The organism is Streptomyces sp. NPDC127595 (assembly GCF_042671685.1).
GTDB lineage: Bacteria > Actinomycetota > Actinomycetes > Streptomycetales > Streptomycetaceae > Streptomyces.
Genome location: NZ_JBHXWK010000005.1, coordinates 1 through 56430 on the forward strand (window position 1 = coordinate 1; position 56430 = coordinate 56430).

Genomic DNA, 56430 nt, shown 5'->3' on the forward strand with positions numbered 1-56430 from the left:
CCTCCGCCACGGCGACGTCTCCAGCCGCAACGACCTCATCGACAAACTGGACGTCTACGTCATCGGCCGCAACGAATCCGCGAAGCCGTACAAGTGGACCTACGACGGAACCCCGCTCAAGACCACGTGAACAGTCCTCACACCCCTCCACGGACTTGCGCGGAGCGGCACTAGGCCCATGCCGGGATCCAGGTGTCGGCCTGGGCGTGCTCGGGCCGCCGCCCGGAGCTGAGGTGGTCGCGGAGTGCGGCCAGCACCGGATGCGGGTTGTCGCGGTGCCACACCAGTGAGTGCGGGTAGACCGGTGTCGGATCCCGCAGCGGGATGCGGCGCAGGCCGTGGTCGGCGGGCCAGACGAGGTGGGTCTGCTGCCCCACGAGGGTCACCAGCGACCGGGACTCGGCGATGGTGTCCAGCAGGGGCTTGGTGCCGAAGTCGGGGCCGGTGACCTCGATGGTCAGCCCGAACGCGGCGGCCAGGTCCTCGTAGTAGGCGCCCCACTCGGTTCCGGGAGCGAGGCCGGGCATCCAGATCCGGTGCCCGACGAGCTCGGCGGGCGTGACCGCACGGGCGGCGGCGAGCTCGTGGGCCGGTCCGACAAGAAGCTCGACCGGCTCGTCGAAGGCCCGGACGGCCCCGATGTCGTCGGGGAGCCGTCGGCCGGGCATCGTGATGGCCCGGAAGGACGCGTCGATCGTGCCGGACCGGATGGCGTCGACGGCCGCGTCGGCGTCGAAGCGGGTCACGACATCGAGTTCGACCTCGGGGTGCGCGCGCTGGAAGTCGCCCAGTACGGCGGCCGGGGCGAGCCGTCGGCCGATCACGTCGACGCGCAGCGGGCGGCGGCCGGGACGGACGGAGGCGACCGCGCGCTCCTCGGCCCGTAGCAGCTCGCGGGCGTGCGGCAGGAACGCCTGCCCGTCGATGGTGAGCTGCGCTCCGCGCGCGGTACGGGTGAACAGCCGTACGCCGAGGATCTTCTCCAGCGTGGCGACGCGCTTGGAGACGGCCTGCTGGGTGACCGCCAGTTCGGCGGCGGCGTCCTGGAACCGCCCCGCGTCCGCGGCGGCCACGAAGGTGCGCACAGCGGCGAGGTCCACACCCGTCATGCTAGTGACACAACCAATGGTTGTGGCTTCAGGCTGCTTGGTTGTTTGCTCTCGTCGCCCGCCACTCGCTTGGATGCCGGGGTCAGCGTGGGTTGTTCCGGGGCGGCGAGAGGTGCGGTGGGATGACGGGGAGACGGGCGCTGGGGCGGCGGTTCCGGTGGCTGTGGGCGTCGTTCGCCGTGAGCTCGTACGGTACGGCCCTCGGGTTCGGCGCGTTTCCCATGATCGCCGTGCTCGTGCTGCACTCCGGGCCGACCCAGGTGGCGGCGCTGGCTGCCGCGGGGCGGGCGGTGGGGGCCGTGGTGGCGGTGCCGCTCGGGCCGTGGGTGGAGTTCCGCCGCAAGCGGCCGGTCATGGTCGCGATGGACCTGACCCGGTTCTCGGCGCTGCTGAGCGTCCCCCTCGCGTTCGCGCTCGGCCTGCTCAGCTTCGCCCAGCTCCTCGTCGTCTCCGTAGTCGTGGCAGCGGCCAACATCGCGTTCAACGCGGCAAGCGGTGCGTACCTGAAGGCACTCGTGCCACCGGAGGACCTGATCGTCGCGAACAGCCGCTTCGAGTCCACGACATGGACCGCGACGACGGTCGGACCACCGCTCGGCGGAGCCGCGATCGGCATCTTCGGCCCGGTGACGACCGTGATCGCGGATGCGGTCAGCTATCTGCTCTCGGCCCTGGGCATCCGCGCGATCGGCGGAACGGACCCAAAGCCCACAAGGCCCACCGCACCACACCTACGAGCGGGCGACCTGCTCGAAGGCTGGCGCTACATCCTCACCCACCCCACCCTGCGCCCCCTGTTCTTCAACGTGCTCGCGGTCAACGGCCTGATCATGGCCTCCGAGCCACTGATCCTCGTACTCCTGCTGGGCGACCTCGGGTTCGCACCCTGGCAGTACGGCCTCGTGTTCGCGTCCCCCTGCATCGGTGGCCTCATCGGCGCACGCCTCTCACGCCGGCTCGTGCCGCGGTTCGGGCAGCACAGGGTGATGCGCATCTCCGGGGCCCTGCGTGCGTGCTGGCCCCTCGGTCTGGCGTTCGTCCAGCCCGGCGTCCCCGGGATCGTGCTCGTCATCGCCGTCCAGTTCGGCCTGGTGACCTGCATCGGCCTGTTCAACCCGGTACTGGCCACCTACCGCCTCGACCACACCGCCCCCGACCGGGTCGCCCGCACCCTCACCGCATGGTCGGTCAGCAGCAGCGCCACCATCGCGACCCTGACCGCCGCGTGGGGCCTGCTCGCCGCCGTCACCAGCCCGCGCACCGCCATCGCACTCGCGGGAGTCCTCCTCTTGGCCACCCCGCTACTGCTACCGCGCCACGAGTCCTCGCCCCAGGACAACCTCACCGCCGAGACCGAAACCCCAGAAGCCGTCGACCGCTTCTGAGCCCCGGACGGTCCCGTCCCGATGACTACATCCACCACCTGAACGTAGTCCACTTGCGCCGTGGCCAGGTGACCCCGCCCCGATCCTCAAGTGACTGTCGGGCCGCCCGCTCGCTTCTCCCCAGGGCTGGAGCTGGCCGAGTCAGGCCATGAACCATCAACGCGACGGGATCCGACAGTCAGCAACGAACCGCATCCAAGCCGCCTAGTCGCGCTTGGGCCAGATCGGGCCCTGGTCGGTCCAGATGACGCCCTTGTTGCGGCACAGGCAGAAGGGGTGGCCGATCGGGTCGGTGTAGACCTGCCAGCCGTAGCCATCGGGGCCGATGAAGTCCTGCCGTAGCGTCGCGCCGAGGTCGAGGACGCGGCGCTGCTCGGACTCGATCTCGTCCACTTCGAAGTCGAGGTGGAACTGCTTGGGGTGCTCGCTGTCGGGCCACTGCGGAGCGCGGTAGTCGTCCACCTGGATGAATGCCAACTCGATCTCGCCGAACTGGATGCCGGCCCAGTCCTCGGAGCTGCCTTCCTTGATCGGACGGCCCGTCACCTCGGAGTAGAAAGCCGCCAGCTTCATCGTGTCCGGGCAGTCGACAATGAAATCGGTGAGTCGCAGCATTCCGCGATCTTGTCACAAGCTCACATCCGCAGGTGCGGACCAGCAGCGGACTTCGGCGGAGCCGCTTAGCGGGCGAACGCGTCCATCAGGGTATCGATGCGCAGGCGCAGGTCGGCGGAGGTCGCGCCAGTGATGACGACGGAGACCTCGTTGCCGCCGAGCGTTCGCGAGACGGATGTCGAGGGAGTGGGACACACCGGGCAGGGCCAGGAGTACCAGGCGTCGGGGTCCTCGTCGTCAGTGGGTGCGAGGCCGATGGAGATGACGTCCCAGTCCGTGTCGTCGAGGTGGGTGCCGTTGTAGCGGGCCAGGGACTTCAGGAAGGAGCGGAGGTGGGGGCGCCAGATCCAGCCGTCCATCCGGTCCGACTCGGTTTCCGGATCGGCCACTTCGTCCGCCGAGTCCGCCGAGGTGTTCATGCGCAGGCCCGCGCTCACCGCGTGCCAGTCCAGCTGGTGAGGTGCAGGCCCGCCCAGAGGTCGAGGCCGCTGCAGGCATGGTGGGGGCCGTACGCGGCCGTGGGGAGTTGCGGAACGCGTCTGCAGCCGGTCTCGTCGAGGCGGTAGGGGGCGTCGAACGCCGCTTCCCAGCGGGCGAGTTCCGGAGAGAAGCGCTCCTGGGCCTGCACCACCCCGACCCCCAGATGCCGAGCTATGTCCTCCCAGGAACTCCCCCGTTCCCGCTCGTAGACCACGGCCAGGGCGAGCGTCCACTCCGCGAGTTCGGTCAGCTCGAGGGCCTGGCTCACACGACCGCCGGGACCGCTGTTCGCATCGTTGCGAGTGGCGACCAGCCCGCCGGCGCGGTCGGCAACGGTGACCGCGGCCCGGCTGAGGGCGAGGCGGCCGAGGGCGTCTCGGGAGTAGGCGCGGCGGTCGTCGTCGTAGGGGGTCGTTTCGGGTGGGGTCACGGGGCTCAGGGTTCCATGCGCCCATGTGTTCGTCGCTGCGATTTTTCGGCGGCATCGGTACAGGAAACAGAAACGTCCGGGCCGGCCCCTGCGGGCCCGCCCGGACGTCACTGATCACATGGTGCGGATGAATCAGACCAGGTCGAACCGGTCCAGGTTCGAGACCTTGACCCACGCGGCGACGAAGTCGTTCACGAACTTCTCCTTCGCGTCGTCGCTGGCGTAGACCTCGGCGACGGCGCGCAGCTCGGAGTTGGAGCCGAAGACCAGGTCGGCGCGGGTGCCGGTCCACTTGACCTGGCCCGAGGCGTCACGGCCCTCGAAGGTGTTCTGATCCTCGGAGGTCGCCGACCACGTCGTGCCCAGTTCGAGCAGGTTGACGAAGAAGTCGTTGGTGAGGACCTCCGGGGTGGTGGTGAAGACGCCGTGCTTGGAGTCCCCGTAGTTCGCACCCAGGACGCGCAGGCCGCCGACGAGGACCGTCAGCTCGGGCGCGCTCAGGTTCAGCAGGTTCGCCTTGTCGATCAGCAGGTACTCGGCCGGCAGGCGGTTGCCCTTGCCGAGGTAGTTGCGGAAACCGTCGACGGTCGGCTCGAGCGCGGCGAACGACTCGACGTCCGTCTGCTCCTGCGTGGCGTCCACGCGGCCCGGCGTGAAGGGGACCTCGACGTCGAAGCCGGCGTCCTTGGCGGCCTTCTCGACACCCGCGGCACCCGCGAGGACGATCAGGTCGGCCAGCGAGATCTGCTTGCCGCCGGCGTTGAAGGACGTCTGGATGCCCTCCAGGGTGCGCAGCACCTGCGCGAGCTGGTCCGGCTCGTTGACCTCCCAGCCGATCTGCGGCTGGAGACGGATACGCGCACCGTTGGCGCCGCCGCGCTTGTCGCTGCCACGGAAGGACGAGGTCGCCGCCCACGTGGTGGAGACGAGCTGGGAGACCGACAGACCCGAGGCGAGGATCTGGGCCTTGAGGGCGGAGATGTCCGCGGCGTCGACGAGCTCGTGGGTCACCGCGGGGAGCGGGTCCTGCCACAGCAGCGTCTCGGACGGAACCTCGGAGCCGAGGTAGCGCACGATCGGGCCGAGGTCGCGGTGGGTCAGCTTGAACCAGGCGCGGGCGAAGGCGTCGGCGAACTGGTCGGGGTTCTCGTAGAAGCGCCGCGAGATCTCCTCGTACGCCGGGTCGATGCGGAGCGCGAGGTCCGTCGTCAGCATCGTCGGAGCCTTGGTCTTCGACGGGTCGTGCGCGTCGGGGATGGTGCCCGCGCCCGCGCCGTCCTTCGCGACCCACTGGTTGGCGCCGGCGGGGCTGGACGTCAGCTCCCACTCGTAGCCGAACAGGTTCTGGAAGAAGTAGTTGCTCCACTGGGTCGGCGTCTGCGTCCAGGTGACCTCCAGGCCACTGGTGATCGCGTCGCCGCCCTTGCCGGTGCCGTAGCTGCTCTTCCAGCCGAAGCCCTGCGCCTCGATCGGGGCGGCCTCGGGGTCGTCGCCGACGGCGTCCGCCGGGCCCGCGCCGTGGGTCTTGCCGAAGGTGTGACCGCCCGCGATCAGGGCGACCGTCTCCTCGTCGTTCATCGCCATCCGGCGGAAGGTCTCACGGATGTCGCGGGCCGCGGCCAGCGGGTCCGGGTTTCCGTTCGGGCCCTCGGGGTTGACGTAGATGAGGCCCATCTGGACGGCGCCGAGCGGGTTCTCCAGCTCGCGGTCGCCGGTGTAGCGCTGGTCGTCGAGCCAGGTGGTCTCGGGACCCCAGTAGACGTCCTCGTCGGGCTCCCAGACGTCCGCGCGGCCGCCGGCGAAGCCGAAGGTCTCGAAGCCCATCGACTCCAGGGCGACATTGCCCGTGAGGATCATGAGGTCGGCCCACGAGATGCTCTGGCCGTACTTCTTCTTGACCGGCCACAGCAGACGGCGGGCCTTGTCCAGGTTGCCGTTGTCCGGCCAGCTGTTGAGGGGGGCGAAGCGCTGCTGGCCGGCGCCGGCGCCGCCGCGGCCGTCGCTGATGCGGTAGGTGCCCGCGCTGTGCCAGGCCATACGGATCATGAACGGGCCGTAGTGCCCGAAGTCGGCCGGCCACCACTCCTGCGAGTCCGTCAGCACCTCGGCGATGTCCGCCTTCACGGCGGCGAGGTCGAGGGTCTTGAACGCGGCGGCGTAGTCGAAGTCCTCACCGAGGGGGTTGGACACGGCAGGGTTCTTCGCAAGGATCTTCAGGTTGAGCCGCTCCGGCCACCACTGGCGGTTTCCGCCGCCCTGGGTCGGGTGCGGGGCTCGGTCGTGCGCGACCGGGCAGCCACCGCCGCCCTCCGTTTTCGCGTCTGTGACGATTGCGTCGTGGTTCTCAGTCATGGGAATCCTTCCGGACCTGGCGGATCACGGTGCTCAGGAACTGCGGGCGGTGGAACGGTCGGGCGGGGGGTACGAAGACTGGGGTGGGCGGCGGCGGAGTCGGGATGACCGGCCTCGCCGACCTGCGGAGGGCCTCACATACGACCGAGAGGGAGATATGGCTCGCGCGACCGCGCATCCCGGAGGGGATGGATCGCCTCGAAGCCGAGGTGGTCCCGTCACGTCTCTGTCTCATGCCGTACTGGAGTCTTCCTGTCCCTTGGCTATCGCCGGAACCGATCCTACGATGGACCGAGTCCAAGTCAAGAAGCGGGCCAAGCCCATATCCAACCGGGACCCGGACGTCCACCGGTAAACTCCGGGCATCCCACTGAACCTGAATAGGTGAACCGATATGAGTGACCTGCTGGAGCGACTGCGAGGACGTGGCTGGCGGATGACCTCCCAGCGACGTGTCGTTGCGGAGGTCCTCGACGGCGAGCACGTCCACCTCACGGCCGACGAGGTGCACGCCCGCGCGGCACAGCGACTGCCGGAGATCTCCCGCGCGACCGTCTACAACGCCCTGGGCGAGCTGGTCTCCCTCGGTGAGGTGCTCGAGGTCTCCACCGACGGCCGCGCCAAGCGCTACGACCCGAACGCCCACCACCCCCACCAGCACCTGGTGTGTTCCAACTGCGGCACCATTCGCGACGTCCACCCGGCCGGCAATCCACTGGCCGACCTCCCGGCGGAGGAGCGCTTCGGCTTCACGGTCTCCGAGGTCGAGGTCACCTACCGCGGACTGTGTCCCTCCTGCGCCTAGACCGGCATCGGCCCTTGGTCCTTGGCCTTCGCCCGTTTGTTACGCTCGGGGCGCGTCCCGTGGGGGAAGTCCGGTGAGAGTCCGGCGCTGACCCGCAACGGTAAGCGTGGCAGGCCGTTTCGGTCCGTCGCGTGAGCCCGATTACCCGCGGGGTGGCATGTGACCCGATGACGCTCGCCGCGGACTGCGAGAGGGGACCGCACGGTTCGGCTGTGCTGCCCATCCCTTGCTTGTGTTCACGAGGCGGCCCGAGGCTTAGGACCCGCCGCCCGTGCGCCGAATACCCGTCGTGCCGCTGGTGGTTGGGCTGGCGCTGTTGCTCTGTCTGTCGCTCCTCTGCGGGGTCGGGCTGGGCGCTTCGGGGATCGGGTGGGGGCGGGTACTGCGGTTTCTGTGGGCCGGGGTGACCGGCGGCGGTATCGAACCCGGTGACGTCGCCCCGTACACCATCGTCTGGGAGATCCGGCTGCCGCGTGTGGTGCTCGCCGCCGTCGTCGGTGCCGGGCTCGCGGCCGTCGGCGTCGCCGTACAGGCCATGGTGCGCAACGCGCTCGCCGATCCGTTCGTGCTCGGGATCTCCTCCGGCGCCGCCGTGGGCGCCAACGCCGTCATCCTGCTGGGCCTGTTCGCCGGTCTCGGGGTGTGGGCGCTGTCCGTCGCCGCCTTCGGGTCGGCGCTGGCCGCCATGGCGCTCGTCTACGCGGTGGCCAGATCACCGCTCGGGCTCACGCCGCTGCGCCTGGTGCTGACGGGGACGGCACTCGCGTACGGCTTCGAGGCCCTCACCACCATCATGGTCTTCGGCGCGGCCCGCGGTGAGGCCGCCCGGTCGGCGATGATGTGGCTCCTGGGCAGCCTGGGCGGCGCGACCTGGGAGAAGGTGCCGCTGGCCGCCGCGGTGGCGCTCGCGGGGTGGGCCTGGCTGCTGCGGCGGGCCGAGTCGCTGAACGCCCTCGCCATGGGCGACGAGACCGCCGCCGCGCTCGGCGTGCCGCCCGGGCGGTTGCGCCGGGAGCTGTTCCTCGTCACGGCCGGCGTGACCGGATGTGTGGTCGCCGTCAGCGGGGCCATCGGGTTCGTCGGACTGATGGTGCCGCATGTCGTACGGATGCTGGTCGGCGCCGATCATCGGCGGGTACTGGTGGTGGCGCCGCTCGCCGGAGCCGTCCTGCTGGTGTGGGCCGATGTGCTGTCCCGGCTGCTGCTCGCCCCGTGGGAGCTGCCGGTCGGCGTGATCACCGCCGTGGTCGGCGTGCCCGCCTTCCTGCTGCTGATGCGGCGCGGCGGCTATGCGTTCGGAGGGCACTGACCGATGCGGCTCGATGTGGAGGGCGTGTCCGTCGACGCCGGTGCCGTCCGGCTCGTGGACGACATTCGACTGAGCGTGGGCAGTGGGGACTTCGTCGGTCTCGTCGGGCCCAACGGGAGCGGCAAGTCGACGCTGTTGCGGTGCGTGTACCGGGCGTTGCGGCCGGCGGGCGGGGTGGTGCGGCTCGACGGGGACGACGTGCACACGATGGACCCGCGGGCCGCCGCCCGGCTGCTCGCCGCGCTGCCGCAGGAGTCGTCCGCCGAGTTCGACTTCACCGTCGCCGAGGTGGTCGGGATGGGGCGGCTGCCGCATCAGGGTCGTACCGCCAAGGAGGACCGGGCGATCTGCGCCGACGCCATGGCCCGTACCGGAGTCGCGCATCTCGCTGAACGCGGCTTCCTCGCGCTCTCCGGTGGCGAGAAGCAGCGCGTCCTGATCGCGCGGGCGCTCACCCAGCAGCCGCGCGTGCTGGTCCTGGACGAGCCGACCAACCACCTCGACATCGCCCACCAGTTGGACGTGCTGTCGCTGGTCCGGGGCAGTGGCCTGACCGTGCTGGCCGCCCTGCACGACCTCAACCTCGCCGCCGCCCACTGCGATCTGCTGTACGTGATCGACGGGGGCCGGGTCGTCGCGTCGGGCCCGCCGCACGACGTGCTCCAACCGGCGCTGTTGGCCGAGGTGTTCGGGGTCCGCGCCCATCCCGTGCGCCATCCGGAGACCGGTGCCGTGCAGTTGCTCTTCGACCTTCTCCCCTCGGCCCGATAAAGGAACTCCTCGTATGCGCAAGCCCGTTGCAGCAGCCGTGTGTCTCGCGACCCTCGCCACCGGATGCGGCGCCCAGGTCGAGACAGCGGAGTCGAAACCCGCGTCATCGGCCGTCACCCTCACCAACTGCGGCCAGAAAGTGACGTACGAGAAGATCCCCGAACGGGTCGTCACGAACGACGTCGGTATCACCGAGATCATGTTCGCGCTGGGCCTGGAGGACCGCATGGCCGGGTTCGCCATGCCCGACGACAAGGGCGATCTGACCGGCGTGCCCTGGAAGGACGGCTACGACGAGGTGAAGTGGCTGTCCAAGCAGCAGCTCACCCAGGAGAACGTCCTCGACGCCCGCGCCGACCTGGTCTTCGCCGGCTGGAACTACGGTTTCCGCGAGGACAGCGGCTTCACCCCGGACGCCCTGAAGAAGCTCGGCATCCCCTCGTACATCCTCACCGAGTCCTGCCGCAACGGCCGTACCGACTCCTCGCGCGGCATCATGCCGCCGCTGGACGCCCTGTACGCCGACCTCACCAACCTCGGGAAGCTCTTCGGCATCGAGCAGCGGGCGGCCACGCTGGTCGCGGACTTCAAGGAGCAGGTCGCCGCCGTGCAGGCCGAGGCCCCGACGGGCGCGGACCGGCCGAAGGTCTTCCTCTACGACAGCGGCCAGGACCAGCCGTTCACCTCCGGCCGGTACGCCGCCCCCGAGGAGATCATCAGCAAGGCGGGCGGCGTGAACATCACGCACGACCTCAACGACTCCTGGACGACGGTGGGTTGGGAGACCGTCGTCGAGCGCGACCCGGACGTCATCGTGATCTGCGACTACGGAGACGTCAGCGCCGAGGAGAAGCGCGAGTTCCTGCTGTCGTACGCGCCGTTGCGGAACGTCTCCGCCGTCAAGAACAAGCGGATCTTCGTCCTGGACTACGTCGACCTCGTCGAGAGCCCGCGCAACCCTTCGGCCATCGACCACCTGGGCGCCTATGTGCGGACGGTGGCGGAGACCGACGCCGCCTCATAGTCCCCACTCAGGTGGTGAAGCGCCGCACATACCCCCGCTGCCACGGCGTCTCCACCGCGTGCCGGTCGTAGTGGCGGCGTACGAAGTCCACGGCCTCGTCCGCCGGAACGCCGTCCAGGACCGCGAGACACGCCAGCGCCGTCCCGGTCCGCCCCCGGCCGCCACCGCAGGCCAGCTCGACACGGTCGGCGGAGGTGCGGCTCCAGGCGTCGGTAAGCAGTTCGACCGCGCGGGCCCGGTCGGCGGGCAGGCGGAAGTCCGGCCAGCGCAACCAGTGCGCCTCCCAGGGGACTTCGGGCGGCTGCTTGCCGAGGAGGTAAACGGCGTACGTCGGTGCAGGGCCGTCGGCGGGAAGCGGGCGGCGCAGCGCGCGGCCTCGGACCAGGCGGCCGGAGGGGAGGCGCAGGACGCCCGCGCCGTTCGGGTTCCAGGGCTCGGTCACGAGGCTCAACTTACCCCGCGTGACTCCTGCGCGGCCCGCGCTTCGATGCCGCGGAAGTGGACGGCCATGGCCCGCTCCGCGCCCTCGATGTCGTGGGCGCGCAGGGCGGTGACGATGTCGCGGTGGCGGCGGACGGTGACCTCGGGTGCCGGGTCGTCGGTCCAGCCGCGGATGCCGGAGACGCGGCGGAAGACGGTCCAGAAGGCGCCGAGGAGCTGGGGGACGAGAGCGTTGCCGAGGGAGGCGTACAGCAACTCGTGGAATTCGCGGTCGAGTTCGGCGAAGGGGCCACCGCTGTCCGGGCCCTTCGCCTCCACCCCGCCCGCGGTCTCCATCCTCGTCACGACCGATTCGAGCCGGTCCAGCTCCGCGTCGGAGAGCGTGCCCGCGACCCGGCGGATCAGCCCCTCCTCCAGCACCTCGCGGACCTGGAGTATCTCGGCCAGCGCGCTCGCGTCGTCGCTGGGCCGGGCGAGGGTCCGGAAGGTCAGGCCGTCCACCAGCGGTGTCAGCGAGGCCTCGCCGACGTACGTGCCGTAGCCGTGCCTTATGTCGACTATGTCGAGGGCCTGAAGGGCCTTGAGGGCCTCGCGGACGGAGTTGCGGCTGACACCGAGGTCCTCCATCAGCTCCGTCTCGGTGGGCAGCGGCGCACCGGCCCGGAGTTCGCGGTCGAGGATGAGCTGCATCACCTCGCGCTGTATCTGGCCGCCCAGCCGACGCTCGGGCCTGCGCCGGCCTCCGGTCTCCTCGGGCATGCGCCGCATCGTACGCTCGCTGGACATCCGACGTCCCACCTCCGGAATGAAGAAACGTCAATCAGCAATTGACCAGTCGTCAATTAGGCCTATTTCTCTGTGCCATTGGTCGCACCTTTGGAACATACGCCATTCGTGTGTGTTCTCTTGACCCCCCTTTCGCCCCCTCTTATGGTCACGCTGCCCCCTATGACGTAGGACGTCGTATCTCCCCCCGCCCGGACCACTCACTGGACCACTCCTCACTGGAGGAACCGTGCGCGACGTGACCCCCACTCCGGCGCTGCACCGCCGGTCGTTCCTGAAGTACACCGGCGCGCTGGGCGCGGCCGCCGCCGTCTCGTCGTCGCTGTCGGCGTGCTCGTGGGGGCCGGAGTCCACGAACGACACCGGTGGCGGAGGCAGCGGCGGGAACGGGACGCTGACCGCAGTCATCGGCTACGGGAACGACGGCAGCTGGGATCCGACGCAGACGGCGTCCGCCTTCTCCATGGCCGCCAACAACCACATCTACGAGGGCCTGCTCGACACGGACCCGATCTCCCGCGAGCCGTACGCCGCCCTCGCCACCCAGGTTCCCGCCGACCTCACCGGCACCTCCTGGAAGTTCGAGCTGCGCCCGGGCGCCCGGTTCCACGACGGGAAGCCCGTCACCGCCGACGACGTGGTGTTCGTGTTCGACCGGATCCTCGATCCGAAGACGCAGACGCTCGGCAAAGGCTTCTTCGCGAGCTGGCTGCAGGAAGTCAGGAAGATCGACGCGATGAACGTCGAGCTGCTGCTCAAGTTCCCCTTCCCCGAAGGGGTTTCGCGGCTCACCCTCGCGAAGGTCATGCCCAAGCACGTCTTCTCCCAGCCGGGCGCCTGGGACGACGCGATCCGGGGCAAGGCGATCGGCTCGGGACCGTACCGGCAGACCGCCCACCACCCGAAGTCGAACACCACCTTCGAGGCCTTCGCCGACTACAACGGCCCGCGCAGGGCGGCCTTCAAGAAGATGAACTGGCTGACGATGGTGGACGCCGCGCCGCGCGTCGCGAAGATCTCGGGGGCGAGCGCCGGGGCGCCGATCGCCGACAACATCCCGTACGCCAACATCCAGCAGCTCAGGAAGGGCGGCATGACCGTCGAGGGCGGCGCGGGGATGAACAACCTCTTCCTGATGTTCAACACCCAGCGCAAACCCTTCGACGATGTGCGGGTGCGGCAGGCGCTGCACTACGCCATCGACACCGACAAGATGGTCGAGGTCGCGCTCAAGGGGCACGGCAGGCCGTCGAGTTCGTTCCTCAACGAGGGCAACCCGGGCTACCGGCCCGCGAAGACCGTCTACGCGTACGACCCGGAGAAGGCCAAGCAGCTGCTGGCGGAGGCCGGGGTCAAGGGTCTGAAGGTCAACATCATGGCGGTCAACGTCAGTTGGATCGTGGACTGCCTGCCGACGATCAAGGCGTCCTGGGACGCGATCGGCGTGAAGACGACGCTCGACCCGCAGGAGACGACGGCCGTCTTCACGAAGATGGACCAGAAGCAGGACTACCAGGTGGTCGCCGCGGCCTCGAACCCCAACCAGTTCGGCCTCGACGCGGACCTGATCATGCACTACAACTACGGCCCGCAGAACCTGTGGATGGGCTACGCCCGCTGGGCCGGCAACTCCGTCGCCAAGAAGCTCTTCAAGGACATGGACCAGGCGACCCGGGAGCCGGACGCCACCCGGAAGAAGACGATGATCCAGGACTACATCGACGTCGTCGCCGAACAGGCCGTGCTCTATCCGGTCGTGCACAACGAGCTGATGACCGCCTGGGACCCGAAGAAGCTCACGGGGATAAGGGCACAGCCCTACCCCGGGATCAACCTCCTGCAAGCCAAGTGGGTTTAGACCGGAGGTAGTCAGCACGTGGTCACCGTCGTCAGAATCCTGCTCCGCCGCATCGCCCTGCTCGTGCCGCTGATGCTCGGGATCGTCCTGTTCGTGTTCATCGTGATGCGCTTCTCGGACGTCGACCCGGCATCCGCCTTCTTCCAGGGCGCCAACCCGACACCACAGCAACTGACCGACTTCCGGGAGCAGAACGGACTCCTCGACCCGCTCCCGGTGCGCTACTTCCACTTCCTGGGCGACCTGCTCCACGGCGACCTGGGCACCAGCGCGCTGACCAGAGCGCCGGTCCTCGAACAGGTCACCACCGCGCTGCCGCTCACCCTCCAGCTCACCTTCCTGGGCCTCGGCATCGCCGTGGTGCTCGCGCTGCTCGGCGGGGTCACCGCCGCGATCTACCGCGACCGGCTGCCCGACCAGATCATCCGCGTCGTCTCGCTGACGGGTGTCGCGGCGCCCGGCTTCTGGCTGGCGCTGCTGATGATCCAGTATCTGGCCGTCGACCTGGGCTGGTTCCCGACCGGCGGCTACATCAACCCGGGCGACTCGCTGACCGGCTGGCTCAAGACGATGACGCTGCCCGCCCTCGCGCTGTCGCTGCCGGTCGCCGCGCAGCTCACCCGGATCGTGCGCACCTCCGTGGTCGAGGAGCTGGACAAGGACTACGTGCGGACGGCGATCGGCAGCGGCCTGCCGCCCCACGTCGTGGTCGGCCGCAACGTCCTGCGCAACGCCCTGATGAACCCGCTCACCGTGCTCGGGCTGCGCGTGGGCTATCTGCTCGGCGGGGCGGTCGTCATCGAGACGATCTTCTCGCTGCCCGGCATGGGAAAGCTGATGATCGACGCCGTGAAGAACGGTGACCCGGCGGTCGTACAGGGCGTCGTCCTGACCACGGCCACCGGGTTCGTCGTCGTGAACCTCGCCATCGACATCCTGTATCTGCTGGTCAACCCGCGGCTGAGGGAGGCGACCTGATGTTCTCTCGCAAACGGCTCACCGAGGTGCTGTCCCGTCCGGGCATCCGGCTGCGCGGCTGGCGCCGGCTGCCCCTGCTGTCCAAGATCGCCGTCTGCTTCCTGGCCCTGGTGGTGCTGGTGGCGGTGTTCGCGCCGCTGCTCGCCCCGGACGACCCGCTCGACCAGCAGACGCCGGTCGGCGGCACCGGCGCCCCCTCGGCGAGCCACTGGATGGGGCAGGACAGCCTCGGCCGGGACATCATGAGCCGGCTGATGTACGGCGCACGCTGGTCGCTGGCCATCGGCCTGGGCGCCACCGCGCTCGCCCTCGTCGTGGGAGCGCTCCTCGGCGCGGTCGCCGCGACCTCGCGCAAGGCGGTCGACGAGACGCTGATGCGCTGCCTGGACGTCGTCATGGCGTTCCCGGGCATCGCGCTGGCTGCCGTCCTGGTCGCCGTGTTCGGCGGCGGGATCACGGTCCTGATCTGCGCGATCGCCTTCCTGTTCACGCCGTCGGTGGCGAGGGTCGTACGGGCGAACGTCCTCGACCAGTACGGCGAGGACTACGTCACCGCCGAGCACGTCATCGGCGCCCGCACCCCGCACATCGTCATCAAGCACGTGGCCGTCAACTGCGCCGCGCCCATCCTGGTGTTCTGCACCGTGCAGGTCGCCGAGGCCATCGTCTTCGAGGCCTCGCTGTCCTTCATCGGCGCGGGAGTCCGGCCCCCGGACCCGTCCTGGGGCAGCGTCATCGCGGACGGCAAGAACATGGTGCTGACCGGCGGCTGGTGGGCCACGGTCTTCCCGGGCCTGCTGATGCTGCTCACCGTGCTGTCGCTGAACATCCTCTCCGAGGGCGTCTCGGACGCCTGGGCCGCGCCCGCCGCGCGGGACGTGCCGGCACGAGAGGCGAAGGACCGTCTTGAGGCCCCCGAGCCCGGCAGCGGCAAGGTCCTGGACCTGCCGGGGCTCACCCAGGCCGCCGCCCGGCTACGCAGCCGGGCCCGCCCCCTTCCCGAGGGCGCCCTGCCCGTCCTGGCCGTCGAGAACCTGGCCATCGGCTTCGATGCCCGCCACGGGGGTGTGGACATCGTCGACGGCATCAGCTTCGAGGTGCAGCCGGGTGAGGTGCTGGGGCTGGTGGGCGAGTCCGGCTGCGGCAAGTCACTGACCGCGCTGACGATCATGGGCCTGGAGCCGAAGGGCGCCCGGGTCCGCGGCCATGTCCGTTTCAACCAGCGGCAGTTGGTGGGCGAGCCGATGCGCGCCCGGCGCAAGCTGCTCGGCCACGAGATGGCGATGATCTACCAGGACGCGCTGTCGTCCCTGAACCCGGCGATGACGATCAGGTCGCAGCTCAAACAGGTCGTACGGCGAGGCGGCCGCCGCACCCCCGCGGAACTCCTCGAACTGGTCGGCCTCGACCCCGAACGCACCCTGCGCAGCTACCCCCACGAGCTCTCCGGCGGCCAGCGCCAACGCGTCCTGATCGCCATGGCCCTGTCCCGCGACCCCAAGCTGATCGTCGCCGACGAACCGACGACCGCCCTCGACGTGACCGTCCAGGCACAGGTCATGGAGCTGCTGCTACGGCTGCGCGCCGAACTGGACTTCGCGCTGATCCTCGTCTCGCACGACCTCGCGCTGATCTCGGCGGTCACCGACCGGGTGGTCGTCATGTACGGCGGCCAGATCGTCGAGGTCGGGGTGACCGCCGACCTGGTGGAGGAACCGGCCCACCACTACACGCGCGGCCTCCTCGGCAGTGTCCTGTCGCTGGAGACGGCGGCCGAACGGATGACGCAGATCAAGGGCGTCGTCCCCTCCCCCGCCGACTTCCCGGCGGGCTGCCGCTTCGCCGACCGCTGCCCGATGGCGAGCGAGCGCTGCCGCGACACCGCGCCCGACCTGCTGGGCAGCCGCTACCACCTGGCGGCCTGCCACCACCCGGCGATCGACCTGACGCCGGAGCCGACCGGAAGCGAGGTCGTGAATTGAACGCGCCGGCCGGCGAGAACGGGGTTCCTGCGGTGACTTCTCTGGTGGCACTCTCCGACGCCCACGTCGTCCACAAGGCCCGCACCGGCGGCCTGTTCTCCCGCGACCGGGTGTACGCCCTGACCGGCGCCGACCTCACCATCGCGCCCGGCGAGACGGTCGGCGTCGTCGGTGAGTCCGGCTGCGGCAAGTCGACGCTCGCCAAGGTGCTGGTGGGGGTGCAGCAGCCGACGTACGGCACGGTGACGTTCGGTGGCCGGGACCTGTGGTCGCTGAACCCCGCCGAGCGGCGCAAGGCCGTCGGCGGCAGCACCGGCATGATCTTCCAGGACCCCTCGACCGCCCTGAACCGTCGCCTGACGGTCCGGCGGATCCTGCGGGACCCGCTGGACGTCCACAAGCGCGGCACGCCCGCCCAGCGCGAGGAGCGGGTCAAGGAACTGATGGAACTGGTCGGCCTGCCCCGCGTGCTGGCCGACGGCCTGCCGGGCCAGCTCTCCGGCGGCCAGCGCCAGCGCGTGGCCATCGCCCGCGCACTCGCCCTGGACCCCGACCTCGTCGTGGCCGACGAACCGACGAGCGCGCTCGACGTGTCGGTCCGCGCCCAGATCCTGAACCTCCTCCTGGACCTCAAGGAACGCCTGGGCCTGGCCCTCGTCTTCGTCTCGCACGACATCCAGACGGTACGCAGGATGAGCGACCGGGTGATCACGATGTACCTCGGCCGGATCGTCGAGGAGTCCCCGGCCCACGAGGTCACCGACAGCTCCCGGCACCCGTACACCCGGGCCCTCTTCTCCGCCACCCCGGGCCTCCTGGACCCCATCGACCCGATCCCCCTGGTGGGCCCCGTCCCCTCGGCGACCCGTCCACCGTCCGGCTGCCCCTTCCGTACCCGGTGCTGGAAGGCGGACGAGGTGTGCGCGGGTGCCATGCCGGACTTCACGGCCGCGTCACGCCCCGATCACCGCTACCGGTGCCACCATCCTGTTGAGGAGGGCCAGTCCACGCGCGACCTGGTCGCGCAGGCGCTGTCCGCCTCGCCGGCCGCCGTCATGGCCGACGTCCCGTTCGAGCACCATCCCAGGGAGCCTTCATGACGATCCCCGCCCCGCTGACCGGTGTCGTCCCACCCGTCTGCACGCCCCTGACACCGGCCCGCGAGGTGGACGTCCCCTCGCTCATCAGGCTCGTGGACCATCTGGTGGAGGGCGGGGTGCACGGACTGTTCGTGCTCGGCTCGTCGGCCGAGGCCGCCTATCTGACGGACACTCACCGGCGGCTCGTCGTCTCCACGGTCGTCTCGCACGTCGGCGGGCAGCTTCCCGTCCTCGCCGGGGCGATCGACATGACCACGCCGCGCGTCCTCGACCACATCGGGTACGCCACCGCGGCGGGCGCCGACGCCGTCGTCGTCACCGCCCCCTTCTACACCCGCACCCACCCCGCCGAGATCGCCCGCCACTTCCGTGTCCTCGCCGCGCGGTCCTCCGTGCCCGTCTTCGCCTACGACATGCCCGCGTCCGTCCACACCAAGCTGAGCCCCGAGCTCGTCCTCGAACTCGCCGCCGACGGCGCACTCGCCGGCCTCAAGGACTCCAGCGGCGACCTCGCGAGCTTCCGCTCCGTCGTCATGGGCGCCCGCTCACACCCCGGCATCACCGGCTTCAGCGTCCTCACCGGCTCCGAACTCGTCGTCGACTCCGCGCTCGCGCTCGGGGCGGACGGGGTCGTGCCCGGGCTGGCGAACGTCGACCCCGAGGGGTACGTGCGCCTGTACCGGCTCTGCCAGGACGGGGACTGGGGGCGGGCCCGGGCCGAGCAGGAGCGGCTGTGTTCCTTGTTCGGGATGGTGGGGGTCGGTGACCCCGCCCGGATGGGGGGTAGCTCCGCCGGGCTCGGTGCCTTCAAGGCGGGACTGTATCTACGGGGGATCATCGACTGCCCGATCACGGCGGAGCCGCAGGTCGCCTTGTCGGAGGGGGAGATCGAACGGGTGGGGAAGTATCTGGCGACGGCGGGGTTGCTGTAGGGGTTTTCGCCCCCTCCGCCCCTGCCCATTCCCGTCCCTTGGGGGCTCCGCCCCCAAACCCCCGCTCCTCAAACGCCGGAGGGGCTGAATTTCCCCGGCCGGGGCTAGAGATCTTTTAGCCCGTCCGGCGTTTGAGGACGAGCGCGTTCAGCGCGAAGCGGGGGTCTGGGGGCGGCAGCCCCCAGGAACAAGGGACGGGAAGGGGGTGAGGGGGCGAAACAAATCCCCCTCACCCCCGCAGGTCAGCGACGGGTACCCGCCGGAACTCGATCCCCTCGTACGTCCCCGTCGAACCCGTCTCGTAGAGGATCCCGACCCGGCTGGTCCCGAGCTGCACAAGGTCGGAGTACGCGGCCGGCCGCTGCGACAGCGTGATCGCCTTGACGAAGGTCGAACCCCCGTTCGTGCTGCGCCAGACCGTCATCGCCCGCCGAGCCGTGGGCACGGACGGCCCCGAGAAGAGCAGCGCATCCCCGGCCCCCCGGAGCTGAAGAACACTGCCCTGGACGACAGGAACGTCGTTCAGCGTGGGCTGGACGGCATACGGCCGGTCCAGGGTCTCGCCACCGTCGCCGGAGTAGGAGTCCAGCCGATTGCCGGCACTCGTGCCGTTCTGGTCCCGCGAGCTGAAGTACAGCCGCCCGTCAGGGAGTTCGGCCGCGATGCTCTCGTTCGCGTTGCCGACCCCGTCGTAGGAGTCGTCGACGGACCCGACCCGCCAGCTCACCCCGCCGTCGTCGCTGTAGATGGCGTGGGCGCCGTAGTACTTGGGCTCCTGCCCGGTGTCACCGGAGCCGGCCGGCGGCGCGGCGGAGTGGTTGGCGGCGACCACAAGACGCCCGGCATGCGGCCCGTACCGAAGGGCGACCGCGTGCCCTGGCCCGGTGGCGTACCACCGCCAGTCCGGCAGCTTCACCTCCGCCGTGATGTCACGGGGAGCGGAGAAGCTGAGACCGTCGTCCAGGCTCGTCTGGACGAAGACGCGCCTGCTCTGCGCCGCCGTGACCTCGCCGCGCATGATCTGCCGCTCGGTCACCGCCCCGCTGTTGTAGGACGTGACAAGGACGATCCGGCCGGTGCGCGGGTCGACGACCGGCGCCGGGTTGCCCCGGGTGTCACCGTCCCCGGAAGCGACGACCCGCAGCTCACCCCACGTACAGCCGTTGTCGTAGGAGGGTCTGACGACGACATCGATGTCGCCGGTGTCGCCCGCGCCGCTGTGCCTCCCCTCGGCGAAGGCGAGCAGCGTGCGGGCCGGGGTCGTGATCGTGGCCGGGATGCGGTAGGTGTCGTAGCCGCCCTGGCCCGCGGTGTACGGCACGGAGGAGGTGCAGTCGGGCGAGGACAGCGGGACGGCGGACGCGCTGCCGAGGCCGGCGACGGCCGTGAGGAGTGCGGTGGCTGCCGCGAACGCGGCCGTGCGGCTCATGACGGTCATGACGCTCCCTGGACTGCGGCGGACGGCGGTCGTAGAAGGACAGACATGGGACGTGGGATGTCCAGCAGAAACTAATCTGCCCGCTGGGACAGAGCGATACGCACGCCACCACGGCGTGTTGACGTGCCGTCAGCTCACAGCGCGCCCGGAGAGACCAGCCCCGACTCGTACGCCACGATCACCAGCTGGGCCCGGTCACGGGCGCGCAGCTTGCCCATGATGCGGCTGACATGGGTCTTCGCGGTGAGCGGGCTCAGCCCCAGTGTCCCGGCTATCTCCGTGTTGTTGAGGCCGCGCGCGACCAGCGTCAGTACCTCGCGCTCACGTGCGGAGAGCCCCTCGGGTCCGCCCGTCGCGGGGGCCGAGGGGCTGCGCAGGAAACGGGCGATGAGCCGGGCGGTCGGGCCCGGCGAGAGCAGGGACTCACCGGCGGCCACCGTGCGGATCGCGTCGAGCAGTTCGGCGGGCCTGGTGTCCTTCACCAGGAAGCCGGAGGCGCCCGCGCGCAGCGCCTCCGCGATGTGCTCGTCGGTGTCGTACGTGGTCAGGACCAGGACTCTCACCCCGGCCAGGTCCGCGTCGGCGGCGATCAGCCGGGTGGCCTCGATACCGTCGAGGTCAGGCATGCGGATGTCCATGACGATCAGGTCCGCCCGCGCGCTGCGGGCCAGCTCCACCGCCTCCCGGCCCGTGGCCGCCTGCCCGACGACCGCCATGTCCCGCGCCGACTCGACGAGCATCGCGAACGCCGCCCGCACCAGGGTCTGGTCATCGGCGAGGACGACCCGGATGGTCATCGGGGCTCACCGGACCCGAGCTCGGCGACATGAACGGGGTCCGCTTCGAGTACGGGGTCCGCTTCGAGTACAGGTTCTGCTTCACGTACGGGTTCTGACTCACGTACGGGTTCTGACTCACGTACGGGTTCTGGCTCACGTACCGCTTCTGGCCCACGTACGGCCCCAGCTCCTCGTACGCCATCCCCCTCACCCACAACGTCAGCCCCAGCTCCAGCCATCTGCACGGGCACCGCGCCCCCCACCGGCAACACCGCCACCACCTCGAACCCGCCCTCCCCTCGGACCCCCGCCTCCACCGTCCCGCCCACGCTGCGAGCCCGTTCGCGCATCCCCACCAGCCCGAACCCGGGTGTGTTGCCCGCGCCGCCCACACCCACCCCGTCGTCCGTGACCGCGACCCGCAGCGCGCCGCCCTCGGCAAGCAGGTCCACGCGCACCGTCACGCCGGGGCCCCCGTGCCGTACCGCGTTGGTGAGTGCCTCCTGGACGATCCGGTAGGCGGCGGCGCCGACCGCGGAGGGGACGCCGGCGGTGTCGACCGTGACCTCGACCTCGGCGCCGGAGAGCCGGGCGGCCGCCGCGAGGTCGGGCACGCCGTCGAGCCCGGGCAGCGGGCCCCGTCTGTCTCCTCCGTAGGGGGACTCGCGGAGCACCTCCAGTGTGGTGCGCAGTTCGCCGCGGGCGCTGCGGCAGGTGCCGGAGATGTCGTCGAGGGCCTTGGCGACCGCCTCCCGGTCCAGCCGGTCGGGGTCGGCGGCCAGGACGTGTGCGGCGACGGACGTCTGCACGCCGATCAGGGTGATGCTGTGGGCGAGCAGATCGTGCAGGTCACGGGCGATGCGCAGGCGTTCCTCGGCGACGCGGCGGCGGGCCTCCTCCTCGCGGGTGCGCTCGGCGCGCTCGGCGCGTTCCAGGATCGTGTCGACGTACTGGCGGTGCACGCGGACGTATCCGCCGAAGAGCAGGGTGGCGACGATCCAGCCGGAGATCCGCAGGACCTCCCCGACCTGGTGCGGCGGGACGGCGGCGTTCACGAGCACCGTGCCGCCGACGACGCCGAGACCGGTCAGCAGTGTGCGGCGGGCCGTGCCCGTCACAGCGATCGTGTAGAGCACGACCATCGTGATCTGGGTCGCCGCGGTGTGGTTGTAGTCGAGCGCGTGGTACGGCGCGATGAAGACGAGCACGGCGAACAGCACGAGCATGGGGCGGCGGCGGCGCCAGACGAGTGGCACGTGGCCGCACATGAGCAGCGTCCAGCCGAGCGCGTCCGGGTCGCGGGCGTCGTCGACGGTGAGCGCCAGGGCGGCCCCGAAGGCCGCGAGGCCCGCGGTGAGGAAGGCGTCCTGACGCAGGGTGTTCCGGGGGGTCCGCCCGACAGCGGCGTTCAGCCGCTGCGCGAGCCCAGGCCGGGTGCCGGTCCTGCTTGCCGTGTTTGCCTGCACGGGGTTCATCCTCCGTCAGGAGAGCGCCCCTCCGACAGGGAGGAGCGCTCTCGTGCTGGTCAGCCGACGACGACCGGTTCCTTCTGGCGCGGCTCGGGCGGCTGCCCCTGCGCCGGTTCCCGCGACAACTGGCCCGGCCACCACACCTTTCGGCCCAGCGCGACACTCGCGCTCGTCACCAGATACGTGCGGACCAGGAAGGTGTCGAGCAGCACCCCCACCGCGATCACGAACCCCAGCTCGACCAACTGCACGAGTCCCATGTTCGTCAGCACCGCGAAGGTCGCCGCGAGGACGAGCCCTGCGGAGGCGATGACACCTCCGGTCGTCCGCAGCGCGGTAAGCGCGGCGGCGGCGGGTTCGGCGCCGGACAACGACTCCTCGCGCATCCGGTGCATGAGGAAGATGCCGTAGTCCACGCCGAGGGCGACGAGGAACACGAACGACAGCAGGCCGAGCCCTGGATCCGTCCCCTCGAAGCCGAGGACCGGTCCGAAGAACAGGCCGCCGATTCCGAGCGCCGCGCCCCACACCGCGATCACGGCGGCGACGAGCAGCAGCGGGGCGACCAGGCTGCGCAGCAGCACGATCAGGATGAGGAGGACGGACACGACGACGATCGGTACGACGATGAGCTGGTCCCGGGCGTTGGTGTCCTTGAGGTCGAGCTGTTCGGCGCTGGGTCCGCCGATGTAGGACCCCACGAGGTCGTCCCGCAGGGACTTGATGGTGGCTGTCTCCGCCGCCGACTGGGGCGCCCCCTTCGCGGTGACGGAGATCTCCGTCCAGCCGTTTCCGGTACGTCCCTCTTCGGCGGCGACGACGCCCTGGTGGTCGCGGGCCGCGGCGAGGGTGGCGTCGGCCCGGTCGGCGGGGGTGATCACGGTGATGGGCTGGGTGCCCTGTTCGGGGTAGGCGGCGGCGAGTGTCTCCATCGCGGCGACGGCGTCGGGCTTGTCGACGAAGGAGTCCTGCTGCTTGAGCGCGCCGGGCAGGTTCAGGGTGCCGAGGGCCAGCGCGCCGAGGAGTACGGCCCCGCCCGCGAGGACGGCGTACGGCCTGCGTCCTGCCGAACTCCCCATCGCGGTGAAGAGACTGCGCCGTTCCTTGGGCCTGCTTCCGAAGGCGGGTACGAGCGGCCAGAAGACCCGGCGCCCGAGCAGGACGAGGACCGCCGGCAGCAGGGTCAGCATGGCGACGAGCGCGCACAGCACGCCGAGTGCGCCCAACGGGCCCATCCCCCGGCTGCTGTTGAGGTCGGCGGCGAGCAGGCACAGCAGTCCCACCGCGACGGTGCCGGAGGAGGCGAGCACGGCGGGCCCGCAGCCGCGCAGGGCGACCACCATGGCGTCGTACGGCCGCTCCACGCGCCGTAGTTCCTCCCGGTAGCGGGAGATGAGCAGCAGCGCGTAGTCGGTCCCGGCGCCGAACACCAGGATGGTCATCACGCCCGAGCTCTGTCCGGAGATGGTGGTGCCGAACGCCTGGTGGAGTCCGTAGGCGACGCCCATCGACAGATAGTCCGCGATGCCCGCGACGGCGAGCGGGACGAGCCACAGCAGCGGGCTGCGGTAGATGACGATCAGCAGGAGGGCGACGACGGCGACGGTGGTGTAAAGGAGCGGTCCGCCAAGGGAGTTGTAGACCTCACTGGCGTCGGTGGCCAGGGCTCCCGGCCCGCCCACGTCGACGCTCAGGCCGTCCTCTCCCCGGGCGACGTCACGCACGTCGTTGACGAACGTGTCCCGCAGTTCCTCGTCGATCCCGGGCTCGGTACTGGCCACCGGGTACATCAGGGTGGTCCCGTCCTCGGACGGCACGCCCCGCGGCGTTCCGGTCAGCCGGTTGGCGGCCGCGATCTCGTCGACCTGCTGCGCCGCCGTCGTACGGTCGGCGGGGGTCAGCCCGCCGTCGCGGTGGTAGACGAGCACCAGTTCGGTGGTCTCACCGCCGGGCAACTGCTCCTGGATCTTGGCGACTTGGGTGGAGTCCGCGCTCGCCGGGAGATAGTCCGTGGCCCGGTCGTGCTGTACGTCGGCCAGCTTGGCCGCGAACGGCGCGACGAAGGCGAGCAGGGCCACCCAGAGCCCGAGCAGCGCCCAGGGCACGGCCCTTCTCCGGGTACGCGTGGTGGTGTTTCCGGGCCCCATGGCGGGGTCCCCCCTCCTGGACGGTTCGTCTGGACACACACCAGACTTCCGGCGCGGAGAGGTCAATTCGTCGCGCGGGAGGGCGAGTTCGGGGGTACTGCGGAGGGTGGCGAAGGCGGGGCGTTACTCCCTGGGGAGTACGGGGAGCGTCAGGAGGGCGTCCGCGCCGCCGCCAGCAGTCGCGTCACGTCGTCCGTGCAGATCGTCAGTGCCGCGCCCACCGTCGACAGGACATCACGCTCGGCGGGCGTGTAGGGGCCGTCGGCCAGCGCGATGCGCGCTCCCTGGAGGAGGATCGCCTCGCGGCCCGTGGGGGCGAGGTGCGGGGACAGCGGGTCCAGGGCCTCGTGGAGCTCTATGGCCAGGCTCGCGCCGCACGGCTCCCCGAAGACGCGCCCGGTGTCCGCGGCGAGCGCCTCGACGAGGGCGCCGAGCTGGTCCTCCGTGCAGTCGTCGAAGCCGGCCGAGCGGACGGCCGAGGCGGCGGTCTCCAGCGACGTACGGGCGCAGGTGGCTTCCGCGGCGAGCACGGCGAGCGCGACCGTGTGGACGGCGTCGCGGAGCATCGCGGAGAAGCGGGTGGTGGTGGGGTGGTCCAGGACGTCGGCGCCGTAGTGGCGGCGGCAGGCGGCGCATTCGACGACGGGCCCGGTCTCGCCGCGCGGGAGAACGGGAACGCCGAGGCAGGTGATCCGGCGCCGGCCGGTGAGCCGCTGGTAGTTGCGGTCACCTCCGCAGCCCGGGCAGAAGAACTCGCCGTCGCCGACGGTCGTCCACGCGGTACGGGTGCCCAGGATCCGGGAAACCGGAACTGCACGACCGTTTCGTCCCCATCCTGGCAGCACGTCGCACACCTCCGTAACGCCGCGGCAACATCGCCGCGCTGGCGTGATGTTAGCCACATTGTTGATGTCGAGTCAGTACCCAGGACGAGACCCACCCGTGACCTCCACACGGAATGGCCGGTAAACGACCCGGCCCCGCCCGCCTCGAAAGGCGGACGGGGCCGGGAAATGCCAGGTGAAAGAGGTCAGCGGCCCGCGCGGTTGACGGCGGAGACCACGGCCTTCAGCGAGGCACGTGTCGTATTCGAGTCGATCCCGATTCCCCACAGAACCTTGTCGCCGATAGCGCATTCGATGTACGAGGCGGCCTGCGCCGAGGCGCCCTCGCTCATCGTGTGCTCCTGGTAGTCGAGCAGGCGCGCGTCGACGCCGATGGACTGCAGCGCGTGGAAGAACGCGGAGATCGGACCGTTGCCGCTGCCGACCAGGACGGTCTCGACGCCGTCCACCTCGGCCTCGACGGTGAGCGTGTCGATGCCGTCGCGGTCGGTTGTGCTCTGGCCGTTGCGGACCTGGATGCGGCCCCACGGGTTTCCTGCGTCCGGCAGGTACTCGTCCTGGAAGATCGCCCAGATGTCCTTCGGCGTGACCTCGCCGCCCTCGGCGTCCGTCTTCGCCTGGATAATCTTCGAGAACTCGATCTGCATGCGGCGCGGCAGGTCCAGCTTGTGGTCGTTCTTCAGGACGTACGCGATACCGCCCTTGCCCGACTGCGAGTTGACCCGGATGACCGCCTCGTAGGAGCGGCCGACGTCCTTCGGGTCGATCGGCAGGTAGGGGACCGCCCACTCGATGTCGTCGACGGTGACGCCCTTGGCGGCCGCGTCGGCCTCCATGGCGTCGAAGCCCTTCTTGATGGCGTCCTGGTGGGAGCCGGAGAAGGAGGTGTAGACGAGGTCGCCGACGTACGGGTGACGGGGGTGGACCTCCATCTGGTTGCAGTACTCGGCGGTGCGGCGGACCTCGTCGATGTTCGAGAAGTCGATCTGCGGGTCGACGCCCTGCGAGAACAGGTTCATGCCCAGGGTGACCAGGTCGACGTTGCCGGTGCGCTCGCCCTGCCCGAACAGGCAGCCCTCGATGCGGTCGGCGCCGGCCATCAGCGCCAGCTCGGCCGCCGCCACCGCCGTACCGCGGTCGTTGTGCGGGTGGACGGAGACGCACACGTACTCGCGGCGGGAGAGGTTCCGCGACATCCACTCGAAGCGGTCCGCGTGCGTGGACGGCGTCGAACGCTCCACCGTGGCGGGCAGGTTGAGGATGATCTCGCGGTCCGGGCCCGGCTGCCAGACGTCCATGACGGCCTCGCAGACCTCCAGGGCGAAGTCCAGCTCGGTGTCGGTGAAGATCTCGGGGCTGTACTGGTAACCGAAGGTCGTCCGCTCGTCCAGCAGCTTCTCGGCGTACTCCACAACCAGCCGGGTGCCGTCGACGGCGATCTGCTTGATCTGGTCCTTGGAGCCGCGGAAGACGACCCGGCGGAAGACGGGGGCGGTGGCGTTGTAGAGGTGGACGTTGGCGCGCTTGGCGCCGACCAGGGACTCCACGGTCCGCTCGATCAGGTCCTCGCGGGCCTGGGTCAGTACGGAGATCGTGACGTCGTCCGGGATCGCGCCCTCTTCCTCGATGATCGAGCGCACGAAGTCGAAGTCGGTCTGACCGGAGGCCGGGAAGCCGACCTCGATCTCCTTGTAGCCCATCTTCACCAGCAGGTCGAACATCTCGCGCTTGCGGGCGGGTGACATGGGGTCGATCAGGGCCTGGTTGCCGTCACGCAGGTCGGTGGAGAGCCAGCGGGGGGCGACGGTGATCCGGTTGTCCGGCCACGTACGGTCGGGGATGTCGACCTGGTCGTACGGGCGGTACTTGTGGACCGGCATGGAGGTGGGCTGCTGGCGGTTCTGACTGTTCGCCATGATGCGGGGGCTCCTCGAAGGTGTCCGGAAGGACGGCCGACGGCGCAACGCCAGACTCCGCGGGGAGGGGGTCGGCCTCGACTTACAGGCCCTCGCCGCGGCAGCTAAGGAGGAGCAGCCCGAAACGCATGATGCTCCGCATGCTAGCCGAGCCGCACCGGATGCGGGGGCCCGTATCAGTATGCGGGACCGCTTACACATACAGGGCAAAAGGTGCGCCATACCACTTCAGGGCCGGTCCGGGAGGCCCTTATCGTCGCATTTCACCAATCATGGTTGCCGGTAGTGACAGAGGCATGACTCAGTGCAAATGTGCCCGGCATGACCGCCAACCCATCAGGCTTCGAGCCTGTCTTCTGCACCATCGTGCCGCCCCATGTCCTCGACAGGCTGGCCAGGGCCGAGGACCCCGCGCTCGCCGGGCCCGCCCGCCGCACCCTGGAGCGCGACGCTCTCGAACGCACCCACCGCCGGCTGACCACGGTCATCGGGGCCCCCGCAGTGGCCCCGGCCAGGGAAGCCGCCGACGACAAGCCGCACCGCACGATCTACGACGCCCGCCACCGCACGGACCTGCCCGGCAGGAAGGTCCGCGGCGAGGGCGACAAGCCCGGCAAGGACGCCACCGTCAACCGTGCGTACGCCGGTCTCGGCGCGACCTTCGAGCTGTATGTGAACGCCTACCGGCGCAACTCGATCAACGGCGAGGGCCTGCCGCTCGACGCGACCGTGCACTACGACGAGAACTACAACAACGCCTTCTGGAACGGCGAGCAGATGGTGTTCGGCGACGGTGACGGCGAGATCTTCCTCGACTTCACCATCCCGGTCGACGTCATCGGCCACGAGCTGACCCACGGCGTCACCCAGTACACCGCGAACCTCACCTACTTCGGCCAGCCCGGCGCCCTCAACGAGTCCCTGTCCGACGTCTTCGGCTCGCTCATCAAGCAGTACACCCTCGGCCAGACCGCCGCCGAGGCCGACTGGCTGATCGGCGCGGGCCTGCTCGCCCCGCGCGTCACCGGCACCGCGCTGCGCTCCATGAAGGAGCCGGGCACGGCGTACGACGACGACGTCCTCGGCAAGGACCCGCAGCCCGCGACGATGGACGACTTCGTGAATACCGGCCGCGACAACGGCGGCGTCCACATCAACTCCGGCATCCCCAACCACGCCTTCTACCTGGCCGCCACCGCCCTCGGCGGTCACGCCTGGGAGCGGGCGGGCCAGATCTGGTACGACGTCCTCACCGGCGGCGAACTGGGCCAGCAGGCCCTGTTCTCCGACTTCGCCAGGCTCACCATCGCCGCGGCCCGCGCCCGCTTCAACGACGGCGAGGAACTCCAGGCCGTCCTGAAGGCCTGGGAACAGGTCGGCGTACCCACCACCTAGCCGCCCGCCCCTACTCGCACTAGACAGGACCCATGCGTATTCAGGTACGGCGCACGGGCGGATTCGCGGGCATCGAGCGCCACGGCGAGGTGAACACCTCGGGACGCCCCGATGCCCACGAGTGGCACACCCTGGCCGAGCAGGCACTCGCCACCGGCCGGGGCGCGCCTCCCACCGGCGTGCCCGACGGCTTCAGCTACCAGATCACGGTGGACGGAAAAACGGTGTACGCCGCCGACCCGAGACTGACGGATGAGCAACGGAGCCTGATTTCAAGGGTGTTGAAGGAGGGTGCGTAAAAGGCGAGGTGTCAGCCCGAGGGAGCATCAGGGGCGCTCGCGTCATGACGAGGGCCCAGGCGAGGGCTTTCAGGGGCGCGGGGAACTGCGCGACCAGCCCAAGACGGCCCGCAGTCGCCCGACAACCGCACCACCCTCCCCATAAGGCGCCCCGCAGAAGTCGTAACTCCCAGTTCACACCGCCCCGTTGACTTCCGTTACTGCGAGTAAGGATGATCGCGCGCATGGCGACGACCCTCCCGCAGTTCCCGCCCACCTTCCTCTGGGGCGTATCCACCTCGGCCCACCAGATCGAGGGGGCCACCGACGAACGCGCCCCCTCGATATGGGACACCTTCACCGCGGAACCAGGCCACGTGAAGGACGGCTCCACCGCCGAGGTGGCCTGCGACCACTACCACCGCTACCGCGAGGACGTCACGCTGCTGCGCAACCTCGGCGTGGACGCGTACCGCTTCTCCATCTCCTGGCCCCGGGTGAACTCCCCCGGCGGTCTGGACTTCTACGACCGTCTGGTCGACGAACTCTGCGCGGCGGGCGTACGTCCGGTGCCGACCCTCTTCCACTGGGACCTGCCCGTCGACCTCGACTGGCTGGACCGCTCGACAGCGGAGCGCTTCGCCGAGTACGCGGCCGTCGTCGCCGCCCGTCTCAGCGACCGTGTCACCAAGTGGATCACCCTCAACGAACCCGCAGAACACACCCTGCTGGGCCACGCGCTGGGCGCACACGCACCCGGCAAGAAGCTGCTCTTCGACGCTCTCCCGGTGGCCCACCACCAACTCCTTGGCCACGGCCTGGCCGTACGGGCCCTGCGCGCGGCCGGAGTCACCGACATCGGTATCGCCAACTCGCACGGGCCGACCTGGACGGCGTCGGACAGCGAGGAGGACGTGCAGGCCGCCGACTTCTACGACCTGCTCCTCAACCGCCTGTTCGCGGACCCGCTCCTGCTCGGCCATTACCCGGAGGGCATCGCCGACCTGCTCCCCGGTGACGTCGAGTCCGATCTGAAGATCATCGCGGAGCCGCTGGACTGGTACGGCATCAACTACTACCAGCCGACCAAGGTGGGCGCCCCCGAGGGCGCGGAGATCGAGTTCAGCGGACTGACCCTGCCCGCCGAACTCCCCTTCTCCGTACGTGAACTGGAGGGCTACCCCGTCACGGACTTCGGCTGGCCGGTGGTTCCCGAGGCGCTCACCGAGCTGCTGACCGGCTTCCACGAGCGGTACGGCGACCGGCTGCCGCCCGTGGTCATCACGGAGAACGGCTGTAGTTACGAGGGCATCGACGACCAGGAGCGGATCGCGTTCCTGGACGGTCATGTGCGGGCGCTGCACAAGGCGTTGGAGGCCGGCGTCGACGTACGCGGCTACTTCGTGTGGTCGCTCCTGGACAACTTCGAGTGGGCGGAGGGGTACACGCGCCGCTTCGGCCTCGTCCACGTCGACTACGCAACGCTGGAGCGGACACCCAAGGCGTCGTACGCCTGGCTGCGCGACGCACTGCGGGCCCAGAAATAGCGGCACCCGCGGCTGTTTCCGGTGGCCGCACGAGCGATGTGGGCGGCGCGGGATCCGGGGAGCGGAGCAGGCCTAGAGCTCCCCTGTGTCCGCCGCCGTCCACACCGACGGGTACACCGGCCGGAAACCCAGCTCGCGGCGGATGCGGGCGGTGGAGACGATCCCATGCCACGGGTCCTCGTCCGTCCGGTCGTGCAGGTCCTCGGGGACAGCGAGGCCGTTGAGCTGGTGCAGCTCGACCGTGGTCACCGGCGCGTCGTCCGCGATGTTGTACACCCGGCCGTCGACGCCCGGGGCGTACAGCAGACGCAGCAGCCCCTGGGCCACATCCACGTGGTGGACCATCTGCAGGCGCTGGGTCGCGGCCCACTCCCCCGCCCACCGCATCGCCTGGGTGAGGTGCGGGTCACCCTCGCCGTACACGAAGGAGAGCCGCCCCACCCGTACGCCGAGGTCCGCCATGGCCAGCAGCCCGCGCTCCGCCTCGGCCTTGGACTCCGCGTACGCGCCCCACAGGTGGCCGCCCGGCACGGAGGGGTCGGACTCGGTGTGCGGGCGGCCCCGCCCCGCGCCGTACACGACGTTCGTGCTGACCTGCACGAACCGGCGTACGCCGGAAGCGACCGCCGCGCGCCCCAGTTCCAGCGCCGCGTCCCGGTTGACCGCCCGCGCCTCCTCGTCCGGTACTCCGCGGAAGGAGGCCGCGATGTTCACCACCGCGTCGGCTCCGGCAAGCGCCTTCCCCAGCGTCTCGGAGTCCCGCAGGTCGCCGACCGCGATCTGCGCGCCCAGGTCGGCGAACCGGGACGCCTTCGACTCGTCGCGGACCAGGACCCGTACCTGCTCGCCGGGCTGCGCCTGCGCCAGCAGCCGCGGGACGAAACGGCGCCCGACCTCACCCGTCGTACCCGTCACCAGTGTCAGCATCATGTGCTCCTCTCTCGTACCGCTCTCGTACCGCCAGCCTGGGGCGGGGCGGCGCGCGGCGGGAGAGACCTCCGGATCAGGGGATCATCAGTCCCTGGATAAGACGGGCGCCCTGGGTCACGCTGGAGGGGTGAACCGAGCCGAACTCGCCGACTTCCTGCGCCGCGGCCGCGCCCGTCTGGAGCCCTCCCACGTGGGGCTCACGGCGGGCCCCCGGCGCCGTACGCCGGGGCTGCGGCGGGAGGAGGTGGCTGCGCTCGCGGGGATGTCGGTGGACTACTACACACGGCTCGAACAGTCGCGGGGGCCGCGACCGTCACGGCAGATGCTGGGGGCGCTCGCGCGGGCGCTGCGGCTCAGCGACGACGAGCGGGACCATCTCTTCCACCTGGTGGGCGAGGAGCCGCCGCGCTCCGAGAGCGCGTCCGCGCATGTCAGGCCCGGGCTGCTGCTGATCCTCGACCGGCTGCACGACGCGCCCGCGATGGTCGCGACGGACTACGGCGACGTGCTCGCCCAGAACGCGATGGCCGCGGCTCTCGTCGGCGAGGCGGACGGCGACCGCAACATGGTCCGTCGCTTCTTCACCGACCCGAGGGCCCGCGCCCTGTTCCCGGCCGAGGACCATCCGGAGCTGGCCCGTGCCCATGTCGCCAACCTGCGTGCCGTCACCGCGGCGCGGCCCGAGGACCCGCGTCCGGCTCGACTGGTGGCCGAACTCCGTGCGTCCAGTGGGGAGTTCGCGGAGTTGTGGGACGCGCACGAGGTCGCCGTGCGCCGCGCCTCCACCAAACGCTTCCGCCATCCGGCGGTCGGCCTGCTCGAACTCGACTGCGAGATCCTGCTCAGCCCCGGCCACGACCAGTTCCTGATCGTCCACACAGCCCGCCCGGGCACGGAGTCCCACGAGCGACTCCAACTGCTGCGCGTGGTGGGCTTGCAGGACATGTCGCCGAGCGTCGGGCAGGCGTGAGTTTTTTCGCCCCCTCCGCCCCTGCCCATCCCCGTCCCTTGGGGGCTCCGCCCCCAAACCCCCGCTCCTCAAACGCCGGAGGGGCTGAATCCCCTCAGCCCGTCCGGCGTTTGAGGACGAGCGCGTTCAGCGCGAAGCGGGGGTCCGGGGGCGGCAGCCCCCGGATACGGGACGGGTAGGGGCTGAGGGGGCGAGAAACTCCCCTCAGAACCCCAGCTTCCGCAGCTGCCGCGGATCCCGCTGCCAGTCCTTGGCGACCTTCACATGGAGGTCGAGGAAGACCGGCGTACCCAGCAGCGCCTCGATCTGCTTGCGGGACTTGATGCCGACTTCCTTCAGCCGCTTGCCCTTGGGGCCGATGATGATGCCCTTCTGGCTGGGCCGCTCGATGTAGACGAAGGCGTGGATGTCGAGGAGCGGCTTGTCGGCCGGCCGGTCCTCGCGGGGCAGCATCTCCTCCACGACGACGGCGATGGAGTGCGGCAACTCGTCCCGCACACCTTCGAGCGCGGCCTCCCGGATCAGCTCCGCGACCATGACCTGCTCGGGCTCGTCGGTGAGGTCACCCTCGGGGTACAGCGCGGGCCCCTCCGGGAGGAGCGGCACGATCAGGTCGGCCAGCAGCCCCACCTGCTCGTCCCCGACCGCCGACACCGGCACGATCTCCGCCCACTCGAACCCGAGCTCCGTACCGAGCTGGTCGATGGCGATGAGCTGCTCGGCGAGCGTCTTGCCGTCCACCAGGTCGGTCTTCGTGACGATCGCGATCTTCGGCGTCTTCTTGATGGACGCCAGTTCCTTCGCGATGAACCGGTCACCGGGGCCGAGCTTCTCGTTCGCCGGCAGGCAGAAGCCGATGACGTCGACCTCGGCCCAGGTCGTCCGCACGATGTCGTTCAGCCGCTCACCGAGCAGCGTGCGCGGCTTGTGGAGCCCGGGGGTGTCCACCAGGATCAGCTGCGCGTCGGCCCGGTGCACGATGCCCCGCACCGTGTGCCGCGTCGTCTGCGGCTGGTTCGCGGTGATCGCCACCTTCTGGCCGACCAGAGCATTCGTGAGCGTGGACTTGCCCGCGTTGGGGCGGCCCACGAAGCAGGCGAAGCCGGCGCGGTGGATGGCCTCGGACGGCTCGGATGACTCGGTACGAACACTCATGGCGCCCATTGTCCCTGATCATCGGAGCCCCGCCGTACGACAGGCGAAAGCGGCGGCGGTCAGGGCCACCGCCGCGCAGCCCCGGAAAGCCCCACGTGCACCACGAGCAGACCCGCCCGGACCTTACGGCGCGTGCCCGGGACGGCCTACGATCACGAGGTCCCGGGCCACGGCGCCCGGTGTCGCCATCCCTCCTCCCTCTCCTCACCCCTCCCCGCCCCACCGCCCAGAAGGTCAAGGCCAGGCATGAAGCTCATCACCGCGATCGTCAAGCCGTACCGCCTCGACGAGGTCAAGACCGCTCTCCAGGAACTCGGCGTGCACGGTCTGACCGTGACGGAGGCCAGCGGATACGGACGCCAGCGCGGCCACACCGAGGTGTACCGCGGCGCCGAGTACCAGGTCGACCTCGTCCCCAAGGTCCGTATCGAGGTCGTCGTCGACGACGCCGACTCCGAGGCGGTCCTCGACGCGGTCGTGCAGGCCGCGCGGACCGGGAAGATCGGCGACGGCAAGGTGTGGGTGGTGCCGGTCGAGACGGTCGTGCGGGTCCGGACGGACGAGCGCGGCCCCGACGCGCTCTGAGAGCGCCGACCGCGACCGCTGACCGCGACCGCTCCGGAACCCCGACCGGCCCCGAAGGCCGGTGCCGCCGCGCGCGGGCGACACCGGCCTTCGGGTACTGCGTGTACCGCGTGTGCTGCGCGTACCGCGTGTGCTGCGAGCGTCCGGTGGCTACTCGAACACGAACGGGCTCGGGGACTGCGCCGCGCTCGCGGTGCAGGTGATGGGGATCCCGAGGACCGACAACTGCAGGGAGCCTCCGAAGGCCTCCAGGCTGTCCCCGGGGGCGACAGTGCCGGTCAGGGGGCCGACCGTGACCCCGCCGCCCGCCGGGATGGCGGGGTTCTCCGTGCCACTGAAGACGGTGGTGCCGCCACTGGCCTTCACCAGGGTCAGCGTGGCAGCGACCGAGTCCTCACCCAGACCTATCGGGGTCGTGATCTCGGTGGAGGAGACGGTGATGGTCGCGGCCGTGCCGGTCTGCGTGGCCGTCAGAGTGGCGGCACCGCTGCCGATAAGGCTGCAGGTCGCGTTGATGGTGGCCGTCTGTGGGGTGACGGCCGCGGCGGTCGGCGCGAAGGCCAGACCGGTCGCGGCGAGTGTGCCCGCGGCTATCGCCGCGGCACTTCCGAGTCGCATGCGTCGCATCGGATTCCCTTCCCTTGTACGGGAATTGCCATGTGGGGATGGAGGACGGTGCTGTCCTGCGCCGGGCACACGGATGCGTCACCGGTACGCCGGTGAGGGTGCGGAGTGGTGTGTGCGCGGACGGTTCCGCGAGCGGCGCCAGAACTGACGGTCCGTCGGAACTGACGGTTCCATTGAGGCGCCGGCGGCTGGGGATTGCAAGGGAGTCCCCCTGGATTCCTCCAGGGGTCAGCAAAAGTGGCCCGAAGTTACCCCGGGTAAGGCCGATTTTCAGCCTGTCCAACGCCGAATAACAGAGCAGACGAGCCTTTCCAGGCCGAAAAGTGGGGGTCTGGGGCAACAGCCCCCAGAAACGGGACGGGCGGGGGCGGAGGGGGTGAAAGAGCTCAGCCCGCGGCAACCCTTACCCGCACAAGCCCGTCAGGCCCGGCCACCAGCACCGGCGTCCCGGCCCCGCCGAGATCCCGTACAGCCGCCAGATCCTCCGCGGCCGCCGACTCCGCCTCGGTCACCACCGCCGCCGCCTCCAAGGACTTCGCCCCGGACGCCACAGCCATGGCCACAGCCGTCCGCAGCGCGCTCAGCCGCAACGAGGGCAGCTCCACGCTCCCGGCGACATACGTACGCCCCGTCTCGTCCCGCACCGCCGCCCCCTCGGGCACACCGTTGCGGGCCCGGGCCGAGCGGGCCAGGGTGACGATCTTGCGGTCCTCGGGATCGAGGTCGGAGTTCTCGGTCATGGGCGGAGCCTATCGAGCCCCCGGCCACCGCTTTCGTACACCTAGCCCGCCACCGGATACATCGATCCCCGGCGCCCCTCCGGCGAGGCCAGCCACTCCAGCTTCGCCGCGGTGTTCTGCTCCGGCAGCGGTGCGTGCAGGACGACGGTGAGGTCGGGCCGCGCGGGCACCTTCATCGCGGTGGACTCGACGGCGAGCAGCCCGACCACCGGATGGTCGAGCTCCTTGCGGATCTGCCCCGCGTCCTGGATGTCCCGCCGCTCCCACAAGTCGGTGAACTCGGTGCCGGCCGCCCGCAGCCGGGCCAGCAGTTCCTGGAACCCCTCGTCGTCGGGGGCGGCGGCACAGGAGGCACGGAACTGGGCGACCACTGTGTGGGCGTTCGTCTCCCAGGTGCGCGAACGCCCCCGGTAGAGCGGGTCGGTGAAGAAGTCGATGATGCAGTTCTGGGTGTTCTCGGGGCGCATGCCGAGGACCAGGGTGGCGGCGTCGTTGTACATCACGCAGTTGTAGTAGCGGTCCATGATGTGCGCCGGATACGGCATCCACGTGTCGATCAGCCGCCGCAGCCCGACGCCCATGTCCTGCCCCTCGGAGGCAACTTCGGGCACGGGCGGGTTCAGCCCGGCGAGCACATACAGATGGCGTCGCTCGGCGTCGCTCAGCCGCAGCACACGGGACACCGCGTCGAGGACCTGCGGCGAGACGGAGATGTCCCGCCCCTGCTCCAGCCACTGGTACCAGGACGCGCCGACACCCGCGAGCACGGCGACCTCCTCGCGGCGCAGACCGGGCGTACGGCGCCTGGCGCCGCCGTCCGGCAGCCCCGCCTCGGCCGGGGTGACCCGCGCACGGCGGCTCATCAGGAACTCGCGCAACTCGCGCAGCCGGTGCGTCTTGAGCGCCGCGTCTTCAGCCACGTACGAATCCCCCTACCGGCGACTGGTGGTACGACCACCAGCATAAGTTCCCGCTCCCCACGGTTATTCCGGCGGCAGCAAGCTGTTGCGCATGCCGACCGACACGACCTCAAGTCCCCTGCGAACGCAGCAACACCCCCTCGACACCCGCCCGTCGACCCGCTTGTCGACCCGCGACAAGCTCGTCCTCTTCGTCCTCTGCGCGGCCCAGTTCATGGTCGCGCTCGACTTCTCCGTGCTGAACGTGGCGCTGCCCGTGCTCGGCGCCGACCTGGGCATGAGTCAGTCCGCCCTGCAGTGGGCGGTCACCGCCTTCGCGCTGCCGTCGGGCGGATTCCTGCTCCTCTTCGGCCGTATCGGCGACCTGTACGGACGCCGCAGGCTGTTCCTCACCGGCCTCGCCCTGTTCGGGGCGGCCTCGCTGCTCGCGACCGTCGCCTGGGACCCGGCGTCGTTCCTGACGGCGCGGGCGCTGCAGGGTCTCGGCGCGGCGGCGATCGTGCCGACGGGCATGTCGCTGCTGACGACGACCTTCCCGGAGGGTCCGGCACGCGACCGCGCCCTGGGCATCTCCGGCACGCTCCTCTCCCTCGGCTTCACGGTCGGCATGGTGGCCGGCGGCGTCCTGACCGACGTACTGAGCTGGCGCTCCACGATGGGGCTGCTCGCGCTCTTCGCGCTGATCGTGCTGCCGCTGGCGCCCGGCCTGCTCCCGGAGTCCCGCACCCCGGACCGCCCGCGCCTGGACATCCCGGGTGCCGTCACCGTCACCGGCGGTCTGCTGGCCCTGATCTACTCGCTCTCCACGGCGGCCGAGCGCGGCTTCGGCGGCGCCGACGTCATCACCACCCTCATCGCGGGCCTCGCCCTGCTCGCCGCCTTCGTCTACGTCGAGTCGCGCGCCGCGGCTCCGCTGGTCAGCCTGCCCATGCTGCGCCGCCGCACGGTGGCGTGGGGCAACCTGGGCGGTCTGGTCACCTTCTCGATGATGACGACGGTGGTCTTCGTGCTGACCCTGTACCTCCAGGAGACCCTGAGGCTCTCGGCGTTCGAGACGGGCCTGGTCTTCGGCGTGCAGGGTGTCCTGTCGGTGGTCGCCGGGATGTACGCCCCGAAGGTCATCGGCCGCTTCGGCGCCCGCCGCACGCTGGTCGGCTCGCTGGCGGGCCAGGCTGTCCTCACCGGTGCGCTGCTCGGCCTCGGCGCGGGCGGCTGGTCGGTCTGGCTGGCCACCGCGGCGGTCTCGCTGGCCAGCATGTGCCACCTCGGCGCGATCATCTCGTACGGCCTGACGGTCACCTCGGGCGTCCCCGATGAGGAACAGGGCCTGGCCACCGGCCTGGTGACCTCCACCCAGCAGGTCGGCATCACCCTCGGCATCCCAATCCTCGGCGTCCTGGCCACCACCTCCACCGACCTCCTGTCCGGCGTCCACACGGTGCTGTACCTGGACACGGGCATCCTGCTGCTGGCGGCGGTACTGGTGGCGACGGGGCTGCGCCGGCCGCGTGCCTCAGGGGCGGTCGAGGCGGAGGCGGTCGGCCTTCGGTAGACCGGCGACGACGAGGTCGTACGAGTCCTCGATGAGCTCCTGGACCAGGCGGTCCGGGAGCTCACCGTCGACGGTCACCGTGTTCCAGTGCCGCTTGTTCATGTGCCAGCCGGGGATGATCAGCCCCGGATGCTCCTCGCGCAGCCGGACCGCGTCGTCCGGATCGCACTTGAGATTGACCGTCAGCGGCCGAGCGCCCAGGTTCGTCAGCGCGAACAGCTTCCCCAGCACCTTGAAGACCGAGGTGTCCGGGTTGAAGGGGAAGTCCTCGACGCTCGCGTTGAAGGACAGACAGAACGCGCGCAGCCGCTGCGGAGTCATTCCGGCTTCTCCTCCTCGGCGGGGTCCGCCGGGTCCACCGGCTCGACCAGCACCGTGACGATCTTGTTCCGGCGTCCGGCCGCGGCCTCCGCCGTCAGCCGCAGTTCCCGCCCGTCGGGCAGCTCGACCACCGCCGAGGCCCCGGCGATCGGAACGCGCCCGAGGGCTTTCGCGAGCAGCCCGCCGACCGTCTCCACGTCCTCGTCGTCGTACGCCTCGAAGCCGTACAGCTCGCCGAGGTCGCCGATGTCGAGGCGGGCGGTGACGCGGTAGCGGTCGTCGCCGAGCTCCTGGACCGGGGGCAGTTCACGGTCGTACTCGTCGGTGATCTCGCCGACGATCTCCTCGAGGATGTCCTCGATGGTGACGATGCCGGCCGTGCCGCCGTACTCGTCGATGACGACGGCGACGTGGTTGCGCTCCTGCTGCATCTCGCGCAGCAGATCGCCCGCGTTCTTGGTGTCGGGCACGAAGGTGGCAGGCCGCATGGCCGTGGACACCAGCTCGCTCTCGGCCTCGCGGCTGATGTGCGTCTTGCGGACGAGGTCCTTCAGATACACGATCCCGACGATGTCGTCCTCGCTCTCGCCGGTGACGGGAATGCGCGAGAAGCCGGAGCGCAGCGCCAGGGTGAGCGCCTGCCGGATGGTCTTGTACCGCTCGATGACGACGAGGTCGGTGCGCGGCACCATCACTTCGCGTACGAGGGTGTCGCCGAGCTCGAAGACGGAGTGCACCATGCGGCGCTCCTCGTCCTCGATGAGGGACTCCTTCTCGGCGAGGTCGACCAGTGCGCGCAGCTCGGCCTCGGAGGCGAACGGTCCGCGCCTGAAGCCCTTGCCGGGTGTGAGCGCGTTGCCGATGAGGATGAGCAGCGGGGGGATCGGGCCCATGATCCGGGCGAGCGGCAGCAGGACGTACGCCGCCGCCGTCGCCGTGTTCAGCGGGTGCTGGCGGCCGATGGTGCGGGGCGAGACGCCGACCGCGACGTACGAGACGAGGACCATGACGCCGATGGCGACCGCGAGCGCTTCCCAGGTCGCGTCGAACTGCTGGAGGCACGCGTAGGTGACGAGCGCGGCGGCGGCCATCTCGCAGGCGACGCGGACGAGCAGCGCGACGTTCAGATAGCGGGTCGGGTCGGCGGCGACCCGGGCGAGCTTCGCGCTGCCGCGCCGCCCGGAGCGGACGGCCTCCTCGGCGCGGAAGCTGGAGACGCGCGCGAGGCCCGCCTCCGCGCAGGCGGCGAGCCAGGCGACGACCACCAACAGGATGGCGCCGGCGACGAGTTGAGGGCTCATGACACGGTCGGGGCCGGCGAGGGACCCGTCATGCCCTTGTCCGCGCGCCAGCCGTCCACGATGGCCGCCTGGAGACCGAACATCTCGGCCTTCTCGTCCGCTTCCTCGTGGTCGTACCCGAGCAGGTGCAGCACTCCGTGGACGGTCAGGAGCTGGAGCTCCTCGTCCATGGAGTGCTGCGTCTCGGCTTCCTTGCCCTGCCGCTCGGCGACCTCCGGGCAGAGCACGATGTCGCCGAGCAGACCCTGCGGCGGTTCGTCGTCGTCCTTGGACGGCGGCCGCAGCTCGTCCATGGGGAAGGACATGACGTCCGTCGCCCCCGGCAGGTCCATCCACTGGATGTGGAGCTGCTCCATGGCGTCGGCGTCCACGACGATCACCGAGAGCTCGGAGAGCGGGTGGATGCGCATCCGCGCGAGCGCGTAGCGGGCGATGTCGAGGATCGCCTGCTCGTCGACCTCGGTTCCGGACTCGTTGTTGACGTCGATCGACATGGCGGTGCTGGTCTACTTCCCTGTATGCCCGCGGCCCTTGTAGGTGCCGTTCTCGGTGCCGTTCTCGCTGTCGTACTTCTCGTACGCGTCGACGATACGGCCGACCAGCTTGTGCCGTACGACATCGCTCGACGTGAGCCGCGTGAAGTGCACGTCCGGGAGGCCCTCCAGGATGTCCTGGACCTGCCGGAGCCCCGACTTCGTGCCGCTCGGCAGGTCGACCTGCGTCACGTCACCCGTGATCACGATCTTCGACTCGAAGCCGAGCCGGGTCAGGAACATCTTCATCTGCTCGGGGCTCGTGTTCTGGGCCTCGTCCAGGATGATAAAAGCATCATTAAGGGTTCTACCGCGCATGTACGCGAGTGGCGCGACCTCGATCGTCCCCGCGGCCATCAGCCGGGGGATCGAGTCCGGGTCGAGCATGTCGTGCAGCGCGTCGTACAGGGGGCGCAGGTAGGGGTCGATCTTGTCGTAGAGCGTGCCGGGGAGGAACCCCAGGCGCTCGCCGGCCTCCACCGCCGGGCGGGTGAGGATGATCCGGCTGACCTGCTTGGCCTGGAGCGCCTGGACGGCCTTGGCCATGGCGAGATACGTCTTGCCGGTACCGGCGGGGCCGATGCCGAACACGATCGTGTTCTTGTCGATGGCGTCGACATAGCGCTTCTGGTTGAGCGTCTTGGGGCGGATGGTGCGGCCCCGCGAGGACAGGATGTTCTGCGTGAGGACATCGGCCGGGGTCTCCGGGCCGTCACCCTCTCCGTTCTCACTCGCTCTGAGCATCGCGATCGAGCGTTCCACGGCGTCCTCCGTCATCGGCTGCCCGGTGCGGAGCACCAGCATCATCTCGTCGAACAGGCGCTGGACGAGGGCGACTTCACCGGCGTCGCCGACCGCGTTGATCTCATTGCCCCGGACATGGATGTCGGCCGCCGGGAAGGCCTTCTCGATCACTCGCAGGAGGGCGTCGCCGGATCCCAGCACGGTGACCATGGGGTGGCTCGCGGGGACCGTGAAACGCGCTCGTGCCTGCCCCTGTGCGGGGGTCTGTGCTGTGGGTGTCTGAGTCATGGGCCGGCTCTGAGGCCTGCTTTTCCTCCTCGATCGGCACGCTTGCCACAGGGGCAGCCTTGCGATTCCAAGAGTACGACTCCGCACTGACAAGTCCGTAGGAGTTTTCGCCGTGACGTGCGGCGTCGTGGTCAGCGCCAGTGCGGGGCGCCCGCTCCTCCGCCGGGAGCAGCCGCCTCGATCTTGGCCCGGATCTCGCGCATGACCGTGATGATCCGGTCCTCGTGGGCGGGGTTCAGCCGGACGACGGGGACCGAGCAGCTGATGGCGTCCTGGGCGGGGACGTCGTACCGCAGCGCGAAGCCGAAGCCGACGATGCCGAGGACGCCCTCCTCCCGGTCGATCGAGTAGCCACGGGCGCGGGTCCGGGCCAGGTCCGCCGCGAGGGCGTCGCGGCGGGTGTGGGTGCGCGGGGTGGCGGGGACGTACGGACCCTCGGGCAGCTCCGCGTCGGGGCGTTCGGCCAGCAGGGCCTTGCCCAGGGCGCCCACATGGGCGGGGAGCCGGCGGCCGACCCGGCTGATGGTGCGCAGGTACTCGTGCGATTCGCGGGTCGCGAGGTAGGCCACGTCCGTGCCGTCGAGGCGTCCCATGTGGACCGTCTCGCCGAGCGCCTGCGAGGCCTCGTCGAGGTAGGGGCGTACGGCCCGGACGCGCGGGTCCGAGTCCAGGTAGCTGGTGCCCGTCAGCAGGGCGTGGATGCCGATCCCGTACAGCGAACCCGTGACGTCCGTGCGCACCCAGCCCCGGCCGATCAGCGTCTGGAGCAGCGCGTACATCGAGCTGCGGGGCACCCCGAGCGCGTCGGCGAGCTCCTGGAGGCGCGCCGGACGGTCGCCGCGCTCGGCCAGCAGTTCCAGCAACCCGACCGTGCGCGCGGCGGACTTCACCTCGCGTACTCCGCGCTCGTCAGTGGGTTCCGGCATGTGCAGATCGTAAGCGTGTCCGCCGGAACCATTGACGACTGTCGTTCGCGTACCTAATCTCCATCTTCATACGTAGACGACATCTACATACGGAGATGGTGGCCCGGATGACCCCGGACTTGCAGAGAGAAGCCGTCGTGGAACGGCTGCGCGACGGGATGGCACACGGCGTGCTGTCCTTCCCGCTCACCAGCTTCCACGACGACGGCTCCCTCGACCTCGACGGCTTCCGTACGCATGTGGCGGCGCAGATCGCCGCCGGTCCCGGCGCGGTCTTCCCGGCCTGCGGGACCGGCGAGTTCTTCTCACTGGACGAGGACGAGTACCGCGAGGTCGTCACCGCGACGGTCGCGGTGGCGGCGGGACGTGTGCCCGTCGTCGCGGGGATCGGGTACGGCTGGGCGCAGGCCGCCCGCTTCGCACGCATCGCGGAGGAGGCCGGCGCCGACGCGCTGCTCGTACTGCCGCACTACCTCGTCGCGGCCCCGCAGGAGGGCCTCGTCGCGCAGGTGGAGCAGATCGCCGTACGCACCCGGCTGCCGCTCATCGTCTACCAGCGCGGCCAAGTCGCCTTCAGCGTCGAGTCGTTGAAGCGCCTCACCGGCGTCCCCGGTGTCATCGGGCTCAAGGACGGCCACAGCGACCTCGACCGGCTGCAGCGCCTCACGCTCTCCGCACCCGAGGGGTTCCTGTTCTTCAACGGGGCCGCCACCGCGGAGATCCAGGCCCGCGCGTACGCCGCCGTCGGCGTCCCGGCGTACTCCTCGGCCGTGCACGCGTTCGCGCCCGAGATCGCCGACGCGTTCTTCGCGGCCCACCGGGACGGTGACGACGCCGCCATGGACCGGCTGCTGCACGAGTTCTACATCCCGTTCGTAGAACTCCGCGACCGTCGGACCGGATACGCCGTCTCCCTCGTGAAGGCGGCCGCCCGGCTGCGCGGCCGCCCGGTGGGCCCGGTCCGCGCCCCGCTCACCGACCCGTCCCCCGCGGACCTGGCCGACCTGGAGAAGCTGCTGACGACCGGACTGGCCCTGGTCCCCGCCTCCGTAGGAGCAGCCCTGTGACCCGTGACATGACGATCACCGACGTCCGACTGACCCCGGTCCTGGTGGCCGACCCGCCGCTGCTCAACACGCAGGGCGTGCACCAGCCGTACACCCCCCGGCTGATCGTGGAGGTCGTCACTGCGGACGGCGTGACGGGCATCGGCGAGACCTACGGCGACAGCAAGTACCTCGAACTCGCGCGCCCGTTCGCCGAGAAGCTGGTGGGGCGCCAGGTCTCCGACCTCAACGGGCTGTTCACCCTGGCCGACGAGGTGGCCGTCGACCAGGGCCGGGTCGACCACCAGATCGACGTCGGCGGTCTGCGCGGCGTCCAGAGCGCCGACAAACTGCGCCTGTCCGTGGTCTCGGGCTTCGAGGTGGCCTGCCTTGACGCGCTCGGCAAGGCACTTGGGCTGCCGGTGCACGCACTGCTCGGCGGCAAGGTACGCGACGCGGTGGAGTACAGCGCGTACCTCTTCTACCGGTGGGCCGAACACCCCGCCGGGGTCGAGAGCGAGAAGGACGACTGGGGTGCGGCCGTCGACCCGGCGGGAGTCGTCGAGCAGGCGCGGAAGTTCACCGAGCGGTACGGATTCACCTCGTTCAAGCTCAAGGGCGGTGTCTTCCCGCCCGACGAGGAGATCGCCGCCGTACGGGCCCTCGCCGAGGCCTTCCCCGGGCACCCGCTCCGTCTGGACCCCAACGGCGCCTGGTCCGTGGAGACTTCACTGAAGGTCGCCGAGGAGCTGGGTGACGTACTCGAATACCTGGAGGACCCGGCACTCGGCACACCCGCCATGGCGGAAGTCGCCGCCCGCACCTCGGTCCCGCTGGCCACCAACATGTGCGTGACGACCTTCGCGGAGATCCAGGAGGCCTTCACGAAGGGGGCCGTGCAGGTCGTCCTGTCCGACCACCACTACTGGGGCGGACTGCGCAACACGCGTGAACTGGCCGCCATCTGCCGCACGTTCGGCGTGGGCGTCTCGATGCACTCCAACACCCACCTGGGCATCAGCCTCGCCGCGATGACCCACGTCGCCTCGACGGTCCCCGACCTCCACCACGCCTGCGACTCGCACTACCCCTGGCAGTCCGAGGACGTACTGACACAGCGCCTCACCTTCGAGGACGGCTCGGTCAAGGTCTCCGACGCGCCCGGCCTCGGCGTGGAACTCGACCACGACAAGCTGCGGTTCCTGCACCAGCGGTGGCTCGACGACGACGGCACGCTGCACGACCGCGACGACGCGGCCGCGATGCGGATCGCCGACCCGGACTGGGTCACACCGGCGGTCCCCCGCTGGTGAGCACGGTGACGAAATCCGGACGCGCCGCAAGCCGGCGGGGCGACCGCGACACGGACGGCCACAGCGTCCCGGGGGCCAGGCACTGACCCCCGGGCCTGCGGGAACGTTTCCCATCACATCCTGACGCGACGGACGGTGCGGGCGTGCTCAGCGCCCCTCGGCACACAGCGTGGTGCAGACTGGCGTGAATCCGCACCACGTCAGGGAGCCCACCGTGATCGCATCCAACGGAGAGCGACCGTACTGCCACGCGCACGTCGACCCGCTCGCCGGGCTGCGCACGCCCCAGGATCCGCCCTGGGACGTCTACCTCACGGGCACCGTGTTCCTCGACATCGTCTTCACCGGCCTCGACTCCGCCCCCGTGCGCGGCACCGAGTCCTGGGCGCGCGGGATGGGGTCGAGCCCCGGCGGCGTGGCGAACATGGCAACGGCGCTGGCCCGGCTCGGCCTGAAGACCTCGCTGGCGGCGGCCTTCGGGGACGACCACTACGGGGAGTACTGCTGGGACGCGCTGGAGCAGGGCGAGCACATCGACCTCTCCCCGTCCCGCACCGTGCCCGGCTGGCACTCGCCGGTCACCGTCTCGATGGCGTACGAGGGAGAGCGCACGATGGTCTCCCACGGCCACGAGCCTCCCCCGGAGGAACCGGCCCCCGACTGCCCCCCGAGCGCGCGAGCCGCCGTCGCCGCCCTCACGCCCGGCAAACCAGCGCCCTGGATCGCACAGGCCGCGAGCAAGGGCACCCGGATCTTCGCGGACGTCGGCTGGGACGACACGGGTGCCTGGGATCTCGCGGGGCTGCCCGACCTCGCGCACTGCGAGGCGTTCCTGCCCAACGCCGAGGAGGCGATGCGCTACACCGGCGCCGCCTCGCCGCGCGCCGCCGCCCATGCGCTCACCGCGCACGTGCCGGTCGCTGTGGTCACCCTCGGTGCGGAGGGGGCGTACGCCGTGGACTCGCGTACCGGGGAGTGCGCCGAGGTGCCCGCCATCGCCGTGGAGGCCATGGACCCCACCGGTGCGGGGGACGTCTTCGTCGCCGGCTTCGTCATGGGCACCCTCGCCGACTGGCCCCTCGCCGACCGACTCGCCTTCGCCGGCCTCACCGCCGCCCTCTCCGTCCAGGAGTTCGGCGGGTCCCTGTCTGCCCCCGGCTGGTCCGAGATCGCAGCCTGGTGGCGCCGAGTCCAGTCCGTCGACGACCAGGACCCCACCGCCCTCCAGCGCTACGCCTTCCTGGAGTCCCTCCTCCCCGAAGCGTCCCGCCCATGGCCCCTACGCCGAGCCGTCCCCACCATCGGCTTCGGCGGCACGACCTGACCCCACCGTCGAGCAGGGCGTTTCCTCGCCCCCTCCGCCCCTGCCCATCCCGTACCTGGGGGCTGCCGCCCCCAGACCCCCGCATCGCGCTGGACGCGCTCGTCCTCAAACGCCGGACGGGCTAAAGATCACTCCCCCGGCCGGAGTTGAGGACCGCCGCCCCCAGCCGATACTGCAGAGCACGGCTGCCACGCGCACCCGGAAGACGGCGGAAGGGGCCGGGGGCCGGTACATCAAATGCCCGTCGCGTACGCCCGCCTCACCGGACCCCCACCCCACTGCCCGACGCCGGATCCGGCGGCGACGGGCGGATGTACCGGCCCCCGGCCCCGACCCACCCACCGGGCGCACCCGGCGTGAGCGCACCGGCGGCTACTCGAACTCGTACGCCTCGACCTCCGCGACGTACCGAGCCCGCCGCTCCTCGTCATGCTCAAGGAACGACGCCTCGAACGAGTTGCGGGCCAGCTCACGCAACCGCTCCTGCCCGACCCCCAGCGCCTCACGCACCGCGTGGAAGGTGTCCCCGACGTACCCCCCGAAATACGCGGGGTCGTCGGAGTTCACCGTGCACAACAACCCCGCGTCCATCATCGCGACCAGCGGATGATCCTCCAGCACATCCACCGCACGCAGCCGCACATTCGACAGCGGGCACAGAGTCAACGGCACCCGCTCCCGCACGAGCCGCTCGACCAGCGCGTCGTCCTCCATACACCGCAGCCCATGGTCGATGCGCTCGGCACCGAGCACGTCCAACGCCTCGGTGATGTACGACGGCGGCCCCTCCTCCCCCGCATGCGCGACCCGCCGCAGCCCGAGCGCGGCAGCGGCCTCGTACACCTCACGGAACTTGCCCGGCGGATGCCCGACCTCGGCGGAGTCGAGACCGACGCCGACGATCCGGTCGAGGTACGGCTCCGCGGCCGACAGGGTCGCCATCGCCGACTCGGCGGACTGGTCACGCAGGAAGCACATGATCAGCTGCGTGGAGACCCCGTGCGTCTCCTCGCTGCGCGCCAGCGCGCGGGAGAGCCCCTCGACGACGGTCCCCATGCCGACCCCTCGCGCGATGTGCGCCTGCGGATCGAAGAAGATCTCGGCGTGCCGCACCCCCTGCACGGCGGCGCGCGCGAGATACGCGTCAGCGAGGTCGGTGAAGTCCTGCTCCGTCCGCAGTACGGCCATGAGCTCGTAGTACAGGTTCAGGAACGTCTGGAGATCGTCGAAGAGATACGCCTTGCGCAGCTCATCGGTGTCCGCGTACGGCAGGCTCACACCGTTGCGCGCGGCAAGAGCGAAGGCCAGCTCGGGTTCGAGGGTGCCTTCGATATGGAGGTGCAGCTCAGCTTTGGGGAGGGCCATCAAATCATCGTAAAGCCGATAGATAACCACCCCAGAACCGGCACCCGCCCCCGCACCACCGCCACCCGCACCCGCACCCGCACCCGCACCCGCACCACGGTCACCCCCACAGCACTCAGCACTCAGCACTCAGCACCCGGCACAGAAGCGACCGTCACCGCCGCTTGGGCACAGGCACCCGCACCAGATCGTGCGCGACAGTCAGCTCCCCCTCGAACCCCGCGGCCCGAGCCTGCCGCTCGAACTCATCCGGCTCGGAGTACCGCTGACTGAAGTGCGTGAGCACAAGATGCCGTACGCCGGCGTCCTTGGCGACAGCACCGGCCTGACCTGCCGTCAGATGCCCATGATCTGAGGCAAGTTGAAGGTCCTCGTCAAGAAACGTCGACTCGATGACAAGCATGTCGCACCCCTCGGCAAGCGCGTACACCCCGTCACACAGCCGGGTGTCCATGACGAACGCGAACCGCTGCCCCCGCCGCACCTCGCTCACGTCGTCGAGGGACACCCCGGGAAGGGCGCCCTCCCGCTGGAGCCGCCCGACGTCGGGTCCCCTGACGCCCCGCGCGGCAAGGAGCTCGGGCAGCATCCGCCGCCCGTCGGGCTCGACCAGCAGATAGCCGTACGACTCGACGGGATGGGAGAGCCGACGGGCCTCCAGCCTGTACGAGGCACTCACAGCAAGCAGGCCATCGGCATCGACCGGCGCCTCGGTCAGCGCGACGGTCTCGCGGTAGGCGGTCGCGTACCGCAGCCGGTCGAAGAACCGCTGGCCGGAGAGGGGATAGTGCGCGGTCACCTCGTGCGGCACCCGGTCGAGGTTGATGCGCTGGATCACCCCGGCGAGCCCGAGCGAGTGGTCGCCGTGGAAGTGGGTGACACAGATCCGGTGCAGATCATGGGCCGCGACCCCGGCACGCAGCATCTGCCGCTGCGTGCCCTCGCCGGGATCGAAGAGGAGCCCCTCGCCGTCCCAGCGCAGCAGGTAGCCGTTGTGGTTGCGGTGGCGGGTGGGGACCTGGCTGGCGGTGCCGAGGACCACCAATTCACGTACGGACAAGGTCGGTTACCCCGGCGGCCACTGCATACCGCGGCCGCCCATGACATGGGCGTGCGCGTGGAAGACGGTCTGCCCGGCGCCGCTGCCCGTGTTGAACACGATGCGGTAGCTCTCGAGCTTCTCCTCGCCCGCGACCTGCCCGGCCTCGCGCAGCAGGTCCGCGGCGATGCCGGGCTCGGCGGCGGCCAGCGACGCCGCGTCCGGGTGGTGCACCTTGGGGATGACCAGGACGTGGGTGGGCGCCTGGGGGTTGATGTCCCGGAACGCGACGGTCGTCTCGGTCTCCCGGACCACGTCCGCCGGGATCTGCCCCGCGGCGATCTTGCAGAACAGGCAGTCGTCCTGCGGTTCTCCCACCATGCGTGTGCCTCCTCGCGCGGGTCCGGCCAGTACGCAAACATCGTATCGGCCCTGTTGATCGCCGCAGGCGGGTTCCCCACCACAACGCACCCTCACCCTCAGACGCAGACGCAGACGCGCCCGCACCCGCAGACGCGCCCGCACCCTCACCCACAGCCACAGCCACAGCCACAGCCACAGCCACAGCCACAGCCAGGATCAAAGCACCCACCCATCCCCGACCGGCCGACCCACCGGGGTCAAAGCGGCGGCAAAGCGGGCGCAGCCTTCGCCGGATTCTCCGCCAGCGCGGCCAGCGCGATCCGCACCGCCTCGTCCAGTTGCGTGTCCCGCCCGGCGGCGTAGTCCTGTGGCGCCTGGACGACCTCGACGTCGGGATCGACGCCGTGGTTCTCCACTCCCCACCCGTAACCCTCAAGCCAGAAGGCGTACTTGGGCTGCGTGACCAGCGTGCCGTCGACCAGCCGATACCGGCTGTCGATGCCGATGACGCCGCCCCAGGTCCGGGTGCCGACGACCGGACCGATACCCAGCGCCTTGATCGCCGCGTTCACGATGTCGCCGTCGGAGCCGGAGAACTCGTTGGCGACGGCGACGACGGGCCCGCGTGGCGCGTCCTCGGGGTAGCTGTAGGGCCGCATGCCGCGCGGCAGGTCCCAGCCCACGATCCGGCGCGCGAGCTTCTCGATGACCAGCTGGGAGGTGTGGCCGCCGCGGTTCTCGCGGACGTCCACGACGAGTCCCTCGCGGGCCACCTCGACGCGCAGGTCGCGGTGGATCTGTGCCCAGCCGGGCGCCTGCATGTCGGGCACGTGCAGATAGCCGAGCCGTCCGCCGGACCGCTCGTGGACGTAGGCCCGCCGGTCGGCGACCCACGCGTGGTAGCGCAGCGGCTCCTCGTCGGACACCGGGACCACGACGGCGTGGCGCGGATCGCCGCCGCCGGAGGGGGAGATCGTCAGCTCGACCGGCTTGCCCGCGGTGCCGACGAGCAGCGGTCCGGGCCCGGCCACCGGGTCGACCGGCCGCCCCGCGACCGCGACGATCGCGTCCCCGGCGCGCACGGCGACTCCGGGCGCGGCGAGCGGCGCGTGCGCGTCCGGGTCGGAGATCTCGGACGGAAGGATCCGGTCGATGCGCCAACTGCCGTCCTCGTGACGGGAGATGTCGGCCCCGAGCAGCCCTTGCGCACGGTCGCCGCCGCCCCATCCACCACGCGGCGTGACGTACGCGTGGGAGGTGCCGAGCTCGCCGTGCACCTCCCAGAGGAGGTCCACAAGGTCGTCGTGGGTGGCAACCCGTTCGAGCACCGGCCGGTACCGCTCCAGGACGCCGTCCCAGTCGATGCCGCCCAGGTCGGGCCGCCAGAAGTTGTCGCGCATGATGCGGCCGGTCTCGTCGTACATCTGCCGCCACTCGGCGGTCGGGTCGACGGTCTGCCGTACCCGTGAGAGGTCGACGGTGATGTTCGTGTCGCTCTCGTCGTCGTTCGAGGCGCGCCGGTCGCTGGGGACGACCTTGAGCTTGCCGTCGGTCCACAGCAGGACGCGTTTGCCGTCGCCGCTGACGGCGAAGTGGTCGGCGTCGGCGGCGAGGTGCTCGATGCGCTGCTGGACGAGGTCGTACCGCTCCAGCTCGGTCTTCGGGTCCGGGTCGTCGGGGGTGGCACGGGAGGAGCCGAGCACACCGCGGACCGGGTGCCGCAGCCAGAGGAGTCCGTCCTTGGCGGCGCGGAGCCCGGAGTAGCGGGCGGCCTCGACCGGGAACGGCACGATCCGGTCGGCGAGTCCGTCGAGGTCGATCCGGGTCGCGGGGGTGCCCTCGCTGTCGGGCGTCTCGTCCTTGTCCGGCGCTTCGAAGGGGCGGCCGTGGCGCTGCGGTCCGAAGGGGGACGGGGTGGTCGCGGCGAGCGTGATGAGGTGCGGTCGCGAGCCGCCCACGAAGGCGAGGTCGAAGACGTGCTCGTCGTAGACCGGGTCGAAGGAGCGGGCCGAGAGGAACCCGAGGTGCTTGCCGTCGAGGGTGAACGCCGGTGCGTAGTCGCGGAAGCGGAGCGGGGTCGCCTCGGTCACCGACAGGTCGGTGGTGTTGGCGAGCTTGAGCTGGCGCAGCGGGCGCGGGCCGGGGTGCGACCAGGCGAGCCAGGCGGAGTCGGGTGAGAACGCGAGCCCGCTGACGTCGCCGTTCTCGCTGCGGTCGACCTCGCGCACCTCGCCGGTCTCCCGCTCGACGAGCAGGACGCGTCCGTCGTGCGAGGCGACCGCGGCACGGCTGCCGTCGGGTGCCATGGCGAGGGCGAGGACCCGTCCGAGCTGTCCGGCGGCGAGCCTGCGGGGTGTCGCTCCGGGGGCGGTCCCGGTCGCGGGGGCGAACTCCAGGGCGTCGTCGCCCTCGGCGTCCGTCACCCACACCACATACTCCTCGCCCTCCGCGCGGAAGGTGCGGGGCAGCCGGGCGCGTACGCCGGGCTCGGCGGCGAGCGCGCGGGCCGGACCCGAGCGGTGGGTGACCCAGTGGACGGAGCCGCGTACGGCGATCGCGCTGCCGCGTCCGGTGTGGTCGGGCGCGGCGGCCCCGAACCAGCGGGACGCGCTGACGGAGTGCGGCTGGAGGTCGACGCGCTGTCCGCCGAGCCGCAGGTCGAGGCGGCGCGGCTCGGCGCCGTCCAGGTTGTCGAGGAGCCACAGTTCACCGGCGGACGCGTACACCACGCGGGTGCCGTCGCTCGCGGCGTGCCGGGCGTAGAAGCCGTCGACCGGCGTGTGCCGCCGCAGGTCGGACCCGTCCGCGAGGGACGAGTACAGCGCCCCGACACCTTCGTGGTCGGACAGAAAAGCGACGCGCTCCCCCACCCACAAGGGGTATTCCAGGTTCCCGTCGAGCTCTTCATGCAGCCGTACGAATTCCCCCTCCCCCTCCCGGTCGATCCACAGCTTGCCCGCCGTACCGCCCCGGTACCGCTTCCACCAGGCGGCCTCGCGCCCCATCGGAGCGGACAGCAGCAGCACGCCCGCGTCGCCGTGGGCGACGTCGCCCACGGGCCCGTACGGGAGGGTGGTCGCCGGGCCGCCGTCGAGCGGGATCGCCCGCGCCCAGCTGCGCCGCAGGCTGGCCTGTCCCTGCGTGCTGAGCGCGAGCACCTGTCCGTCGGGGGTCCAGCCGCGCACCTGGGTCTTCGAACTGCCCCAGTACGTCAGCCGTTTGGACGGGCCGCCGTCCAGCGAGGCGGCATGCACCTCGGGGGCGCCGTCACGGGTGGACGTCCAGGCGACGGTCGTGCCGTCCGGGGAGATGCGCGGGTGGTTCACCGGCACGTTGTCGGCGCTGACCCGCCAGGCGCGGCCGCCACCGTCCAGCGGGGCGACCCAGATGTCGTCCTCGGCGGTGAAGGCGACCAGATCGCCGTGCAGATGCGGAAACCGGAGATACGCGGAGGGTGCGGGCTCTGTCACCCGATCACCTTAGGCAGCGATCACGCCCCCGGACAGGGGTTTCGATCACTTACATCCCCTGCCTCCGCTTCCCCTCCCGGCGCGGGTCACTTGCCCTCGGGCCAGCAGGTGGGGTCTCCCTGGCACCAGATCGTCCTGGTGACCGTCACCGTGACGGTGGGGCCGGGCTGCTGGGGCTGGTTGTTGACGGGCGGGGTGTACCCGGGTGTGCTGGGGGCGTCGCAGTTGCCGAGACCGGTCACGTGGAACCACTGCTTGCCGTCGATCCTGGCGGTCAGATCACCGCGCACGCAGCGGCCGTCGACGGCCCGGGTGACCTTGCCCGTGACGGTGATGTCCTGCCCGTCCGAGGTCTCCCCCGTGCAGTCGACGTCCGCCACGGTGTCCTCGGTCGGCGAGGGCGTCTGCCCAGGTGTGTAGACCTTGTTGCCGCCGTCGAACGACGCCGTGCAGCTGAGCCAGGCGACGTCCGCCTTCTGCCGCTCCAGCTCCTTGGTCACGGTCTGGTCGGTCGTGTACGCCACGGAGGCGGAGCTCAGCCCGCCGGGGTCGCACGCGACGACGCCGCCCACGGCGACGGCCGCGAGACCGGCCATCGCCACCGTCCGCCGCTCTCCGGCCCGTCGCAGAATCCGTCTCAAAGCCCCCATGGACGGCAGCGTGCCACCGTCCCGGGTGGCGCGGAAGACCGCATGCGGCCACTTGGGCACTCCCGCCCTTCACGCTCGAACACGCGCGCAAGGACCGCACGCGCAGGCGCACGGAGGGGCGAACTGCTCCCGAAGCCACCGGAGTTGTCAGCCGCGCAGCAGCAGCCACTCCTGCAGCTCCACCAGGTTCCCCTCGGGGTCCTTGAGGTGGGCGGCACGCATCCGGTCGGTCATGGGAGCCGGTTCGTGCAGGAGGGTCGTGCCACGGGCCGTGATCTGCTCGCAGTACGCGTCCAGGTCGTCCACCCGCAGCACCACCAGCGACCGGTGCCCGGCCACCGAGTCGCTCAGTTCACCCAGGATCTGTGCCATCATCGCGCGGTCCTGGAGAGCGATGCCCGCCGAGCCGGTGACGGGACTGAACTTCTCGTACGGCCCCTCGGTCGCGCCCGACTGCGGCTTGAGGCCGAGGACCTCGGCGTAGAACCGGTAGCAGGCCGGGAAGTCCGAGACGAGCAGGCGTACTTGGGCGAGTTCCAAGGCGTCCTCCCAGTGAATTCAGGACCAGCGACCGGTACGGCCGAGCAGCAGCGCCGCCGCCGCGGTCCCGGCGGTCGAGGTGCGCAGCACGCTGCGCCCCAGGCGGTACGCCCGCGCACCCGCCTCGGTGAAGAGCGCCAACTCCTCGGGAGAGACGCCTCCTTCGGGACCGATCACGAGCACGATCTCGCCGCGCGCGGGGAGTTCGGCGGTGGCGAGGGGTTCGTCGCCGCTCTCGTGCAGTACGGCGGCGAGATCGGCTTTGGCGAGAAGTGCGGCAACCTGCCTGCTCGTCATGGCGTCCGCGACCTCGGGGAAGCGGACCCGGCGGGACTGCTTGCCGGCCTCCCGGGCCGTGGCCCGCCACTTGGCGAGCGCCTTCGGACCCCGCTCGCCCTTCCACTGCGTGATGCAGCGGGAGGCGGCCCAGGGGACGATGGCGTCGACGCCGGTCTCCGTCATGGTCTCGACGGCGAGTTCGCCGCGGTCGCCCTTGGGGAGGGCCTGGACGACGGTGATGCGGGGCTCTTCCTCCGGCTGCTCGGCCACCGAGTCCAACTGGACGATCAGCCGGTCCTTGCCCTCGGTGTCGAGCACCACGCAGTCCGCCCACCGCCCGGCGCCGTCGGTGAGGACGACATCCTCACCGGCCCGCAGCCGCTTCACGGAGACCGCGTGCCGCCCCTCGGGCCCGTCGAGGACGTAGCGCCCGCCGTCACCCGCACGGAAATGCTCCACCACGAACACCGGAGCCGTCATCGGACCGCACCCCCCGCTCCGGACTCCGGGGACTCCGACAACGCTGTCTTCGCAGCGGCGAGTTCGGCGCTCAGTACCTCGACCAGCTCCGCCGCGGGCAGTTCGCGGGCCATCCGGTGCCCCTGGCCGGCCCACAACGCCATGCCCTGCGCGTCGCCCGCCCTGGCCGCCGCCTTGCGCAGCGGCGAGGTGAGGTGGTGGACCTCGGGGTACGCGGCGGGCGCGTAGGGACCGTGCTCGCGCAGGAAGCGGTTGACGAGTCCGCGCGCCGGACGCCCGGAGAAGGCTCGTGTCAACTCCGTACGCACGAAGAGGGGGTTGGTCAGTGCCTGCTTGTGCACGGCGTGCGCGCCGGACTCGGGGGTGGCGAGGAACGCCGTGCCGAGCTGGGCCGCGTCGGCGCCCGCCGCGAGCACCGCGGCGATCTGGCTGCCGCGCATGATGCCGCCGGCCGCGACGATCGGGATCCGCACGTTCTCGCGGACCTGCGCGATCAGCGAGAGCAGTCCGATGCCGGTGCCGTCCGTCTCCGGGTTGTCGCGGTGGGTGCCCTGGTGGCCGCCCGCCTCGATGCCCTGCACGACGACCGCGGCGGCGCCGGCCCGCTGCACGGCGAGTGCCTCCTCGGCCGTGGTCGCGGTCACCAGGGTGAGCGTGCCGGCCTTGGCGAGGGACTCCAGGATCTCGCGAGTGGGGATGCCGAAGTGGAAGGAGACCACCGGCACCGGATTGTCGTGGAGGACCGCGAGCTTGGCGTCGTAGCCGTCGTCGCGGCCGCTGTCCGGTTCGCCGAGTTCGGTCTCGTACCAGGCGGCCTCACCGGCGAGCTGGTGGGCGTACACCTCGACCGCTGCCTTGTCCGCGTACTCGGGCTGCGGCATGAAGAGGTTCACGCCGAAGGGGCGGCTCGTGATCCCGCGTAGCTGCTTGATCTCCTGGTACATGCCGTCGGCGGTCTTGTACCCGGCGGCGAGGAATCCGAGCGCGCCGGCCTCGGACACGGCGGCCGCGAGATGCGGAACGGATACTCCGCCCGCCATGGGGGCCTGCACGATCGGATGTGGGAAGAGATCGGTCAGTGCGGAGGACATGACGGCATGTTGTCACGTCCTCCGAACAAGTCCGAATCGAGTCATCCGCGTGGCATAGGCCACCCGCACCCTCCCTCCAGGGCCGGTCCGACCCTGGTCGAGAAGGCCCACTTCAGAGGCCCGGCGGACGGTCCTCAGCGGCCGTTGAACGCGTCCTTGAGCCGCGAGAAGAGCCCCTGCTGTCCCGGCTGGAACTGCCCGATGGGCCGCTCCTCGCCGCGCAGCACGGCCAGCTCGCGCAGCAGACGCTCCTGCTCGGCGTCCAGCTTCGACGGCGTCATCACCTCGACGTGCACGATGAGGTCACCGCGCCCGCCGCCCCGCAGATGCGTGATGCCGCGCCCGTGCAGCGGGACCGACTGCCCGGACTGCGTGCCGGGACGGATGTCGATCTCCTCCATGCCGTCGAGCGTCTCCAGCGGCACCTTGGTACCGAGGGCCGCCGCGGTCATCGGGATGGTGACCGTGCAGTGCAGGTCGTCGCCGCGCCGCTGGAAGGTGGCGTGCGGGAGCTCGTGGATCTCGACGTACAGGTCGCCGGCGGGGCCGCCGCCGGGGCCCACCTCGCCCTCGCCCGCGAGCTGGATCCGGGTGCCGTTGTCGACACCGGCCGGGATCTTGACGGTCAGCGTCCGACGTGACCGGACACGGCCGTCGCCCGCGCATTCCGGGCACGGGGTGGGGACGACGGTTCCGAAGCCCTGGCACTGCGGGCAGGGCCGCGAGGTCATGACCTGGCCGAGGAAGGACCGGGTGACCTGCGAGACCTCACCTCGACCGCGGCACATGTCACAGGTCTGCGCCGAGGTCCCCGGCGCCGCGCCCTCGCCGTTACAGGTGGCGCAGACGACGGCCGTGTCGACCTGGATGTCCTTCGTGGTACCGAAGGCCGCCTCGTCGAGCTCGATCTCCAGCCGGATCATGGCGTCCTGGCCACGGCGCGTACGCGACCGGGGGCCACGCTGCGACGCCGTACCGAAGAAGGCGTCCATGATGTCCGAGAAGTTCCCGAAGCCGCCGGCGCCGAAGCCACCGGGGCCGCCCGCGCCGCCCGCCTGGGACAGCGGGTCGCCGCCGAGGTCGTAGACCTGCTTCTTCTGCGGGTCCGACAACACCTCGTAGGCGGCGTTGATCTCCTTGAAGCGCTCCTGCGTCTTCGGATCGGGATTGACGTCCGGGTGCAGCTCGCGCGCGAGCCTCCTGAACGCCTTCTTGATCTCGTCCTGGGACGCGTCGCGGCGCACGCCGAGCACGGCGTAGTAGTCCGTGGCCACCCTAAGACTCCGCCAGGATCTGTCCGACGTACCGTGCCACCGCTCGTACCGCTCCCATCGTGCCGGGGTAATCCATGCGGGTCGGTCCGACCACGCCGAGTTTCGCTACTGCCTCGTCGCCCGAACCGTAGCCGACGGAGACGACGGACGTGGAGTTGAGTCCCTCATACGCGTTCTCGTGACCGATCCGTACGGTCATGCCCGAATCCCCGGCCTCACCAAGCAACTTGAGGAGCACGACCTGCTCCTCCAGCGCTTCGAGTACGGGCCGGATGGTGAGAGGGAAGTCATGTCCGAAGCGGGTGAGATTGGCGGTGCCGCCGATCATCAGCCGCTCCTCGGTCTGCTCGACGAGCGCTTCCAGCAGGGTGGAGAGCACCGTCGTGACCGTACCGCGGTCCTCCGCCTCGAAGGCGTCGGGCAGGTCCTGCAC

52 protein-coding genes and 1 riboswitch (1 of these 53 only partly in view) are annotated in these 56430 nt (G+C 70.6%); of the genes, 19 read left to right on the plus strand and 33 right to left on the minus strand.

What is annotated here, in order from left to right; genetic code table 11:
• Positions 1-170 precede the first annotated feature (170 nt).
• Complete coding sequence (locus ACFVKT_RS17055) at positions 171-1109, minus strand: LysR family transcriptional regulator (RefSeq protein WP_385732159.1); 939 nt, start codon at positions 1107-1109, stop codon at positions 171-173.
• 122 nt (positions 1110-1231) lie between these two features.
• Here ACFVKT_RS17055 and ACFVKT_RS17060 point away from each other — a divergent pair, with 122 nt between their 5' ends.
• The gene (locus ACFVKT_RS17060; protein ID WP_385732161.1) at positions 1232-2494 is read left to right on the plus strand and encodes an MFS transporter; all 1263 of its coding nucleotides are present in this window, start codon (positions 1232-1234) and stop codon (positions 2492-2494) included.
• Positions 2495-2698: 204 nt separating this feature from the next.
• On the opposite strand, the gene ACFVKT_RS17065 is transcribed toward ACFVKT_RS17060, so the two are convergent.
• From ACFVKT_RS17065 to katG, 4 genes are all read right to left on the minus strand, one after another.
• Positions 2699-3109 carry a VOC family protein gene (locus tag ACFVKT_RS17065; protein ID WP_385732163.1) on the minus strand — a complete coding sequence of 137 codons (411 nt, stop codon included), beginning with the start codon at positions 3107-3109 and terminating at the stop codon, positions 2699-2701.
• Positions 3110-3174: 65 nt separating this feature from the next.
• The gene (locus ACFVKT_RS17070; protein ID WP_385732165.1) at positions 3175-3546 is read right to left on the minus strand and encodes a hypothetical protein; all 372 of its coding nucleotides are present in this window, start codon (positions 3544-3546) and stop codon (positions 3175-3177) included.
• On the minus strand, positions 3543-4019 hold the full coding sequence (locus ACFVKT_RS17075) for a hypothetical protein (RefSeq protein ID WP_385732167.1): 477 nt from the start codon (positions 4017-4019) through the stop codon (positions 3543-3545). Before ACFVKT_RS17075 ends, ACFVKT_RS17070 begins: the two co-directional genes overlap by 4 nt.
• 132 nt (positions 4020-4151) lie before the next feature.
• Positions 4152-6371, minus strand: coding sequence for a catalase/peroxidase HPI (katG, locus tag ACFVKT_RS17080; protein WP_385732170.1), 2220 nt, complete (start codon positions 6369-6371; stop codon positions 4152-4154).
• Positions 6372-6765: 394 nt separating this feature from the next.
• Between katG and ACFVKT_RS17085 the strand changes: the two genes are divergently transcribed.
• The 4 genes from ACFVKT_RS17085 to ACFVKT_RS17100 all read left to right on the plus strand — a co-directional run bounded on the left by ACFVKT_RS17085 (position 6766) and on the right by ACFVKT_RS17100 (position 10280).
• Positions 6766-7176: a Fur family transcriptional regulator gene (locus tag ACFVKT_RS17085; RefSeq protein WP_365439009.1), complete on the plus strand. Its 411-nt coding sequence runs from the start codon at positions 6766-6768 to the stop codon at positions 7174-7176.
• A 15-nt stretch (positions 7177-7191) separates the two neighbouring features.
• Positions 7192-7344: riboswitch (cobalamin riboswitch) on the plus strand.
• Positions 7345-7447: 103 nt separating this feature from the next.
• On the plus strand, positions 7448-8485 hold the full coding sequence (locus ACFVKT_RS17090; RefSeq protein ID WP_385732172.1) for a FecCD family ABC transporter permease: 1038 nt from the start codon (positions 7448-7450) through the stop codon (positions 8483-8485).
• 3 nt (positions 8486-8488) lie between these two features.
• The gene (locus ACFVKT_RS17095) at positions 8489-9256 is read left to right on the plus strand and encodes an ABC transporter ATP-binding protein (protein ID WP_385732174.1); all 768 of its coding nucleotides are present in this window, start codon (positions 8489-8491) and stop codon (positions 9254-9256) included.
• A gap of 13 nt (positions 9257-9269) precedes the next feature.
• Entirely contained in the window at positions 9270-10280 is a 1011-nt protein-coding gene (locus ACFVKT_RS17100) for an ABC transporter substrate-binding protein (RefSeq protein ID WP_385732176.1), read from the plus strand.
• A 7-nt stretch (positions 10281-10287) separates the two neighbouring features.
• Here the strand turns inward: ACFVKT_RS17100 and ACFVKT_RS17105 are convergent, their stop codons facing one another.
• Both ACFVKT_RS17105 and ACFVKT_RS17110 read right to left on the minus strand, forming a co-directional pair.
• A complete protein-coding gene (locus ACFVKT_RS17105; protein WP_385732178.1) occupies positions 10288-10722 on the minus strand; it encodes a protein-tyrosine phosphatase family protein in 435 nt (144 codons plus the stop codon).
• A gap of 5 nt (positions 10723-10727) precedes the next feature.
• Positions 10728-11489, minus strand: a complete 762-nt coding sequence (locus ACFVKT_RS17110; RefSeq protein ID WP_385733145.1) for a FadR/GntR family transcriptional regulator — start codon at positions 11487-11489, stop codon at positions 10728-10730.
• A gap of 247 nt (positions 11490-11736) precedes the next feature.
• Between ACFVKT_RS17110 and ACFVKT_RS17115 the strand changes: the two genes are divergently transcribed.
• From ACFVKT_RS17115 to ACFVKT_RS17135, 5 genes are read left to right on the plus strand one after another with little or no spacing between them, the layout of a single operon-like run.
• The gene (locus ACFVKT_RS17115) at positions 11737-13365 is read left to right on the plus strand and encodes an ABC transporter substrate-binding protein (RefSeq protein ID WP_385732180.1); all 1629 of its coding nucleotides are present in this window, start codon (positions 11737-11739) and stop codon (positions 13363-13365) included.
• A gap of 18 nt (positions 13366-13383) precedes the next feature.
• Positions 13384-14343, plus strand: coding sequence for an ABC transporter permease (locus tag ACFVKT_RS17120; protein ID WP_385732182.1), 960 nt, complete (start codon positions 13384-13386; stop codon positions 14341-14343).
• Positions 14343-16325: a dipeptide/oligopeptide/nickel ABC transporter permease/ATP-binding protein gene (locus ACFVKT_RS17125; RefSeq protein WP_385732184.1), complete on the plus strand. Its 1983-nt coding sequence runs from the start codon at positions 14343-14345 to the stop codon at positions 16323-16325. Before ACFVKT_RS17120 ends, ACFVKT_RS17125 begins: the two co-directional genes overlap by 1 nt.
• A 32-nt stretch (positions 16326-16357) precedes the next feature.
• The gene (locus ACFVKT_RS17130; protein WP_385732186.1) at positions 16358-17425 is read left to right on the plus strand and encodes an oligopeptide/dipeptide ABC transporter ATP-binding protein; all 1068 of its coding nucleotides are present in this window, start codon (positions 16358-16360) and stop codon (positions 17423-17425) included.
• Positions 17422-18357 (plus strand): dihydrodipicolinate synthase family protein, encoded by a 936-nt coding sequence (locus ACFVKT_RS17135; RefSeq protein WP_385732188.1) that lies wholly within the window; start codon positions 17422-17424, stop codon positions 18355-18357. The genes ACFVKT_RS17130 and ACFVKT_RS17135 overlap by 4 nt, the downstream gene beginning before the upstream one ends.
• Before the next feature lie 229 nt (positions 18358-18586).
• Here ACFVKT_RS17135 and ACFVKT_RS17140 read toward each other — a convergent pair whose 3' ends face one another.
• The 6 genes from ACFVKT_RS17140 to leuA all read right to left on the minus strand — a co-directional run bounded on the left by ACFVKT_RS17140 (position 18587) and on the right by leuA (position 26951).
• A complete protein-coding gene (locus tag ACFVKT_RS17140) occupies positions 18587-19795 on the minus strand; it encodes an exo-alpha-sialidase (RefSeq protein ID WP_385732190.1) in 1209 nt (402 codons plus the stop codon).
• Between the two features lie 134 nt (positions 19796-19929).
• A complete protein-coding gene (locus ACFVKT_RS17145; RefSeq protein WP_385732192.1) occupies positions 19930-20592 on the minus strand; it encodes a response regulator in 663 nt (220 codons plus the stop codon).
• Positions 20589-22040, minus strand: coding sequence for a sensor histidine kinase (locus ACFVKT_RS17150; protein ID WP_385732194.1), 1452 nt, complete (start codon positions 22038-22040; stop codon positions 20589-20591). The genes ACFVKT_RS17145 and ACFVKT_RS17150 overlap by 4 nt, the downstream gene beginning before the upstream one ends.
• A 59-nt stretch (positions 22041-22099) precedes the next feature.
• Positions 22100-24190 (minus strand): MMPL family transporter, encoded by a 2091-nt coding sequence (locus ACFVKT_RS17155; protein ID WP_385732196.1) that lies wholly within the window; start codon positions 24188-24190, stop codon positions 22100-22102.
• A gap of 149 nt (positions 24191-24339) precedes the next feature.
• On the minus strand, positions 24340-25035 hold the full coding sequence (locus tag ACFVKT_RS17160) for a TerB family tellurite resistance protein (RefSeq protein WP_385732198.1): 696 nt from the start codon (positions 25033-25035) through the stop codon (positions 24340-24342).
• 185 nt (positions 25036-25220) lie between these two features.
• Positions 25221-26951, minus strand: coding sequence for a 2-isopropylmalate synthase (leuA, locus tag ACFVKT_RS17165; protein ID WP_385732199.1), 1731 nt, complete (start codon positions 26949-26951; stop codon positions 25221-25223).
• Positions 26952-27272: 321 nt separating this feature from the next.
• Here leuA and ACFVKT_RS17170 point away from each other — a divergent pair, with 321 nt between their 5' ends.
• The 3 genes from ACFVKT_RS17170 (at position 27273) to ACFVKT_RS17180 (ending at position 30171) form a co-directional block, all read left to right on the plus strand.
• On the plus strand, positions 27273-28346 hold the full coding sequence (locus ACFVKT_RS17170) for a M4 family metallopeptidase (RefSeq protein WP_385732201.1): 1074 nt from the start codon (positions 27273-27275) through the stop codon (positions 28344-28346).
• A 32-nt stretch (positions 28347-28378) separates the two neighbouring features.
• Entirely contained in the window at positions 28379-28645 is a 267-nt protein-coding gene (locus ACFVKT_RS17175) for a protealysin inhibitor emfourin (protein WP_385732203.1), read from the plus strand.
• Positions 28646-28857: 212 nt separating this feature from the next.
• Positions 28858-30171: a GH1 family beta-glucosidase gene (locus ACFVKT_RS17180; RefSeq protein ID WP_385732205.1), complete on the plus strand. Its 1314-nt coding sequence runs from the start codon at positions 28858-28860 to the stop codon at positions 30169-30171.
• Between the two features lie 72 nt (positions 30172-30243).
• Here the strand turns inward: ACFVKT_RS17180 and ACFVKT_RS17185 are convergent, their stop codons facing one another.
• A complete protein-coding gene (locus tag ACFVKT_RS17185) occupies positions 30244-31098 on the minus strand; it encodes an NAD-dependent epimerase/dehydratase family protein (RefSeq protein ID WP_385733147.1) in 855 nt (284 codons plus the stop codon).
• Between the two features lie 130 nt (positions 31099-31228).
• Between ACFVKT_RS17185 and ACFVKT_RS17190 the strand changes: the two genes are divergently transcribed.
• On the plus strand, positions 31229-32071 hold the full coding sequence (locus ACFVKT_RS17190) for a helix-turn-helix transcriptional regulator (RefSeq protein WP_385732207.1): 843 nt from the start codon (positions 31229-31231) through the stop codon (positions 32069-32071).
• Positions 32072-32275: 204 nt separating this feature from the next.
• Here ACFVKT_RS17190 and era read toward each other — a convergent pair whose 3' ends face one another.
• Complete coding sequence (era, locus tag ACFVKT_RS17195) at positions 32276-33235, minus strand: GTPase Era (RefSeq protein ID WP_385732209.1); 960 nt, start codon at positions 33233-33235, stop codon at positions 32276-32278.
• Positions 33236-33472: 237 nt separating this feature from the next.
• Here era and ACFVKT_RS17200 point away from each other — a divergent pair, with 237 nt between their 5' ends.
• A complete protein-coding gene (locus ACFVKT_RS17200) occupies positions 33473-33811 on the plus strand; it encodes a P-II family nitrogen regulator (RefSeq protein ID WP_385732211.1) in 339 nt (112 codons plus the stop codon).
• A gap of 150 nt (positions 33812-33961) precedes the next feature.
• Here ACFVKT_RS17200 and ACFVKT_RS17205 read toward each other — a convergent pair whose 3' ends face one another.
• From ACFVKT_RS17205 to ACFVKT_RS17215, 3 genes are all read right to left on the minus strand, one after another.
• Entirely contained in the window at positions 33962-34438 is a 477-nt protein-coding gene (locus tag ACFVKT_RS17205) for a hypothetical protein (RefSeq protein ID WP_385732213.1), read from the minus strand.
• A gap of 386 nt (positions 34439-34824) precedes the next feature.
• On the minus strand, positions 34825-35178 hold the full coding sequence (locus ACFVKT_RS17210; protein WP_385732215.1) for a cytidine deaminase: 354 nt from the start codon (positions 35176-35178) through the stop codon (positions 34825-34827).
• Positions 35179-35219: 41 nt separating this feature from the next.
• Positions 35220-36041, minus strand: a complete 822-nt coding sequence (locus tag ACFVKT_RS17215; RefSeq protein WP_385733148.1) for a helix-turn-helix transcriptional regulator — start codon at positions 36039-36041, stop codon at positions 35220-35222.
• A 148-nt stretch (positions 36042-36189) separates the two neighbouring features.
• Between ACFVKT_RS17215 and ACFVKT_RS17220 the strand changes: the two genes are divergently transcribed.
• Complete coding sequence (locus ACFVKT_RS17220; RefSeq protein WP_385732217.1) at positions 36190-37650, plus strand: MFS transporter; 1461 nt, start codon at positions 36190-36192, stop codon at positions 37648-37650.
• Here the strand turns inward: ACFVKT_RS17220 and ACFVKT_RS17225 are convergent.
• From ACFVKT_RS17225 to ACFVKT_RS17245, 5 genes are all read right to left on the minus strand, one after another.
• Positions 37612-37971, minus strand: a complete 360-nt coding sequence (locus tag ACFVKT_RS17225; RefSeq protein ID WP_385732219.1) for an MmcQ/YjbR family DNA-binding protein — start codon at positions 37969-37971, stop codon at positions 37612-37614. The two genes, ACFVKT_RS17220 and ACFVKT_RS17225, sit on opposite strands and share 39 nt — an antisense overlap.
• Positions 37968-39272 carry a hemolysin family protein gene (locus ACFVKT_RS17230; protein ID WP_385732221.1) on the minus strand — a complete coding sequence of 435 codons (1305 nt, stop codon included), beginning with the start codon at positions 39270-39272 and terminating at the stop codon, positions 37968-37970. Before ACFVKT_RS17230 ends, ACFVKT_RS17225 begins: the two co-directional genes overlap by 4 nt.
• Positions 39269-39766, minus strand: coding sequence for an rRNA maturation RNase YbeY (gene ybeY / locus ACFVKT_RS17235; RefSeq protein ID WP_385732224.1), 498 nt, complete (start codon positions 39764-39766; stop codon positions 39269-39271). The genes ACFVKT_RS17230 and ybeY overlap by 4 nt, the downstream gene beginning before the upstream one ends.
• A gap of 12 nt (positions 39767-39778) precedes the next feature.
• The gene (locus ACFVKT_RS17240) at positions 39779-40837 is read right to left on the minus strand and encodes a PhoH family protein (RefSeq protein WP_385732226.1); all 1059 of its coding nucleotides are present in this window, start codon (positions 40835-40837) and stop codon (positions 39779-39781) included.
• A gap of 131 nt (positions 40838-40968) precedes the next feature.
• On the minus strand, positions 40969-41763 hold the full coding sequence (locus tag ACFVKT_RS17245) for an IclR family transcriptional regulator (RefSeq protein ID WP_385732229.1): 795 nt from the start codon (positions 41761-41763) through the stop codon (positions 40969-40971).
• A gap of 107 nt (positions 41764-41870) precedes the next feature.
• On the opposite strand from ACFVKT_RS17245, the gene ACFVKT_RS17250 reads away from it, so the two are divergent.
• From ACFVKT_RS17250 to ACFVKT_RS17260, 3 genes are all read left to right on the plus strand, one after another.
• A complete protein-coding gene (locus tag ACFVKT_RS17250) occupies positions 41871-42830 on the plus strand; it encodes a 5-dehydro-4-deoxyglucarate dehydratase (protein ID WP_385732231.1) in 960 nt (319 codons plus the stop codon).
• On the plus strand, positions 42827-44122 hold the full coding sequence (locus tag ACFVKT_RS17255; protein WP_385732233.1) for a glucarate dehydratase family protein: 1296 nt from the start codon (positions 42827-42829) through the stop codon (positions 44120-44122). Before ACFVKT_RS17250 ends, ACFVKT_RS17255 begins: the two co-directional genes overlap by 4 nt.
• 214 nt (positions 44123-44336) lie before the next feature.
• Positions 44337-45446: a carbohydrate kinase family protein gene (locus ACFVKT_RS17260; protein ID WP_385732235.1), complete on the plus strand. Its 1110-nt coding sequence runs from the start codon at positions 44337-44339 to the stop codon at positions 45444-45446.
• A gap of 372 nt (positions 45447-45818) precedes the next feature.
• Here the strand turns inward: ACFVKT_RS17260 and ACFVKT_RS17265 are convergent, their stop codons facing one another.
• The 10 genes from ACFVKT_RS17265 to hrcA form a co-directional block, all read right to left on the minus strand.
• Complete coding sequence (locus ACFVKT_RS17265; protein WP_385732237.1) at positions 45819-46811, minus strand: adenosine deaminase; 993 nt, start codon at positions 46809-46811, stop codon at positions 45819-45821.
• 154 nt (positions 46812-46965) lie between these two features.
• On the minus strand, positions 46966-47871 hold the full coding sequence (locus tag ACFVKT_RS17270) for a ribonuclease Z (RefSeq protein WP_385732239.1): 906 nt from the start codon (positions 47869-47871) through the stop codon (positions 46966-46968).
• Positions 47872-47877: 6 nt separating this feature from the next.
• Positions 47878-48231, minus strand: coding sequence for a histidine triad nucleotide-binding protein (locus tag ACFVKT_RS17275; protein ID WP_385732241.1), 354 nt, complete (start codon positions 48229-48231; stop codon positions 47878-47880).
• A 239-nt stretch (positions 48232-48470) separates the two neighbouring features.
• On the minus strand, positions 48471-51683 hold the full coding sequence (locus tag ACFVKT_RS17280; RefSeq protein WP_385732243.1) for a S41 family peptidase: 3213 nt from the start codon (positions 51681-51683) through the stop codon (positions 48471-48473).
• Positions 51684-51769: 86 nt separating this feature from the next.
• A complete protein-coding gene (locus tag ACFVKT_RS17285) occupies positions 51770-52333 on the minus strand; it encodes a hypothetical protein (protein WP_385732245.1) in 564 nt (187 codons plus the stop codon).
• Between the two features lie 147 nt (positions 52334-52480).
• Complete coding sequence (locus tag ACFVKT_RS17290) at positions 52481-52873, minus strand: VOC family protein (RefSeq protein ID WP_385732246.1); 393 nt, start codon at positions 52871-52873, stop codon at positions 52481-52483.
• 18 nt (positions 52874-52891) lie between these two features.
• Positions 52892-53632: a 16S rRNA (uracil(1498)-N(3))-methyltransferase gene (locus ACFVKT_RS17295; protein ID WP_385732248.1), complete on the minus strand. Its 741-nt coding sequence runs from the start codon at positions 53630-53632 to the stop codon at positions 52892-52894.
• Complete coding sequence (locus tag ACFVKT_RS17300; RefSeq protein ID WP_385732250.1) at positions 53629-54723, minus strand: nitronate monooxygenase; 1095 nt, start codon at positions 54721-54723, stop codon at positions 53629-53631. Before ACFVKT_RS17300 ends, ACFVKT_RS17295 begins: the two co-directional genes overlap by 4 nt.
• A 134-nt stretch (positions 54724-54857) precedes the next feature.
• Complete coding sequence (dnaJ, locus tag ACFVKT_RS17305) at positions 54858-55997, minus strand: molecular chaperone DnaJ (RefSeq protein WP_385732252.1); 1140 nt, start codon at positions 55995-55997, stop codon at positions 54858-54860.
• Position 55998: 1 nt separating this feature from the next.
• Positions 55999-56430, minus strand: the end of a protein-coding gene (gene hrcA, locus ACFVKT_RS17310) for a heat-inducible transcriptional repressor HrcA (protein ID WP_384392481.1). It continues 585 nt past the right edge of the window; only the last 432 of its 1017 coding nucleotides appear in the window; its start codon lies off the right edge, out of view; it ends in the stop codon at positions 55999-56001.

Excerpts from the sequence above, each read along its gene's own strand:
- ybeY (WP_385732224.1), bottom strand. The coding sequence starts at position 39,766 with ATGTCGATCGACGTCAACAACGAGTCCGGAACCGAGGTCGACGAGCAG.
- ACFVKT_RS17275 (WP_385732241.1), bottom strand. The coding sequence starts at position 48,231 with ATGGTGGGAGAACCGCAGGACGACTGCCTGTTCTGCAAGATCGCCGCG.
- ACFVKT_RS17175 (WP_385732203.1), top strand. The coding sequence starts at position 28,379 with ATGCGTATTCAGGTACGGCGCACGGGCGGATTCGCGGGCATCGAGCGC.
- ACFVKT_RS17225 (WP_385732219.1), bottom strand. The coding sequence starts at position 37,971 with ATGACTCCGCAGCGGCTGCGCGCGTTCTGTCTGTCCTTCAACGCGAGC.
- ACFVKT_RS17095 (WP_385732174.1), top strand. The coding sequence starts at position 8,489 with ATGCGGCTCGATGTGGAGGGCGTGTCCGTCGACGCCGGTGCCGTCCGG.
- ACFVKT_RS17085 (WP_365439009.1), top strand. The coding sequence starts at position 6,766 with ATGAGTGACCTGCTGGAGCGACTGCGAGGACGTGGCTGGCGGATGACC.
- ACFVKT_RS17245 (WP_385732229.1), bottom strand. The coding sequence starts at position 41,763 with ATGCCGGAACCCACTGACGAGCGCGGAGTACGCGAGGTGAAGTCCGCC.
- ACFVKT_RS17240 (WP_385732226.1), bottom strand. The coding sequence starts at position 40,837 with ATGACTCAGACACCCACAGCACAGACCCCCGCACAGGGGCAGGCACGA.
- ACFVKT_RS17055 (WP_385732159.1), bottom strand. The coding sequence starts at position 1,109 with ATGACGGGTGTGGACCTCGCCGCTGTGCGCACCTTCGTGGCCGCCGCG.
- ACFVKT_RS17210 (WP_385732215.1), bottom strand. The coding sequence starts at position 35,178 with ATGACCGAGAACTCCGACCTCGATCCCGAGGACCGCAAGATCGTCACC.
- ACFVKT_RS17125 (WP_385732184.1), top strand. The coding sequence starts at position 14,343 with ATGTTCTCTCGCAAACGGCTCACCGAGGTGCTGTCCCGTCCGGGCATC.
- leuA (WP_385732199.1), bottom strand. The coding sequence starts at position 26,951 with ATGGCGAACAGTCAGAACCGCCAGCAGCCCACCTCCATGCCGGTCCAC.
- ACFVKT_RS17180 (WP_385732205.1), top strand. The coding sequence starts at position 28,858 with ATGATCGCGCGCATGGCGACGACCCTCCCGCAGTTCCCGCCCACCTTC.
- ACFVKT_RS17250 (WP_385732231.1), top strand. The coding sequence starts at position 41,871 with ATGACCCCGGACTTGCAGAGAGAAGCCGTCGTGGAACGGCTGCGCGAC.
- ACFVKT_RS17230 (WP_385732221.1), bottom strand. The coding sequence starts at position 39,272 with ATGAGCCCTCAACTCGTCGCCGGCGCCATCCTGTTGGTGGTCGTCGCC.
- ACFVKT_RS17170 (WP_385732201.1), top strand. The coding sequence starts at position 27,273 with ATGACCGCCAACCCATCAGGCTTCGAGCCTGTCTTCTGCACCATCGTG.
- ACFVKT_RS17205 (WP_385732213.1), bottom strand. The coding sequence starts at position 34,438 with ATGCGACGCATGCGACTCGGAAGTGCCGCGGCGATAGCCGCGGGCACA.
- ACFVKT_RS17140 (WP_385732190.1), bottom strand. The coding sequence starts at position 19,795 with ATGACCGTCATGAGCCGCACGGCCGCGTTCGCGGCAGCCACCGCACTC.
- era (WP_385732209.1), bottom strand. The coding sequence starts at position 33,235 with ATGGGCGCCATGAGTGTTCGTACCGAGTCATCCGAGCCGTCCGAGGCC.
- ACFVKT_RS17065 (WP_385732163.1), bottom strand. The coding sequence starts at position 3,109 with ATGCTGCGACTCACCGATTTCATTGTCGACTGCCCGGACACGATGAAG.
- ACFVKT_RS17145 (WP_385732192.1), bottom strand. The coding sequence starts at position 20,592 with ATGACCATCCGGGTCGTCCTCGCCGATGACCAGACCCTGGTGCGGGCG.
- ACFVKT_RS17135 (WP_385732188.1), top strand. The coding sequence starts at position 17,422 with ATGACGATCCCCGCCCCGCTGACCGGTGTCGTCCCACCCGTCTGCACG.
- ACFVKT_RS17185 (WP_385733147.1), bottom strand. The coding sequence starts at position 31,098 with ATGCTGACACTGGTGACGGGTACGACGGGTGAGGTCGGGCGCCGTTTC.
- ACFVKT_RS17300 (WP_385732250.1), bottom strand. The coding sequence starts at position 54,723 with ATGTCCTCCGCACTGACCGATCTCTTCCCACATCCGATCGTGCAGGCC.
- ACFVKT_RS17215 (WP_385733148.1), bottom strand. The coding sequence starts at position 36,041 with ATGAGCCGCCGTGCGCGGGTCACCCCGGCCGAGGCGGGGCTGCCGGAC.
- ACFVKT_RS17110 (WP_385733145.1), bottom strand. The coding sequence starts at position 11,489 with ATGCGGCGCATGCCCGAGGAGACCGGAGGCCGGCGCAGGCCCGAGCGT.
- ACFVKT_RS17060 (WP_385732161.1), top strand. The coding sequence starts at position 1,232 with ATGACGGGGAGACGGGCGCTGGGGCGGCGGTTCCGGTGGCTGTGGGCG.
- ACFVKT_RS17285 (WP_385732245.1), bottom strand. The coding sequence starts at position 52,333 with ATGGGGGCTTTGAGACGGATTCTGCGACGGGCCGGAGAGCGGCGGACG.
- ACFVKT_RS17220 (WP_385732217.1), top strand. The coding sequence starts at position 36,190 with ATGCCGACCGACACGACCTCAAGTCCCCTGCGAACGCAGCAACACCCC.
- katG (WP_385732170.1), bottom strand. The coding sequence starts at position 6,371 with ATGACTGAGAACCACGACGCAATCGTCACAGACGCGAAAACGGAGGGC.
- ACFVKT_RS17265 (WP_385732237.1), bottom strand. The coding sequence starts at position 46,811 with ATGGCCCTCCCCAAAGCTGAGCTGCACCTCCATATCGAAGGCACCCTC.
- ACFVKT_RS17100 (WP_385732176.1), top strand. The coding sequence starts at position 9,270 with ATGCGCAAGCCCGTTGCAGCAGCCGTGTGTCTCGCGACCCTCGCCACC.
- ACFVKT_RS17295 (WP_385732248.1), bottom strand. The coding sequence starts at position 53,632 with ATGACGGCTCCGGTGTTCGTGGTGGAGCATTTCCGTGCGGGTGACGGC.
- ACFVKT_RS17200 (WP_385732211.1), top strand. The coding sequence starts at position 33,473 with ATGAAGCTCATCACCGCGATCGTCAAGCCGTACCGCCTCGACGAGGTC.
- ACFVKT_RS17155 (WP_385732196.1), bottom strand. The coding sequence starts at position 24,190 with ATGGGGCCCGGAAACACCACCACGCGTACCCGGAGAAGGGCCGTGCCC.